General features: G+C 69.3%; 40 protein-coding genes and 2 pseudogenes. 15 read left to right on the top strand and 27 right to left on the bottom strand.

Annotated features, from left to right (window positions below; all coding sequences use genetic code 11):
* From Aple_RS25910 to thrC, 4 genes are all read right to left on the bottom strand, one after another.
* Window positions 1–1159 (bottom strand): sensor histidine kinase (locus Aple_RS25910; RefSeq protein WP_246264777.1); only part of this gene is annotated, 1159 nt, incomplete at its 3' end.
* A 656-nt stretch (window positions 1160–1815) separates the two neighbouring features.
* Window positions 1816–3864, bottom strand: a complete 2049-nt coding sequence (gene rho / locus Aple_RS25905; protein ID WP_155347307.1) for a transcription termination factor Rho — start codon at window positions 3862–3864, stop codon at window positions 1816–1818.
* A gap of 398 nt (window positions 3865–4262) precedes the next feature.
* The gene (thrB, locus tag Aple_RS25900; protein ID WP_246264776.1) at window positions 4263–5156 is read right to left on the bottom strand and encodes a homoserine kinase; all 894 of its coding nucleotides are present in this window, start codon (window positions 5154–5156) and stop codon (window positions 4263–4265) included.
* Window positions 5157–5173: 17 nt separating this feature from the next.
* Window positions 5174–6232: a threonine synthase gene (gene thrC, locus Aple_RS25895; RefSeq protein ID WP_155347305.1), complete on the bottom strand. Its 1059-nt coding sequence runs from the start codon at window positions 6230–6232 to the stop codon at window positions 5174–5176.
* A gap of 203 nt (window positions 6233–6435) precedes the next feature.
* Here thrC and Aple_RS25890 point away from each other — a divergent pair, with 203 nt between their 5' ends.
* The 5 genes from Aple_RS25890 (at window position 6436) to Aple_RS25870 (ending at window position 13661) form a co-directional block, all read left to right on the top strand.
* Window positions 6436–7932, top strand: coding sequence for a glycosyltransferase family 2 protein (locus Aple_RS25890; RefSeq protein ID WP_281361615.1), 1497 nt, complete (start codon window positions 6436–6438; stop codon window positions 7930–7932).
* 107 nt (window positions 7933–8039) lie between these two features.
* On the top strand, window positions 8040–8519 hold the full coding sequence (locus Aple_RS25885) for a hypothetical protein (RefSeq protein ID WP_155347303.1): 480 nt from the start codon (window positions 8040–8042) through the stop codon (window positions 8517–8519).
* Window positions 8516–10411: a glycosyltransferase family 2 protein gene (locus tag Aple_RS25880; protein ID WP_155347302.1), complete on the top strand. Its 1896-nt coding sequence runs from the start codon at window positions 8516–8518 to the stop codon at window positions 10409–10411. Before Aple_RS25885 ends, Aple_RS25880 begins: the two co-directional genes overlap by 4 nt.
* Window positions 10408–12084: a glycosyltransferase gene (locus Aple_RS25875; protein ID WP_155347301.1), complete on the top strand. Its 1677-nt coding sequence runs from the start codon at window positions 10408–10410 to the stop codon at window positions 12082–12084. Before Aple_RS25880 ends, Aple_RS25875 begins: the two co-directional genes overlap by 4 nt.
* Window positions 12081–13661 carry a glycosyltransferase family 2 protein gene (locus Aple_RS25870; protein ID WP_155347300.1) on the top strand — a complete coding sequence of 527 codons (1581 nt, stop codon included), beginning with the start codon at window positions 12081–12083 and terminating at the stop codon, window positions 13659–13661. The genes Aple_RS25875 and Aple_RS25870 overlap by 4 nt, the downstream gene beginning before the upstream one ends.
* Here the strand turns inward: Aple_RS25870 and Aple_RS25865 are convergent.
* The 3 genes from Aple_RS25865 to Aple_RS25855 are packed head-to-tail and all read right to left on the bottom strand — an operon-like array spanning window position 13562 to window position 16483.
* Window positions 13562–14833 carry a DUF6395 domain-containing protein gene (locus Aple_RS25865; RefSeq protein WP_174889878.1) on the bottom strand — a complete coding sequence of 424 codons (1272 nt, stop codon included), beginning with the start codon at window positions 14831–14833 and terminating at the stop codon, window positions 13562–13564. The genes Aple_RS25870 and Aple_RS25865 overlap by 100 nt on opposite strands.
* Window positions 14814–15164: a hypothetical protein gene (locus Aple_RS25860; protein ID WP_155347299.1), complete on the bottom strand. Its 351-nt coding sequence runs from the start codon at window positions 15162–15164 to the stop codon at window positions 14814–14816. Before Aple_RS25860 ends, Aple_RS25865 begins: the two co-directional genes overlap by 20 nt.
* Complete coding sequence (locus Aple_RS25855) at window positions 15155–16483, bottom strand: glycosyltransferase family 39 protein (protein ID WP_155347298.1); 1329 nt, start codon at window positions 16481–16483, stop codon at window positions 15155–15157. Before Aple_RS25855 ends, Aple_RS25860 begins: the two co-directional genes overlap by 10 nt.
* A gap of 225 nt (window positions 16484–16708) precedes the next feature.
* Here Aple_RS25855 and Aple_RS25850 point away from each other — a divergent pair, with 225 nt between their 5' ends.
* Complete coding sequence (locus Aple_RS25850) at window positions 16709–18553, top strand: arabinofuranosyltransferase (protein ID WP_155347297.1); 1845 nt, start codon at window positions 16709–16711, stop codon at window positions 18551–18553.
* Window positions 18554–19394: 841 nt separating this feature from the next.
* Here the strand turns inward: Aple_RS25850 and Aple_RS25845 are convergent.
* From Aple_RS25845 to Aple_RS25835, 3 genes are all read right to left on the bottom strand, one after another.
* Window positions 19395–20288, bottom strand: a complete 894-nt coding sequence (locus Aple_RS25845; RefSeq protein ID WP_155347296.1) for a hypothetical protein — start codon at window positions 20286–20288, stop codon at window positions 19395–19397.
* 27 nt (window positions 20289–20315) lie between these two features.
* The gene (locus Aple_RS55645; protein WP_281361614.1) at window positions 20316–20438 is read right to left on the bottom strand and encodes a hypothetical protein; all 123 of its coding nucleotides are present in this window, start codon (window positions 20436–20438) and stop codon (window positions 20316–20318) included.
* A 72-nt stretch (window positions 20439–20510) separates the two neighbouring features.
* A complete protein-coding gene (locus Aple_RS25835) occupies window positions 20511–21368 on the bottom strand; it encodes a hypothetical protein (protein ID WP_155347295.1) in 858 nt (285 codons plus the stop codon).
* 356 nt (window positions 21369–21724) lie between these two features.
* On the opposite strand from Aple_RS25835, the gene Aple_RS25830 reads away from it, so the two are divergent.
* A complete protein-coding gene (locus Aple_RS25830) occupies window positions 21725–21928 on the top strand; it encodes a hypothetical protein (RefSeq protein ID WP_155347294.1) in 204 nt (67 codons plus the stop codon).
* A gap of 201 nt (window positions 21929–22129) precedes the next feature.
* On the opposite strand, the gene Aple_RS25825 is transcribed toward Aple_RS25830, so the two are convergent.
* The 5 genes from Aple_RS25825 to Aple_RS25805 are packed head-to-tail and all read right to left on the bottom strand — an operon-like array spanning window position 22130 to window position 28112.
* Complete coding sequence (locus Aple_RS25825; protein WP_246264774.1) at window positions 22130–23419, bottom strand: homoserine dehydrogenase; 1290 nt, start codon at window positions 23417–23419, stop codon at window positions 22130–22132.
* Window positions 23416–24798: a diaminopimelate decarboxylase gene (gene lysA / locus Aple_RS25820; protein WP_155347293.1), complete on the bottom strand. Its 1383-nt coding sequence runs from the start codon at window positions 24796–24798 to the stop codon at window positions 23416–23418. Before lysA ends, Aple_RS25825 begins: the two co-directional genes overlap by 4 nt.
* Window positions 24799–24857: 59 nt before the next feature.
* A complete protein-coding gene (locus tag Aple_RS25815) occupies window positions 24858–25487 on the bottom strand; it encodes a DALR anticodon-binding domain-containing protein (RefSeq protein ID WP_155347292.1) in 630 nt (209 codons plus the stop codon).
* 9 nt (window positions 25488–25496) lie between these two features.
* Window positions 25497–26384, bottom strand: coding sequence for a serine/threonine-protein kinase (locus Aple_RS25810; RefSeq protein WP_155347291.1), 888 nt, complete (start codon window positions 26382–26384; stop codon window positions 25497–25499).
* Between the two features lie 9 nt (window positions 26385–26393).
* Window positions 26394–28112 (bottom strand): HsdM family class I SAM-dependent methyltransferase, encoded by a 1719-nt coding sequence (locus Aple_RS25805; RefSeq protein WP_155347290.1) that lies wholly within the window; start codon window positions 28110–28112, stop codon window positions 26394–26396.
* Between the two features lie 61 nt (window positions 28113–28173).
* Here Aple_RS25805 and Aple_RS25800 point away from each other — a divergent pair, with 61 nt between their 5' ends.
* A complete protein-coding gene (locus tag Aple_RS25800; RefSeq protein WP_155347289.1) occupies window positions 28174–28983 on the top strand; it encodes a PP2C family protein-serine/threonine phosphatase in 810 nt (269 codons plus the stop codon).
* Window position 28984: 1 nt separating this feature from the next.
* Here the strand turns inward: Aple_RS25800 and Aple_RS25795 are convergent, their stop codons facing one another.
* The 5 genes and pseudogenes from Aple_RS25795 to Aple_RS25775 form a co-directional block, all read right to left on the bottom strand.
* Window positions 28985–31396 carry an ATP-binding protein gene (locus tag Aple_RS25795; RefSeq protein WP_155347288.1) on the bottom strand — a complete coding sequence of 804 codons (2412 nt, stop codon included), beginning with the start codon at window positions 31394–31396 and terminating at the stop codon, window positions 28985–28987.
* 67 nt (window positions 31397–31463) lie between these two features.
* Window positions 31464–32069 (bottom strand): DUF6879 family protein, encoded by a 606-nt coding sequence (locus Aple_RS25790; protein WP_155347287.1) that lies wholly within the window; start codon window positions 32067–32069, stop codon window positions 31464–31466.
* Window positions 32062–32331 carry a hypothetical protein gene (locus Aple_RS25785; protein WP_155347286.1) on the bottom strand — a complete coding sequence of 90 codons (270 nt, stop codon included), beginning with the start codon at window positions 32329–32331 and terminating at the stop codon, window positions 32062–32064. Before Aple_RS25785 ends, Aple_RS25790 begins: the two co-directional genes overlap by 8 nt.
* A 124-nt stretch (window positions 32332–32455) precedes the next feature.
* On the bottom strand, window positions 32456–33319 hold the full coding sequence (locus Aple_RS25780; RefSeq protein WP_218038509.1) for a methionyl-tRNA formyltransferase: 864 nt from the start codon (window positions 33317–33319) through the stop codon (window positions 32456–32458).
* Between the two features lie 455 nt (window positions 33320–33774).
* Window positions 33775–34800: pseudogene (locus Aple_RS25775) on the bottom strand (IS701 family transposase); the annotation flags it as partial.
* A gap of 130 nt (window positions 34801–34930) precedes the next feature.
* Between Aple_RS25775 and Aple_RS25770 the strand changes: the two are divergent.
* From Aple_RS25770 to Aple_RS25760, 3 genes are read left to right on the top strand one after another with little or no spacing between them, the layout of a single operon-like run.
* Entirely contained in the window at window positions 34931–36172 is a 1242-nt protein-coding gene (locus tag Aple_RS25770) for a tyrosine-type recombinase/integrase (RefSeq protein WP_170321660.1), read from the top strand.
* Entirely contained in the window at window positions 36169–37098 is a 930-nt protein-coding gene (locus Aple_RS25765; protein WP_155347284.1) for a tyrosine-type recombinase/integrase, read from the top strand. The genes Aple_RS25770 and Aple_RS25765 overlap by 4 nt, the downstream gene beginning before the upstream one ends.
* A complete protein-coding gene (locus Aple_RS25760; RefSeq protein ID WP_155347283.1) occupies window positions 37095–38087 on the top strand; it encodes a tyrosine-type recombinase/integrase in 993 nt (330 codons plus the stop codon). The genes Aple_RS25765 and Aple_RS25760 overlap by 4 nt, the downstream gene beginning before the upstream one ends.
* Before the next feature lie 110 nt (window positions 38088–38197).
* Here Aple_RS25760 and Aple_RS25755 read toward each other — a convergent pair.
* A pseudogene (locus tag Aple_RS25755) lies at window positions 38198–38575 on the bottom strand (IS701 family transposase); the annotation flags it as partial.
* Window positions 38576–38802: 227 nt separating this feature from the next.
* On the opposite strand from Aple_RS25755, the gene Aple_RS25750 reads away from it, so the two are divergent.
* Window positions 38803–39648: a hypothetical protein gene (locus Aple_RS25750; RefSeq protein ID WP_155347281.1), complete on the top strand. Its 846-nt coding sequence runs from the start codon at window positions 38803–38805 to the stop codon at window positions 39646–39648.
* A gap of 101 nt (window positions 39649–39749) precedes the next feature.
* On the opposite strand, the gene Aple_RS25745 is transcribed toward Aple_RS25750, so the two are convergent.
* The 6 genes from Aple_RS25745 to Aple_RS25720 form a co-directional block, all read right to left on the bottom strand.
* Entirely contained in the window at window positions 39750–40097 is a 348-nt protein-coding gene (locus tag Aple_RS25745; RefSeq protein ID WP_155347280.1) for a hypothetical protein, read from the bottom strand.
* Between the two features lie 10 nt (window positions 40098–40107).
* A complete protein-coding gene (locus Aple_RS25740; RefSeq protein ID WP_155347279.1) occupies window positions 40108–40785 on the bottom strand; it encodes a uracil-DNA glycosylase in 678 nt (225 codons plus the stop codon).
* A 72-nt stretch (window positions 40786–40857) separates the two neighbouring features.
* Entirely contained in the window at window positions 40858–41721 is an 864-nt protein-coding gene (locus Aple_RS25735) for a carbohydrate ABC transporter permease (RefSeq protein ID WP_155347278.1), read from the bottom strand.
* On the bottom strand, window positions 41718–42977 hold the full coding sequence (locus tag Aple_RS25730) for an ABC transporter permease (protein WP_155347384.1): 1260 nt from the start codon (window positions 42975–42977) through the stop codon (window positions 41718–41720). Before Aple_RS25730 ends, Aple_RS25735 begins: the two co-directional genes overlap by 4 nt.
* 45 nt (window positions 42978–43022) lie before the next feature.
* On the bottom strand, window positions 43023–44342 hold the full coding sequence (locus tag Aple_RS25725; protein ID WP_155347277.1) for an ABC transporter substrate-binding protein: 1320 nt from the start codon (window positions 44340–44342) through the stop codon (window positions 43023–43025).
* A 2-nt stretch (window positions 44343–44344) separates the two neighbouring features.
* Entirely contained in the window at window positions 44345–45586 is a 1242-nt protein-coding gene (locus Aple_RS25720; RefSeq protein ID WP_246264773.1) for an ABC transporter substrate-binding protein, read from the bottom strand.
* 116 nt (window positions 45587–45702) lie between these two features.
* On the opposite strand from Aple_RS25720, the gene Aple_RS25715 reads away from it, so the two are divergent.
* From Aple_RS25715 to Aple_RS25705, 3 genes are read left to right on the top strand one after another with little or no spacing between them, the layout of a single operon-like run.
* Window positions 45703–46212, top strand: a complete 510-nt coding sequence (locus Aple_RS25715) for a PadR family transcriptional regulator (protein ID WP_155347276.1) — start codon at window positions 45703–45705, stop codon at window positions 46210–46212.
* Window positions 46209–46943 (top strand): ABC transporter ATP-binding protein, encoded by a 735-nt coding sequence (locus tag Aple_RS25710; protein WP_155347275.1) that lies wholly within the window; start codon window positions 46209–46211, stop codon window positions 46941–46943. Before Aple_RS25715 ends, Aple_RS25710 begins: the two co-directional genes overlap by 4 nt.
* A complete protein-coding gene (locus Aple_RS25705) occupies window positions 46940–49201 on the top strand; it encodes an ABC transporter permease (RefSeq protein WP_155347274.1) in 2262 nt (753 codons plus the stop codon). The genes Aple_RS25710 and Aple_RS25705 overlap by 4 nt, the downstream gene beginning before the upstream one ends.
* Window positions 49202–49362: the final 161 nt, after the last annotated feature.

Genomic DNA, 49362 nt, shown 5'->3' with positions numbered 1-49362 from the left:
CCGCCAGCCCACCCCCCGGTACGGCGACCGCCCCGCCGACCCCGTTGTCGGCCACCTCCACCACCACCCGCAGATCCTGCCTGCTGACGTGCACCCGCGCCTCGGTCGCCCCCGCGTGTTTGGCCATGTTGGTCAGCGACTCGGCCACGATGAAGTAGGCGATGCTCTCCACGGCCGGCGGCGGCCGCTCGGTGATCTCCACCGACACGTCCACCCGGACCGGGGCCCGCCCGGCCAGCGACGACAGCGCCGCGTCGAGCCCCCGATCCGTGAGGATCGCCGGATAGATCCCCCGGGCCAGATCGCGCAGCTCGGCGATCGCCGCCTTGGTGCCCGCGTGCGCGCTGGCCAGCAGTTCCCGGACCGCTTCCGGATCGGCGTCCATCTTGGCCTGCGCGCGCCCGAGATCGAGCGCCACCGCCAGCAACCGCTGCTGGGCGCCGTCGTGCAGGTCCCGCTCGATCCGGCGGCGCTCAGTCTCGGCCGCGTCCACGCCCCTAGCCCTGCTGGCCCGCAACCGGTCGGCCTTGGCTGCGAGGACCTTGGTCTCGTCGGCACCCAGCAGCAGCCGGGCCAGGGCGCCGTGGAGCCAGGCCAGGCCGCGTATCGCGTACAGACCGGCGAAGACCAGCGCGAATCCGAGGATCATCGCCGGAACGGCCTCGGCGACCGTGTCCACCTCGAACGCGCCGATCGTCAGCCACGCGTCGCCGAGCACGATCGGAATCGGGCCGATGATCAGCGTGAGCGAGACACACCAGAACACCACGGAGGCGACGAACTCCACCATCCCCACCGGGAACAGCAGCAACAGGTATCCCAGGTCCTTCCAGGTGGCCGGATCCCCGAATAACCACCCGACATGGTTCCAGAACCCCCGCTCCGGCCGCGGCCGGTAGGGATCCTCCAGTTTCACCCCGAACGACCACCGCACCAGCCGCCGCTCCAGCATGGCCGCCCACCGCCACAGGAACATGGTGAGCACCAGCATCGGCACCCCCACCCAGATCACCACGAACGCCACCGACACCGGAATCGCGAAGACCAGCCCGACGAAGTAGCACCCCCCGAGCACGATGCTCCCCAGCAGGTACGGCACCGCCCGCCAGGTGGCCGGATCGACCGCCACCCCGAGGGGCCCCCACCGGCCGAAAGGCACCCGCTCCCTGAGCGGGCCACGCTCCCCCGCACCCATGTCCGCCCACGGCGCGGACCCGCCTTCAGACGCCGTGCCTCTCTCGGCTGTGACCAGCGGCGATTCCCCGTGCGTGGCTCCTACGAAAGCCCCGGAGGGGCTTCCCCCATCCGCCGTCATCCTGTCACCTCCCGCAAACCCGGACATATGCAGAACATGCAGCATGGCAAGCTCGCCCAGCGCGGCGGAATGGAGCGAGCGGGCATCTCCACCCTGGGGCTGTCCCCAGGGCACACCCATGACAACCACATTCGAGGAGCCCGGGGGCCGACAACGTTACGGAGTTTCTTCCGGTGGCGCGTCCACATCAGGGCTCACCGCGAGGGAGACTCACGAAACCCCAGCACCCGGGCCCCAACTTCCACTGTCATGTCCACATCTGGGCGCATCGCGGGACGTGCTCACGGAACCCTGGGCAGCGAGCACCCAGGGCCATGACGTTGTGGAGCCTTTTCCGGTGTGCACGTGCACGTTTGGGCGCATCGCGGGAGCGTGCCCACGGACCCCGGGCAGCGAGCACCCAGGGCCATAACGTTGTGGGGACTCCTGGGCGCGTCGCAGGGCCGTACCCACGAAAAAGCCCCGGGTGGCGAGCACCCGGGGCGTCTCTCGGAGTGAGGCTAGTCGCGGTCGTTGCTGACGGTGGTCTTCTGGACCTGCATCAGGAACTCGGCGTTGGACTTGGTCTCCTTCATCTTCTCCAGCAGGAGTTCCAGCGCCTGCTGCATGTCGAGCGCGTGCAGCACCCGGCGCAGCTTCCAGACGACCTGGAGTTCCTCCTTGCCGAGCAGGATCTCTTCCTTACGCGTGCTGGAGGAGTCCACGTCCACGGCCGGGAAGATGCGCTTGTCGGCGAGCGAGCGGCTGAGCTTGAGCTCCATGTTGCCGGTGCCCTTGAACTCCTCGAAGATGACCTCGTCCATCTTGGAGCCGGTCTCCACCAGCGCGGTGGCCAGGATCGTCAGCGAGCCGCCGTTCTCGATGTTGCGCGCGGCGCCGAAGAACCGCTTCGGCGGGTAGAGCGCGGTCGAGTCGACACCACCGGACAGGATGCGCCCGGACGCCGGGGCGGCCAGGTTGTAGGCCCGGCCCAGACGGGTGATCGAGTCGAGCAGCACGACCACGTCGTGGCCCAGCTCGACCAGGCGCTTGGCGCGCTCGATGGCCAGCTCGGCGACCGTGGTGTGGTCCTCGGCCGGACGGTCGAAGGTCGAGTGGATGACCTCGCCCTTCACCGACCGCTGCATGTCGGTGACCTCTTCAGGACGCTCGTCCACCAGGACGACCATCAGGTGGCACTCGGGGCTGTTGCGGGTGATCGCGTTGGCGATGGCCTGCAGCACCATGGTCTTGCCCGCCTTGGGCGGGGAGACGATCAGACCACGCTGGCCCTTGCCGATCGGCGAGACCATGTCGATGATCCGCGTCGTCATGATGTTGGGCTCGGTCTCCAGGCGGAGCCGCTCCTGCGGATACAGCGGGGTGAGCTTGTTGAAGTCGGGCCGCTGCCTGGCCTGGTCGGGCTCCATGCCGTTGACCGTGTCCAGGCGGACCAGCGCGTTGAACTTCTCCCGGCGCTCGCCCTCGCGGGGCTGGCGGACCGCCCCGGTGATGACGTCGCCCTTGCGCAGGCCGTTGCGGCGGATCTGGGCGAGCGAGACGTAGACGTCGTTGGAGCCGGGCAGGTAGCCGCTGGTCCGGACGAAGGCGTAGTTGTCCAGGATGTCGAGGATGCCGGCGATCGGGATGAGGACGTCGTCCTCGCTCACCACGGGCTCGTTGCTGTCGCCGAAACGGTCCCGGCCACGGCGGTTGCGCTCCCGGAACCTGCCGCGACGGCCGCGCGGGTCGTCGTCCTGGCCAGGCCCGCCCTGGCGGTCCTGGCGGGTGTCCTGACGGTCACGGCCCCGGTTGTCGCCGCTGTCGGCCGCGCGCGTGTCGATCCGCTCGGTGCGATCGTTACGGTCGCCCCGGTCGGTGCGGTCGCTACGGTCCGTGCGCTCGGTGCGCTCGGTGCGGTCCGCACGGTCGGTGCGGTCGCCCCGGTCCCCGCGGTCACGGCGGTCGCCGCGCTCCCCACGGTCGTTGCGGTCGTTGCGGCCCCGGCGCTCGCGGCGGTCGTTCATCCGCTCGCCCCGGCTGTCGCGGGAGTCACCCTGCGTGACCTCAGTCTGCGCGACCTGAGCCTGGGCGGCCTGAGCGGCCTGCGGCTCGGGCGCGGACTGCGCGACGACGGGCTGGGCCGCGACCGGCGCGGCGGACTGGACGGCGGGCTGGGCCGCCGGAGCGCTGTCCACGCGCTCCAGAGCGACGGGTTCCGGCTCCGGGCGAGGCTCGGCGACGGGCAGCGTGGCCTGCTCGGGAGCGGCGGTGGCCCGGGAACGTTCCCGGCGGGCACGGGTGGGGCGCTCAGCCGGCGCCGGTTCCGCCGGCTTCGCCTCCGCGGGTGCCGCGGCCCCCCCCTGCTTCTCCTGGATGGCCGCGATGAGCTGGCTCTTGCGCATCCGTCCGGTGCCGCTGATGCCGAGGCCGGTGGCCATGGCCTGCAGCTCGGGCAGCACCATGGCGGACAGGCCGGTGCCGGAGCGACGACGCGGCGAGCGCGCCGCGGCGGCGGTGGGGGCGTCGCCGGCGGGTGCGTCGGCGAGGAGTTCGGTGGTGTCGCTCAACTAATGGTCCTTCCCAGGGGTCGGGCGCCGGGCTTGTTCGTCCAGGCGTCCCGGTGGTGCGACCCGGCGGGACAGACCGGGTCGGGCTTCGCGAACCTCATGCATGGATCCCTCTGGGTACCGAGATTCACGAGCGGTAGAGGCCCGGGGGAATCCCCCCGGATTGCCACCACCGACCAGATGTCGAGGTGGTTCGAACGCGCATGTCTCCGAATACACCGCCCCTGACCGCGTGAGCGACTGGAGGAGGCAGATTCCGGGAAATCCCCACTGCTTCGGCAAAGCGAAGTGCGGAGATGTGCGAATGACAAGCACGCACCCAACACGGGGGCACCTGGTGCGGCTATCAGCCTAACATCACCAGCGCACACAGCTATTCCCTGAAGGTCGAAGAGGCATCAGCGTGTCTCAGGAAACTGAACGAACGCACCCACCGGGTCGACGTTCAGCGGCTGGATGTGCCAGTCACTACCCACTTCTGGCGCGATCAAATCCTGCGCAGATCCGGTGGAAAACGCAAGAATCGTCGGCCCCGCTCCTGAGACTACCGCGGGAACCCCGGCAGAGCGCAGACGTTCTACCAGGTCAGCGGCGCGCGGCATGGCGGGCGCGCGATATTTCTGATGAAGATAATCTTCCGTGGCGGTCATCAGGAGATCCGGGCGCCGGGTCAGCGCGTGCACCAGCAGCGCGGCGTTGGCGGCGTTGGCGGCGGCCTCGGCGTGCGGCACGGTGGCGGGCAGCAGGCCCCGGGCCGCCTCGGTGGACAGCCGGAAATCGGGAATCAGGACCACCGGCCGCACGTCCTCGTGCACGGGCAGAGTGACCGCCTTCGGCGTGCCCTGGGCGGTGTAGGCGATGGTGAAGCCGCCGTACAGGCAGGGTGCGACGTTGTCGGGGTGGCCCTCGAGCCGGGCGGCGAGTTCGAGGGCGCGCGCGTCGTCGAACCCGGGGGCGTCGGCGAGCGCGCGGGCGGCGAGCACGCCCGCCACGATCGCGGCCGAGGACGAGCCGAGGCCACGAGCGTGCGGGATACGGTTGCGGCAGCGCAGCCGGATGCCCTTTGGCTGGTCAACGCCGAGCGTGTCGAAGGTCTCCCGCAGGGTGGAGATGATCAGGTGGCCTTCGCCGGGGTCCACCTCCCCCGCCCCGTGGCCGTCGATCTCGATCTCGACGTCGTCTCCCGCGAGCTCGACCTCGACCTCGTCGTGCAGATCGAGCGCGAGTCCCAGGCTGTCGAATCCGGGCCCCAGATTGGCGCTGGTCGCGGGCACCCGGACCAGAACGCTCATTGGCATGCGTCTCCCCGTCAGGAAAGTTCCAGTGCGGCCGCCGCCGCGTACACGTCGATCGGGATGGTGACCGGGGCGGGCGCGCCCGAGATGGCCCAGTCCGGGTCCTTGAGGCCGTTGCCGGTGACCGTGCAGACGATCCGCTCACCGGGGTTGATCAGCCCCTGCTCGTGCGCCTGCAGCAGCCCCGCCACACTGGCCGCCGAGGCCAGCTCGACGAACACGCCCTCCCCCTGGGCGAGCAGCTTGTAGGCCGCCGCGATCTGCCGGTCGGTGACGGCCTGGATGTCGCCGCCCGACTCGTCCCTGGCCGCCGTGGCGAGCCGCCAGGAGGCGGGATTGCCGATCCGGATCGCGGTGGCGATCGTATGCGGGTGGGTCACCGGCGCACCGTTCACGATCGGCGCCGCCCCACTCGCCTGGAACCCCAACATTCTGGGGCGCTTGCTGGCCAGGCCATCCGCCGCGTATTCCTGGTATCCCATCCAATATGCCGAGATGTTACCCGCGTTCCCCACCGGGATGCAGTGCACGTCAGGCGCGTCGCCGAGGGCGTCCACGATCTCGAACGCGGCCGTCTTCTGCCCCTGCAACCGGTACGGATTGACCGAGTTGACCAGCGCGATCGGGTAGTTCTCGGCCAGCTTCTTGGTCATCTCCAGGCAGTCGTCGAACGACCCCTCGACCTGCAGCAGCTTCGCGCCGTGCACGAGCGCCTGGGCCAGCTTGCCCATCGCGATCTTCCCGCGCGGGACCAGCACGGCGCAGGTCAGCCCGGCCCTCGTCGCGTACGCCGCCGCGGACGCGCTGGTGTTACCGGTGGAGGCGCAGATGACCGCCTGCGCACCCTCCTCCACGGCCTTGCTGATGGCCATGGTCATGCCCCGGTCCTTGAAGCTCCCGGTCGGGTTGAGGCCTTCGACCTTAAGGTGGACCTCGCAGCCGACCAGCTCGGAGACCCTGCGCGCCGGGACCAGCGGCGTGCCGCCCTCCAGAAGGGTCACCACGGGCGTCGTCGAACTCACCGGAAGCCGGTCACGGTATTCCTCGATGAGGCCACGCCAAGCCCTGGACATGATCGCTCCTCCTGCGCGGCATCGCACGCGCGTGCTACCTGCGGTATTGGGAAAAGAGTCTAGGCCCAACAGACCAGGAGGCGGAGAGCGTTGTCCACCTGATGGGATGTGCGGACAGCCAGGGGGCGCTCTTAGAGAACTCCAAGGATTCTTGTCTAGTCTTGATCGATGACCGCCTGCTGACTGAGGGAGTTGTTTCAATTGTGACGGGCAACGTCGCCCGGCCGAGGATCCGCCACAACGACTACTCCCCGCTCGACCCTCCCGAGCTCGGCCATTGGACTCCAACGCTGCCAGTCAGTGTGGTCATACCCGCGCATAGCGGTCAGCACCGTCTAGATCTGACGCTCGCCGCTTTGTCCGCGCAAAGCTATCCGGATTCTTTGCTCGACGTCATCGTCGTGGACGACGCGAGCGACCCGCCCCTCCGCCTGCCCGAGATCCGGCCGGGGAACACCAGGCTGATCCGGTCGGCGCCGGACGGCTGGGGCCCGGCTCACGCGCTGAACACGGGCGTGGCGGTGGCGGAGGGTGCGGTGATCCAGCGCCTGGACTCCGACATGATCATCCACCGCGAACATCTGGAAGCGCTGCTGCGGTGGCACCACCTCACCGACTACGTGGTGACGATCGGCGCCAAGCAGTTCATCGAGGAGCCCGACGTCTCGCCGGCGGAGGTGCGCGACGCGGTCGCGGCCGATCGGCTGGAAACGCTGCTGGACCTGTCCCGAGCGGTGCCGAGCTCGACCGAGCGGACCATCGTCCGGTTGGACGGCCTCCGCCGGAGCCGCAATCCCTATCACGTGTGCACCGGGCCCACACTGTCGCTACCCCGATCGCTGTTCCAGGACGTGGGCGGGCTCAACGGCGCCGTCCAGCGCGGGGAGGACACCGAGTTCGCCTACCGGCTGGCGCAGGCGGGTGCGGTCTTCGTGCCGGATATGAAGGCGCGGGCGGAGCATCTGGGCCTGCCCTCGCAGCGGCGCAACCGGGCCACCTCGGTCCGCGCGGTCGAGCCCTTCCTGGCCAACCTGGTCCCGCTCCGCCGGGACCTGCGCAAGGACCGCGGCCGGATCTGGCGAGTTCCGTACGTGGAGGTGGTGATGGAGGTAGCCGGGGTCGCGGAGCGCGTAGTACGGCAAGCGGTGAACGCGGCCCTCACCGGCACCATCCACGACGTCCGGGTCACGCTGGTCGCGCCCTGGGCGGCGGTGGCCCCCGGACGCATGCCCGATCACGGCGGATTGGCTCTGGAGTTGCGCCTGCTGCTGGAGAGCCTGAGCGACGACCCGAGGGTCGCGCTGGTGGAGAACCTGGTCCCGAACGCGGCACCGGTGCCCTTCCGCCTTCGCTGTACGGCGGACACGCCGCTGGCGCCCACCACGCTCGAGCGAATGACCCGAGCGATGATCGACGGGCAGCTGGGCATGCTGCTGGTCAACTTCTCCGATGGGCGGCATGCCGTACTGGAGCGGACCGAAGCGGTGAATCGGGCGCGGCTGCTGGTGGAGCGGGGGGAGACGATCGCCGCCGTCGTGCACGAGACCTACGGGGTACGGCAGAGCCCGTCGTCCTCGTTCTGGCCCGCGCCGGAAGCCGAGGCGGAAGAACCCGCTGAAACGCCTGAGCCGGGTACGCCCCAGCGAAGGCCGATCAGAGAGAGACTGAACCCGTTTCTCCGGCAAGAACCGGACTTCTAGCTGCTTCGTTTTGAGTTCCGGTGACCTCGCAAAGAACGACCCCAGCACCCGATCCGCACATTATTGTTAGGAACCGTCCCATTTACCCCAGCGTGAAGGCCCCATCGATGCTTTCCTGGACTCGCCCGGCCCTTCTCGGACTCGGTGTCGTCGTGTTCGCCGGCCTGCTGACGCTGGTCATCGCGGGAAAGATCGATCTGCTGCGCGCCGTGGAACTCGCGGTGCTGCTGGGCGTGGCCGCGATGGGGCTACTCGCCCTGTGGATGATCCGCCGGGCCGACGGCAAGGTGCTTCGGCTGGATCGTAAGACGGTCAAGTTGCTCGAGCCGCTGGACAAGCGGATCGACGGGCTGCGCGCCGAGCTGAGCCGGGTCGCGGCGTCGGTGGAGTCGCTGGAGCGGGCGTTCCGGCATGCCGAGGAGCGACGGGCGGCAGAGGCGACCAGTGTGCTGGCGGCGCTGGGCGAGGACCGGGTCGAGGCGATGAGCCGCAGCGACCTGCACGCGAATCTGCTGATCGAGATCGGCGCCGAGCTGCGCGAGCGCCTCGCGCCCGCCGTGGACGCCATGGCGAGGGCGCCGCGATGACCGATCGGCTGGTGAAGCACCTGGAGCTCACCACAGGGCCGGACACCGTCGTGTGCACGATCGGCGTGGAGGACGTGCTGGCCGTGCAGGCGGTGGATCTGGACGCCATCCCGGTGGACACGGTGATCAGCGCGACCTCGCCGGCCTGGTTAGTGATCATCGCGCGGACGGTGACCGATCTGCGCCGTGCGGTGACCATGCACGCCATGCTGCCCAAGGCGACGCGGGTCACGGTGGCCGTCGCGCACCTGCCGCAACTGCGGCACGCGCCGCTCGCCCCGGCCTCCGAGCATCCGGACTGGCGCAACCTGCTGGACTGGCGGGTGCATCGCACGCCGGGGCGCGCCTGGGTGATCGAGGGGCGGTTCAGCGGGCCGGCCCACTCGGGTGAGGTGCTGCTGAGCGCGGCCCGCGCGTTCGGCGGACAGCGGTTCGAGACGCTGCCGCAGCCGGTGGTGGCGCTGGCCGGGCCCGGCTCCGCGCACTGGCGGCCGGGCGACCCGAACGCCACCCTGTCGCCCGTGGCTGGCCCGGTGCCTGAGCGGTCCGCCGCCCGGGGCGCCGACCTGGCCCTGCGGACGACCGGCCCGAACGCCGACGACGAGTGGGCGGATCCCGCCATCTCCGTCTTGACCAGGCCAGAACCGGCGAGCGTGGAATGGGCCAGCATCGGCGCACCCGGCGGGCACCGGATCGGCGCGGCGGTGGATCTGTCCACGCCGCTGTCGCTCCCGCCCGTGGACGAGCGGTCGGTGAACCCGGTCGGGTTCGTCTCACGGCCCGAGCTGGGCACGGTACGGCTCGCCCAGGACAACGGCCGCTGGGCCGTGCTGGCCGAGGACGGAGCGCTGGTCAGGTTCGCCGGTTCCGGCTGCGTGACCGACGCGGACCTGGCCCGGTTGCGGACCGTGCGCGACGTCCGGGTGGACTGGCGGCGGGCGCACACGGGACCGGTGTCGGCGGCCCGCGTGATCGCCGGGCTGGCCGCGGGCGGGGTGCCGATGACCGGTGAGCACGTGCCCACCTGGGGGCAGGGCCTGCTCGGCCCGGAACTGGTCCGGCTGCTGGAGAGCACGGTCGACTTCGACGACCCGATCGAGCGGGAGGCGCACAGTGTCCGGCTGCGCCGCACCGCCCTGGAGGTGCACGGAACCCGGGCGCGGTGGCGGCAGTTCGCGGCCGGGGCCGGGGTGCCGGTGCCCAAGCCGCCGACGGTGTCGGTCCTGCTGACCACCAACAGGCCGGACATGGTGGAGTTCGGGCTCGCCCAGATCGCCCGGCAGCGGGATGTGGACGTCGAGGTGATCCTCAATCTGCACGGAATTCCCGCCCCCGACGTTTCCGGCTTCCCGTTCCCGCTGACCGTCGTCCAGGCGGATCCGGCCGCGACGCTCGGCACCATTCTGAACGAGGCCGCCGCGCGCGCCTCAGGCAGCTTCCTGGCCAAGATGGACGACGACGACTGGTACGGGCCCCGGCACCTCGCCGACCTGCACCTCGCGCACCTGTACACCGGCTGCGATCTGACCGGCAGCCCCGCCGAGTTCATCTACCTCAAGCAGATCGACATCACGGTGCAGCGCTACTGGCACACCGAGACCTGGCAGCCGTTCGTGGCCGGCGGAACGATCTTCCTGCCCAGGAGCGTCCTGCACGAGGTCGGCGGCTTCCGCCCGCTCGGCCTCACCGAGGACGGGCAGCTCCTGGAGGCCGTACGGCGCGCGGGCGGCCGGATCTACCAGGCCCACGGCCTGAACTACCTGCTGCGCCGCGAGCCGTCGGCCCGGCACACCTGGCGGGAGCCGATCAACACTTTCCTCAACGACCGCACCGCCCGGCAGTGGCGGGGCTTCCGGCCCAACCCGCTGATGGAGCTGGACGGGACGCCATGAAGGCCGGCCAGCCGCGGGTGCGGTTCAACGACTACGGGATCATCACGCCGCCGGCGCTGGGGCGGTGGCGGCCGAGCCGTACCGTCAGCGTGGTCATCCCCGCCTGGCGGTGCCAGGAGAAGCTGGACCTGACGCTGGCCGCGCTGGCCGGGCAGAGCTATCCGGCGGACCTGATGGAGGTCGTCGTCGTGGACGACGGCAACACCCCGCCGCTGCGACTGCCCGAGATCATCCCGGCCAGGACCCGGCTGATCCAGAGCCGGCCGGGTGGCTGGGGCCGGGCCTGGGCCTGCCAGAGCGGCGCGGACGCCGCCGACGGCGAGATCGTCCACTGGCTGGACGCCGACATGATCCCGTTCAGGGAGCACGTCGAGGCGCAGCTGCGCTGGCACCACCTGGCCGACTACCTGGTGGTCATGGGCGCTCTCCGGTTCGCGCCCGAGCGGCTGCCGACCGCCCAGGAGGTGCACGCGGCGGTATCGGGCGGGCACGCGGACAAGCTCTTCGAGTGGGACCTGACCCAGCGCAACAACTGGTTCGAGGACTTCGCCGAGCGCACCGACAGGCTGCGCGACTGCCCGGTGGACGCCTACAACGTGCACATCGGCGCGACCGCCACGGTCTCCGCCGAGCTGCTGCGGGCGGCGGGCGGGATGGACACCTCGCTGGTGCTGGGCGAGGACACCGACCTCGGCTGGCGGCTCGCCCAGCAAGGCGCGGTGTTCATCCCCGACGCGGAGGCGCGGAGCTGGCACCTCGGGCCGGACACGGTGGCCCGGCGGGAGAAGGAGGTGAAGCGCTACAACTGGCCGCATCTGGCCGAGCGCATCCCCGAACTCCGCTGGCTGCGCACCCATCCCCGGCGGACCCGGCTGGTTCCGTACGTCGACGTCGTGGTGGACGTGGCCGGCCTGCCGTTCGAGGACGTGCGCGCCACGGTCGACGGCGTGCTCGCGGGCGTGCCGCACGACGTGACGGTCACCCTGGTCGGCCCGTGGAGCGAGCTGACGTCCGATCGCCGTTCGCCGCTGGACGACCCGCTGCTGGACCTCCGGCTGGCCCGGGCGAGCTACGAGAACGAGAGCCGGGTGCGGTTCACCGAGGTCGCCGCCGAGGTGTCGGCGCCCGCGATGTTCCGCCTCCGCCTCCCGGGCGGCTGGGTACCCGCGCCCGACACCCTGCAACGGCTCACCGCGCACGCCGACACCGACTTCGCCGGCGTGCTGAACGTGGTGCTCAGCGGCCACGCCGACCTCGTCTTCGCCCGCCTGGAGCGGACCGCGGCGATCAGCCGCGGCCTCCGGCTGGTCGGCCGGGACGAGGACCTCGACGACGTCGTGCACGCCATCTTCGGCGTCCGCTGGACCGACGGCGCGATGTGGGGTTTCGTGCCCGCCGCCGAAGCCGCGCCGCCGCGCGCGAACGCCGACGCCGCCAAGTGGGAGCGGGAGGCCGCCAAGTGGCGCGCTGAGGCGGTCAAGTGGAAGGCGACCGCGGCGGCGCAGAAGCAGGAGTCGGCCAAGTGGAAGGCGGAGGCGAACGAGTGGCGGCGCAGCGCCGTCCAGTTCCGCCGCGAACTGGGCCGCTTCCGGTTGCGAGAACGACGCTGGCGGCGGGCGATGCTGGCGCGGGCGCCGTTCCTCCGGGCGGTCAAGCGGGCCCTGCTGCCATGATCTCCGAGATCCGCGCCACCCTGGACGAGGTGCTGGTCGAGCGCGACCTGGCCGTCGCGGTGGTCGCCTGCGCCGGTTTCGACGAACCCGCCCAGCTGGTCGGCGGGCTCAGGGACAGCACCGTGCTGGTGAACCTGGACGAGCCGGTGCCCGAACTGCCCGCGGTGGCCGACGGGATCGCCGTCGTCGTCCGTACCCCCGCCGACCTGTCGTGGATCGCCGGCGGCACGCTCACGCTGCCTTCGTCGCGGCGGCAGGTCGTGCATCTCGTCGAGGCGCCGGCCTGGTGGCGCCCGCCGCTGCCGTTCGCGGCCGCAGGCTTCGCGACCCGGGCGCTGGGCTCGCTGCGGGCCGGCCGGCACGGCGACTCCGGCTGGATCCTCGAGGCGCACTTCTCCGCCGCCGTCCCCGCCGGGTGGCTGCTGCGCTCGCTCACCGCCTCCTCCCCGGCGTACGGCGAAGAGCCGCTGGTGGACCTGCGCTCGGCCAATCCGATCGGGTTCCTGGCCGAGCCGGAGCTGGGCCCGGTACGGCTGACCGTGCGCGACGGCGCGATCCTGGACGGGGCGACGCGGGTGCTGACCCTCCCCCGGTCCGGCCGTCTCGGCGAGAGCGACATCGAACGGCTCCGCCCGTTCCACTCGGTCACGGTGGACTGGCACGACGCCGAGCCGCTGGCCGCCGCCCGCCTGGTGGCCGGCCTGGCCGCCGCCGGGGTGCCGCTGCGCGCCGCCGACGTGCCCGCCGAGCAGCGCGCTCTACTGGGCACAGCGCTCTGCGAGCTGATCGAAACGGTGCCGCAGGACCTGCTCGCGCGGGAGGAACACAGCATCAGGCTCCGCCGGACGGCCCTGCTCGCGCACGCGGGCATCACCCGGCTCCCGAGCGTGTCGGTGCTGCTCGCGACCCGCCGCCCCGGCCTGGTCGGCTTCGCGCTGGCCCAGATCGGCGACCAGCGCGGCGTGGACGTGGAGATCATCGTGGCCGGCCACGGCTTCGACCCCGCCCCGCTGGCCGGCGTTGGGGTCACGACGCTGGAATGCGCCGGGAACGTGCCCCTGGGCGCGATGCTCAACCTGGCCGCCGAGCGCGCCTCCGGCGAGGTGCTGACCAAATGGGACGACGACGACTGGTACAGCCCCGACCACCTGCTCGACTTGAGCCTCGCGTCCCGCTACTCCGGCGCGGAACTCACCGGCACCCCCGCCGAACTGATCTACCTCGAAGGCCCCGATGTCACCGTCCGGCACCGCTGGCGGACCGAGACCCGGCAGGACTTCGTGGCCGGCGGCACCTTGTTCCTCCCTCGTACGGTCTTCGACGCCGTCGGCGGCTTCCGCCCGATCCCCAAGACCGTCGACGGCGAACTGCTCCGCGCGGTACGGCAGGCCGGCGGCCAGATCTACCAGGCGCACGGCCTCGGCTACGTCCTCCGCCGGGGGCGGCCCGAGCTGCACACCTGGCAGGAGGGCGACGACTACTTCCTGGACCGCGCGGTGTCCCGCTGGGACGGCCGGCGCTCGGCGTCCCACGCCTCCACCTCGGCCTCGTCCGCGCTGGACATCGCCTCGACCTGATCGGCCAACCGGGCCCGCACGCCGGCGGCCCAGCGCTCAGGCAGCTCGTCGAGGGCGGGGCGGTAGCAGCGTTCCAGCCAGGCCGTCCCGGCCTCGGTCGGGCGCAGCCGCTTCGCCACGTTGCCGAAGACGGTGGCGTCGGCGCCGGGCAGCCGGGCGACGCCGTACTCGATGACGGCCTGCGACGGGTACGGCGGCTCGCCCTGGAAGGCCTCGCCCGCCTGATCGGCCTGGGCGGTGATCCTCGGGTCGAGCGGCCGGCGGTCCAGGGCGCTGAGGATGAGCTGCTTGCGCAGGCACTTGTCGCAGCGCCAGCATGGCCCCGCCGGACCGCCGAGCAGGCACCAGCGGGCCAGGTCCCACAGCGGCGAGCGGCGGGCCAGCATCATGGTGGCGATCTCGGAGAGCCCGCCGACCGGCTGCATCATCGGCAGCCCGGCCCCCTCGAACGCCCGCCCCCACGGGCCGGCCGCGCTCCACTGGCGCTCGTCGGGCGTATACCGGGTGGCGTCGATCCGGTAGCGCCCGCCGAGGGTCGTGCCGAACGCGACCGCGCCGAGGTCGTACGCGCCGGCCAGCAGGATGGCGCCGACGGCGACGGCGTGGTGCTCGGGGAACATCGGCCAGGGCCGGGTCAGGAACTCCAGGTCGGAGCGGACCACCAGCACGTCGCGCCCGCGGTCGGCCGCCTGCCGGGAGAGCTGCTCCAGGACTTCGGACTGCACGTGCTTGGCCCGGTTCGGCACCGCGTCGTGCGGAACCCGCCGAAAGTGGATCAACGGGGCGTCGGGCAGGAGGGTGGCGGCGGCGATCGAGTCGGCGCCGCTGCTGTAGATGAGTGCCGCCCTGCTTCCCGCGTACCGGTCGGCGAAGTCGTCGACCGGGCCCGCGTCCACTCCCCAGCCCGCCGCGAGGCTCCGCGCGAAACCGGCCGAGATCGGCCGGTCGAAGGTGATCCGCGACTTCGCCCACGGGGAGACGATGGTCCACGCGGCGAGCGCGCGCAGGTCGGGGTGGACGTGGCCCGGGTCGGCCGGGAGGCTCACCTGGCAGGCGCCGGTGACCAGTTCCATCCGCTGCCCGTCCTGGCCGACGCCGGTCAACTCGTCCTCGGGGTCCAGCCGGAGCCGGAGCGTCCAGTCGCCGCCCGCTTCAGTCCATCCGACGCGCACGGTCGCCCTCCATCGTGTCGATCGCCTGCCATAACCGCAGATCCGCCTGGAGCAGGCGTTCCACCGAGTCGGCCGTGTCCCAGGCGAGCCAGTACGCCTGCTCCGCCCGGTGCCGTGCCTCCGCCAGCTCCACCGCCAGTTCCTCCGCCCGCGTGGCCAGATCCCGCGCCTGAGCGGCCAGTTCCGCCTCCCGTTCGGACAACCGTTCCTGCCGGGCGGACAGCTCCAGGTCGCGGGCCGCCAGCAGCCGGGTCAGCTCGGCGCGGGTCAGGTACCGCCGATCGAGCCTGGCCGCGAGCCTGCGGCCGAGTCTGCGAAGGATCACTCGCATGTGCCCTTTCCGGTGAACAACGCCGTTCCGATCCCCGGGAACCGGGTGGACGGCCAAGCCTGCTGGAGGGTGAAGCCCGCGCGCTCGACCGCCAGGACCCGCTCCGCCGCGGCCGGCGGCGCCACCGCGTCCAATGCTGCCCCGCGCCAGAGGACCCACACCCGTTCGCGACCGCAGAGCGCCCGGGTGATGCCGGTACGCTCCGGGTAGGTGAGCAGGCCGTCGAGGCGTGCCGTGCCGATCCGGAGCACGTCGTCGGGAAGCGTGCCCTCGCCGTAGTACACGAAGCCCTCCCTGATCGATTTGTGCGCGAACATCATCGCGTCGCCTGGCCGGGACCGGGCCCGCATGAGGTCGACCGCCGCCGGATAATCGTCGAGGTGGCCGTCCCTGGCCCGCAGCTCCTGGTGCGCCGGCCAGGCCAGGAACAGGACCAGGACGAGCGCGGCGGCCATCGCCGGGCGGCTGAACCTGTCCAGGGCCAGCCCGGCGAGCAGCGCCAGCGCGGGCGCCGCCACGAACGTGTAGCGGTCGACGTACATGGGGGCGACGGCGTAGGAGATGGCGAACAGCCCGAGCGGCGGAACGGCCAGCCACAGCCACAGCGGCCCGGTCCCCCGGCCGGCGGCGAGCGCGACCCCCAGAAGGAGGCAACCGGCGGGCCAGGACCCGGCCAGGTCCAGCGGGACCCTGGACAGGGTGCCGGCGTCGGGCAACGTGATCCAGGCGACCGCGCCGCGCTGCCCGAACGCGACGACCGCGAGCGCGACGCCGGGTAGCGCTCCCGCGGCCAGCCAGCCGAGCATCCGGGGCAGCACCTCGCGGCGGGACGGCGCGAACGCGACGGCGGCGAGGTGCGCGGGAATGACGAGCAGCGCCAGCAGGTGGGCGCAGCCCAGGACGGCCACGGCCAGCGCGTACGCGGCCCAGCGGGCCCGGCTTGCCGGCTTGTCCATGGCCCGGCTCAGCGCCCACATCGCGGCGACGGCCGCCGCCGCGGCGATCGCGTACGGCCGCGCGTTCTGGCCGTGATAGGCGACCGAGGGAAGCAGCGCGAAGACGGCGGCGGCGAGCAGCCCCGCCCGCGGCGTGCCCAGCCGCCGGCCGAGCGCGGCCAGCAGTCCCGCGCCGACGCCGATCGCGATCGCGGACGGCAGCCGCAGCCACCATTCTGCGGCGCCCGCCTTCATCCACACGTGCATGAAGGCGTAGTACGGCCCGAGGGCCGCGTCGATGTTGCCGACCAGCAGCCCGAGCCCGCGCCAGGACCGGTCAGCGGCGCTGACCGTGGCCAGCTCGTCGATCCAGAGCGAAGGCACCCAAGAACCAGCCCACGTCACCGCGAAAGCGATCACCCCGGCGGCCACGATCGGCCAGGACGCAACCCGTCGCCCAGCCACGATCTGGGGTGGGGACACCGCGAGCACGACCACTGGGAACCGTTTCGTCCGCCGAACCTATCGGGTGCCGTCAGGGGCGGCGGCAACCATCAGAGCAGACGATATAGGCAGCGACATACACGAACACACCTAGACTCTTCCTCCATGTCGGTCACTCTCGCCGAACCCCCCGTTTCCATGATCACGGACCAGCGCGCCTCCCGATTCTCCGTGGGGACGATCGCCACCCTGGCCGTGTGGGCGGCCGGCTCGGCGCTCGCTCTGCTGCTCCCGCGCTGGCTCGATCTGAGCCCGCTGAGCATCCAGGGCGCCGCGCTCCCGCTCGCCGTGGGCGGCCTGGTGATCGCCGTCGTCGTCGCGGTCGCCGCCCGGTGGCCCGGCCGAGCCGATCTGGTCGGCGGCGCGGCGGCGGGCCTGCTCGCCGCGTGGGTCCTGCTCACGCTGCGCACCGCCCTGTACGGCACACCCCACGGCTTCGGCACTCTGGCAGGCGACATGGGCCGCATGTCGGCCATGGCCACCCGCTTCTCGGAGACCCTCGCGAACGGGGACCCGCTCGGCGTCGGCGTGCCCTCGGAGTACCCGCCGCTGTTCCCCTGGCTGATCGGCCGCGCCTCGGCCCTGTCCGGCGTCCCCGCCTGGCGACTCCTCGGGTACGCCGAGATGATCTCCATGTCGGTCGCCGTCATCGCGGCCTACCTGCTCTGGCGACGACTGGTCAGCGCGCCGGTCGCCCTGGCCGTCACGGTCGCGGGCCTGGCGGGCTTCCACGACCCCGCGAAGGCGTTCGTGGTGGTGACTATCGCGGCTTTCGTCCCGTGGACCCTGCAGACGCTCTGGACCCCGCCGGCCGGGCGGCTGAACTGGCTGGTCGCCGGTGTCATCGGCGGGCTCATCATGTGCACCTATCTGGGCCCGTTCATGCTGTGCTCGTTCGGCCTGCTCGCGCTGCTGGCCCTGCTGCTGCGCGGGCCGGACCGGGGAGAGCACCTCCGCCACCTGCTGAAGGTCATCGCGGTGACGGTGGTCGTGTCCGGCTGGTACCTGCTGCCGTACGCGATCACCATCCTGACCAAGGGCGGGCAGACGGTCCAGGACCTTTACCCGACCGATGACCTGCTGGAGCCGCCGCCTCCGTTCGGCTCGCTGTCGCCGCTGTCCGCCCTGCAGATCATCGGCCTGGCCGGCGTGCTGTGGTACCGGCGGGCGGCGTGGTGGGCCACCCCGATGTTGTGCCTGATCGCGGGCCTCTACCTCTACCGCGCGGTGATGCTGGCCCGGTTCACGGTGGACGGGCACACGATGTTGGCCCACTACACGTCCCGGATGCTGGGGCCGATCCTGGCCGTCTGCGGGGTGCTCACGATCATCCTGCTGGCGGGCGCCCTGGCGCGACGGCTCGCCCGCCCGCTGCCGCGCGGCCTGGGGCTGGCCGGGGCGACCGTCCTGGTCATCTGGACGATGTTCACCACGATCGGGTCCTGGATGCCCAACCGGGACGCCCTCACCGGCGCCGCCCCGAACAGCGCCGCCGTCGCCCACCTGCAGCCCTTCCCGGACGGCAGGCTGCCCCGATTCGCGGTCGCCGAGCACGCCGCGGACGGATTCCCGGCGACCCAGGTGGCCAAGGCGGTGGCCCGGACCCTGCCCGCGGACCGGCGGCCGGTGACGCTCGCCGTCGACGAGCGGCTCTTCGCCTCCGTACCGTGGCCCGGCTACCTGGCGGTGGACCGGACCGCCGCCAACAGCATGGCCCGCTGGGACGACCGGCACGCCGAGGTCGCCCGGCTCGCGACGATCCTGGACCCGGCGGCGTTCGCCGCGGCGTCGACCACGTTCGGGACCATCGACGTGTTCGTCCTATGGAACGAGGGAGACGTCTGGTCCTGGAAGGACGTGGACTTCCGTCCCGCGCAGTTCGACCCCGCCATCTTCGCGATCACCACCAAGCTGCCCGACGGCCTGGTCGTGGCCACCCGGAAGAGCTAGGCCGCTTCGTCACCTTCCGCCCGCATCATGCTCGCCAAGAGGCCCCGGTCGCTATTGACTCTCCATCGCGGGCCTGCCGGTCTACTGCGCCGTGACCACGTCGCGACTTGGAACTTTCGCTCGATCGTGGGGCCCGACAGGACCGCGCGGAAATCGCGCGGATCGCGGTATACAACGCAACGTTGTCAGCCTGCGACGCCATGACCAACGGGCCAGATCGACAACCTTACCGAACGTCGTTCGGGAAGGTTTGCTCATCCAGAGCCACCTGCGCGATCCCGAGAGATCGGACATTGGGGTTCTTGAGCAGGTCGGCCGCAGCGCCCATATCCGACATTTTCATGATTACGCCGCGAAGTTTTCCCTGCTTTGCCAACACTCTCAGCTCGACGAGGTCCAGCCCCAGTTGAGCGAGAACACCCCTGTCCGATTCATGGAGAAGCGAAACCCATTGCCGGAACTGAGCGGTCGCAGAAAGTTCGTTGCAGCGAGGCAGAGCAACCTCCTCGCAGGAGCTGTTGTTTCTCCACGAGACAGGCTTGCGCCCCTCTCCGGTATAGAACAGGACATTCTGCGTCGGGACCGAAACGGGATTCTTTCATAGACGAACTCCCCCGCGGACGGGGGTGGAGAGACCTGGAGAACAAGCCTTCCAGGTCTCTCCACCCCCGACTACAGTAGCTGTTATGTCTTCTCCGTCGGACTAGCCGCAGAACCTGCGAAGGGTTCCGTAGGCGGAACCGTTGTACTTCTCCCAGTCGCACTTGAGCCTGACGTAGGTATCCGTGCTCTTGCCCTTAGCCCACATCCCGGCGAACTCCGGTTACCGGACCAACCAGCCTCAGGGCACGGTGTCCAACTGGATCACACCCGCGAGATAGGCGGCACGAACGTGTGGATTGCGTACAATCTCCAGCGCGCCTCCTGGCTCCACCCAGTCGATCATCAGTCCCGAGATCCGCCCATCGTTGGCGGCGCTTTGCATCTCCGCCAGCTTGAACGCTTTCCCGGTCAGTGCTTGGCGCTGTGCCGGACTAAGGCTCTCCAACCAGGCACGGAACTGCTCGGCATCATCTGTTCCATCACAGGCCTGCGTATGGACAGGACCACAGTTGTCCCCCGACCATGACAGGGGAAGATCCGCCGGCCCGATGGTCGAGAACAGTACTCTACTGGCCACGTTATCGAGGTCCGCCGACTCCATCTCATCGCTCGTCAGCGGCTTGTCCAGCTCCGCGATGAGAGCGACCCCGTATTTCCGGTGGTCCAGGCCCGATGTGGATATCGCCTTGTCGAGACCGTCCAGGAAACGCTCAAGCTTACGGCGCTCGCGGACCGGTCTCCCGGTTCCCTTCAGGTACCCCTGTCGGAACACCTCGGTGGCGGCCGAGTCCCGTACCGTGACAAGGTCGTGGTTTCCTCCTGTGTTCGGGTCGAGAGTCACCGTCGTCGGGGACGTCCCCAGACCGTTGGGAATCGGGACCAGGTCGACCGAGACGGCCGCCGGCGCATCCGTGGGAAGGGTGTTGGCCGGCTCACTGTAGTCAGTGAGAAGATCCGACCCGTAATCCGGATGAACGACAGCCAAGGCGATCCCGTAGGCCGAGTACAGCTCCGCCCACTCGTCACGCGTGAGCTCCCGACCTTCATTCGCACACGAGGTTGCGAGGACCAAGAGAGCGGCAAGCGGAACGGCGGCGAGGTTCCGCAGTCGTAAGAGCATCGTTTCTACCATCCATCGAACGGTCAAGCCCGCCCAGGCCTACACCGCCATCTCATGCCGCAGAATAAGGAGCTCCACGTCCTTGGAGGCGTCGCTACGGGCCAGCAGGCTCAGCCAGCCCGCAACCTTGACGAAGATCAGATACGGCAGACGAAGGCACACAATAAGGGATGATAACCGCAGGCCAACCGCACCGTACACGCGTATTGGCACACCACAGGAATCGCACCCTTATCATTTCCCGTCTGGCACCAAGCGAATAGTTCGAACTTCGGGATTATTTAAGAAATGGAGTAGCTGGCCCTTGGTGCTCCAGCTTAGAATGAAGCCATAGACGTTGGCCTCCTCTGCCGCATGGCGTAACGCCGAGAGAGTGAGTCCAAATTTGCGAAGATTTGGTTCGTCGTACCCTCTTAACAAGGACACCCATTCGCGAAATTGTCCTACAGAAGACGCCTTGTCGCAATTTCGAAGAGTGCCGTCGCCACAGTTGTCGAATCCAGACCACCAGTAGAGCGGCTTTCCCGATGTTTCCTGTATCGGCGAGAGGAGGATGAATTCGTCGTCATCACGTGACAGCTTTGGATTGACACTGCGCCGAAAATCTGCTTCACTCAACGAATTCACAAGCTCCACTATAGCCGTTGGTCGGCTATTGTCGGCTAATTCAATTATCGCCGTCTTGGCCTTGCTCTTCTCGGCCACCGACTCCCCTGTACCTCCTCGGAATTTGGCCAACACGGCAGTCATCGGTTTGGCTGGTAGTTGAGCGGCGCCGATAAGGCGACCCCATGGGGATTGAGCTAGCCGAATATTGGTCGATTCTAATTCATTTCCGAGCGCACGGGCCGGGACTAACAAAGAAAGGGAAATGGGAGTACGCTCGACGTCCGTGTATGGGCCCCGGCGGACCAGATACTCCGGGGAGGTTACTTGTAAGGCATTTCCGAGCACGAGCCTCATTCTCTCGGTGCGATACTCGGAGTATTGCAGGCTTAAACCAAGCGTGACCATTAAGCCGGTGAGGGCAATTACCGAACCCAAGACCAACCTGCGCCGCAACTTATTGCGCCGACGCACTTCGCTGATCATTCTCCCTCCTTAAGGTCCAGGACTACCCATTTGCCGATGCAACCGATAGCCGTTCTTCCCTCTGCGATCGCCGCCCGGAGCTGCGCGTCCGGATCGTCCGGCTTTGGGAAGGCGGTTGTTGACGGCGCAGACGCCATGGCGGGCGCCGGGCTCTGACTCGGTTGCGCATCGTCCGCAGCCACCGACACGGCCATGCTCCTCGGCAGCATCGCGCCGACATGGCAAGTTTCCGGCCGCCGAAGGACCGGTCCCATTGCCAGGCCGCTGAAGCTGGCCTTGGACTCAACTAGACGTCCTGGTATTGAGGTCGCCGGCACCTGCAGCACCAAACCTGGCAGCACATCTGGCTGATGCCGATGGCCAGGCTGACCCACCGGCGCAGGGACCTCGTACTGGACGGCTTCGCCGGGGACGTGGTGTTCCGCGCCAAGGACTACTACGCCGACGTGGTCGCGGCCCCGGACCATGCCACCGCGCGCCAGATCATGTACTGGCTCACCGCATACGACTCCTGGCTGGTCTCCAGCCCGTGGCCGTACGTCACGATGGTGGTGGTGTGACCTGGTAGATCTGGAGCACCCCGTCCGGGTCTCGAACGCCGTCCGCCACGTCTCGGGGATCTGGAGTGGTGATCCGAAGACGCGGAAGGCGCGGGTGGGGCACATCGAGCAGATGGTCCCACACCGAGCGCCCACGTCACAGCTAACGATTCCCGCACCAATGACACCGCGAAGATTCTGGTGCTAAACGCATAAAGCCCGCTAGGCCGTCTCGTCGCCTTCCACCCGCATCACGCTCGCCACCGCCCGGACGATGTCCAGGTCGCGGAGCCGCTCCACGGTCAGCGACAGCGCCGCGTCGCTGGCCCGGTGCGTGACGAGCACGAGTTGCGCGTCGTCCCCCCGGCCCTCCTGCCGGACCGTCTGGATCGACACGTCCTGCTGGGAGAACACGTCGGCCACGGTAGCCAGGACGCCCGGCTTGTCGGCCACGTCGAGCGACACGTGATACCGCGTCACCGTCTCCCCGACCGGATGCACGGCAAGGTCGGCGTACACCGACTCGGACGGCCCGCGCGTGCCGGCCAGGCGGTTGCGGGCCACCGCGACCAGGTCGCCCAGCACCGCCGACGCGGTGGGCGCCCCGCCGGCGCCGGCGCCGTAGAACATCAGGCGACCGGCCGACTCCGCCTCCACGAACACCGCGTTGTACGCCTCCCGCACCCCGGCCAGCGGATGCGACCTCGGGATCATCGCGGGATGCACGCGGACGCCGACCGAGCGGCCGTCGTCGGAGCGGGCGCAGATCGCCAGCAGTTTGATCACGTAGCCCATCGCCTTGGCCGAGGCGACGTCGGCGGCGGAGATCTCGGTGATGCCCTCGCGGTACACGTCCGCCGCGGTCACGCGGGTGTGGAAGGCGATCCCGGCCAGGATGGCGGCCTTGGCGGCGGCGTCGAAGCCCTCCACGTCGGCGGTCGGGTCGGCCTCGGCGTAGCCGAGCGACTGCGCCTCCTCCAGGGCGTCGGTGAAGGACGCGCCGGAGGAGTCCATCTTGTCGAGGATGTAGTTGGTCGTGCCGTTGACGATGCCGAGCACCCGGTGCACCCGATCCCCCGCCAGCGACTCGCGCAGCGGCCGGATCAGCGGGATCGCCCCGGCGACCGCGGCCTCGAAGTAGAGGTCGGCCCGGTTGGCGGCGTGCACGGTGGCGCCGTCCTCGGCCAGCAGCGCCTTGTTGGCGGTGACCACCGACTTGCCGCCCGCCATCGCGGCCAGGATGAGCGACCTGGCCGGTTCGATGCCGCCGATCACCTCCACCACGATGTCGACGTCGTCGCGGGTGACCAGGGCGTGCGCGTCGGTGGTGAGCAGCGACTCGGGCACCGCCACGTCACGTTTTCGGCCCAGCTTGCGCACGGCCACCCCGGCCAGCTCCAGCGGCGCGCCCACCCGGGCCGCCAGGTCGTCGGCCTGCTCGGTGAGCAGCCGCACCACCTGGGAGCCGACCACGCCACAGCCCAGCAGGGCGACCTTCAGCGGTTCGCTCACAACTGCCCCCTCAGCAGGTCTTCCTCGGTCTCGCGCTGGACGATCACGCGGGCCTGGCCGCCGGACACCGCGACCACCGCGGGCTTGGGCAGATAGTTGTAGTTGTTGGCGAGCGAGCGGCAGTACGCCCCGGTGCCCGCGACGGCGATGAGGTCGCCGGGGGCCAGGTCGGCCGGGAGGTAGAGGTCGCGGATGACCATGTCGCCGCTCTCGCAGTGCTTGCCGACCAGGCGGGACAACATCGGGGCCGCCTCGCTGGACCTGGAGGCCAGGCGGGCGGTGTATTCGGCGCCGTACAGCGCGGTGCGGATGTTGTCGCTCATGCCGCCGTCGACGCTGACGTAGGTGCGCAGGCCCTCGACGTCCTTGACCGTGCCCACCTCGTACAGCGTGATCCCGGCCAGGCCGGTGATCGAGCGGCCCGGCTCGACGGTGAGGCGGGGCAGCGGCAGCCGGGCGGAGGCGCAGACGTTCGCCACGATCTCGCGCAGGCTCTCGGCGATCAGCTTGATGTCGGGGGCGTCGTCGCCGTCCAGATACGGGATGCCGTAGCCGCCGCCCAGGTCGAGTTCGGGCAGCACGACCCCGTGCTCGTCCTTGATCTGGGCGAGCAGGCCGGCCAGCCGCCGGGCGGCCACCTCGAAACCGGCGGTGTCGCTGATCTGGGAGCCGATGTGCGAGTGCAGGCCGACCAGTTCCAGCGAGGGCAGCGCCAGCACCCGGCGGACCGCCTCGGCTGCCGCGCCGCTGTTCAGCGAGAGGCCGAACTTCTGGTCGTCGTGGGCGGTGGCGATGAACTCGTGGGTGTGCGCCTCCACGCCGACCGTCACCCGGATCATGACCTTGGGGCGCACGCCGTGCTTGTCGGCCAGGTAGCCGAGGCGGGCGATCTCCTCGAAGGAGTCGGCCACGATGTGCCCGACCCCGGTGACGACGGCACGTTCCAGCTCGGCCGCCGACTTGTTGTTGCCGTGCATGGTGATGCGCTCGGGCGGGAAGCCGACGCTGAGCGCCACGGCGAGCTCGCCCGCGCTGCACACGTCCAGGCCGAGGCCCTCCTGCATGATCCAGCGGGCCACCTCGCGGCACAGGAACGCCTTGCCCGCGTAGTGCACGTCGCCGTCGTGGAAGGAAGCGCGGTAGTCGCGGCAGCGGGACCGGAAGTCCTCCTCGTCCATCACGAGGAGCGGGCTGCCGTACTTGGCCGCCAGGTCGCGGACGTCCACGCCGCCGATCGTGATCGTGCCGTCGATTCGCTCGGACGTTCGCGGCCAGAGCGCCGGGTTGAGGGCGTTCAGGTCGGCGGGAGCGTGCGGCGGGCGTTCTTCTGGCAGCACTTCGGCGTGCCTGTCACCGGCCGGATGGGCGAATCGACTCACCTGAACGAGGTTATCGGACTCGCCACCCCGGATGAGACGGTTGCCCAGGTGCCGAGACGCTACATGCGGTCGGGCGGAACCTCCGCCGACAGCGCCCCCAGCACGACCCGCACGGCGCGGGCCAGCCAGAGCCGCGCGGTGTGCACCTCCCCGGCGGGCTCGTCGCCGACCGGAGTCGCCGGGGCCCGCTCATGCGCGTCGTGGTACGCCCCTGCCAGCCGTTCCGCGAACGCCTCCCAGCGCGGATCGCGGCTGCTCCTGCGGCTGGGCAGCTCGGCCAGCATGCGCAGCACGCCCCGATCTTCCACGCCATCCAGCAGCTCCGGCCGGAACCCGCTCATCGGAACCTCGAGCTGCGCCCCCCACCGCGCCACCGCCACCGCCCGCGAATACGCATATTTCACGACAAATCCGGGGTTGTCCCATGTCCGTGGATGGTCGGGCCAGGTGCACGAAGCCAGGTGCGGCAGCTCTTCGAGTTCCGCGACGTGCTCGCCGGGAAGCGTCACCGTCACCAGCAGCAGCCCGCTCGGCTGGATCTCGACGTCCGCGATCCCGTCTGTCGCGCGCAGGTCCTCAACGGAGACCCCGGCCCGCGCCAGGGGCGAGATGTATTTGGCCGCCTCCGCCCATGTGCCCACCGGGGTGGGGGGATAGCCAAGGAGGGCGCCAAGCCGATCAGGAGTCACCGGAGGACTTTAGCCGGGAACACGGCCGACCACGCGGGCATACATCCGACCGGGGGCCGGGCCGGGATCGAGGAAGCCCGGCAGCGCGGGCAGGTCCACGGCGAAGGTCTGAAGCAGCTGGTAGAGGGTGTCGGCGTCGGCGGGGCGGCGTTCGGGTTCCTTCTCCAGCAGGGCTTCGATGAGTTCGGCGAGCGCCGGAGGGACGCCGGGGACGGGCGGCGGGCGCTCCTTGACCTGGCGCTCGAAGACGACGTAGTCGGTCGTGCCGGTGAACAGTTGCCGCCCGGTGAGCATCTCGTGCAGCACGCAGCCCAGGGCGTACAAGTCGCTGCGGGGTCCGGCGACACCGCGTTTGATCTGCTCGGGAGCCATGTACGCGGGTGTGCCGAGAATCTGCCCGGTCCTGGTGAACTGGGCGCCGCCGGCCTCGCGCAGGATGGCCAGGCCGAAGTCGAGGACCTTGACCGTGCCGTCCGGGCACAACATCAGATTGGTCGGCTTGAGGTCGCGGTGGCAGATGGCGAGCGCGTGGGCGGCCGACAGGACGGCGCACGCCTGCGCGGCGATCGCGGCGGCCCAGGCCACCGGCAGCGGGCCGTGCTCGCTGACCACGTCGGCCACGGTGACGCCGTCGATGAACTGCATCACCTGGAAGAGCCGCTGCTCGTGCGTGCCGAAGTCGTACAGGACGGGCGCGCCGGGATGGTCCAGCCGGGCCAGGATGCGCGCCTCCCGGATGAAACGCCGCTCCAGCTCCTCGTCGGGCCCGCCGGGCAGCCGGAGGAACTTGACCGCGATCTTCCGGTCGAGATGCTTGTCGTGACCGCCGTAGACGGCGCCCATACCACCCTGACCGAGGGGGAGGTCGTCAAGCTCGTATCGGTCAGCGATGACCATGCGGCTACTTTAGAGGAGTTGTCCGCTGGCTAGACCGTCCAAGCCCAGCCGGATCAGCCGCTCTCCCCGCCTGGTGGTGGCCCGCAGGGCGTCGTCCAGCTCCGCTAGCCGCCGGAACGCCGCCCCGTACGGCCGCTGTTCCGGCAGCGAGAGCCGGGGCACCCGGGTCCGGCGGGCGTCCAGGCGGCTGGTGCCGCGGCTGTGGCCGCCACCGGCGCGCAGGAACCCGGCCAGGAAGTCGGAGTCCAGCCGAGCCGGATCCAGCCGGTAGAGGGTGAGCTGGGGGCCGAGCACCGCGCCGCTCTCCGCGATCACCCGGACCGTCCCGGTGGGCGTGGTCACCACGTCCCCGGCCTCGATCACGATCTGCCCGGCGGCCGACCCCGTCCGCCCGGAGGGGACGCCGCCGAGCAGCACGTCGTCGCCGGACAGCACCGGCACCTCGCCCTGGTCGGCCACCTCGCCGGGCTTCATCGCCGAATGGTGCACGGCCAGCAGCCCTGCCTTGGCCAGCTCCCCCACCGTGGTCATGTTCAGATCCCTGGGCTCGTCGAGCACGGCCAGTTCCGGCCCGGTCAGGCTGCTCGCCGCCGCCCGGAAGCCCTCCTGCTCGGCGAGGAACTCCGCGGGCGTGCCGCGCCGGTCGAACCGCAGCGGGCTGACGTCCACCTCGTCGTCGAGCAGGTCGATGATGCGCACGCCCTGCGGATCACGCTGGAACTCCAGCCAGGCGGGCCACACGCCGGACAGCTCGCCGTTGAACATGAGCACCTGGGCGGGCGGGCGTTCCCCGCTCTCCGGGCGGCGCAGCACCCACAGGTCGGCGGCGCCGAGGGCGATCACCGCACGCAGGGCGCCGCCTCTGAGCAGGTTGGCGCGGATCCGGCGACCGGGGCGGCGGGAGGCCGCGGCGGGTGGCATCAGGATCACCACGGTCCCACCGGGCCGTGCTCGCGCCAGGCAGTGCTGCACCCAGGCCAGCTCCGGCTCGCCGCGCGGCGGCAGGCCATACTCCCAGCGCGGATCCCCGGCCAGCTCGTCGTGACCCCAGGCGCGCTCGTTGAACGGCGGATCGCAGACGACCGCGTCAACGCGCTCGCCGGGGAAACCGTCCTGGCGGAGCGAATCCCCCGCCACCACGCGGCCGTCCACGCCGCGCATCCGCAGCCGGATCTGCGCGATCCTGGCCGAGGAGCCGGACAGCTCCTGCCCCCGGGCCGCCTTCGCGCCCAGCAGCAGCGTCCCGATCCCGCACGCGGGGTCGAGCAGCGTGCCGCCGCCGGACAGCCGGATCATCAGCTCGGCCAGCTCGGCGGGCGTGACCGCCAGCTGCCGGGAGTGCGCCTCGACATACCGCTCGCACAGGAACTCGAAGGCGTCCCGCGTCCCCCGCTCGTCGGCGAGTTCCGCGAGCAACTCGGTGACCCCGGGCCGCAACCCGGACGGGCGGCCTTCCAGGAAGTCCCCCGCCGCGGCGACCAGCTCCCCCAGGCGCAGATCATCCCCGGAGGCCCGCAACCGCTGCCAGGCCAGATCCCCCGGCGACACCTCGTAGGGCTTGCCGTTGCGCCGGAGCCACTCCTCGACCTCGGCGAGGGAGAACAGCGGGCTCGCGGTGGTCCCGCCGATGGGCTGCGGGAAGTCCTCATGACGGCGACGCCAGTTGCTCACCGCGGCCCGGCCGACATCGGCCAGCCGGGCGATGTCGCCAGCGTTCACGTAAGTCACGTCATCACTCTACACGACATGCCTACTTGTGAAGTGCTTCAACCAATGTTTTACTGTGCATATGAAACACAGCACGCTGGGACTCCGGTACGCCGCCCGATCCGATGTCGGGCAGCGCCGCCAGAAGAACGAGGACTCGGCCTACGCGAGCGGGCGGCTGCTCGCCATCGCCGACGGCATGGGCGGCCACCCGCACGGCGCCGTCGCCGGGGCCACCACGATCCGAGTGCTGTCCGGGCTGCCCATGGACGGCGAGCCGATCGCCGCGCTGGAGGCCGCGGTGCACACCGCCGCCCAGACGCTGAAGAGCATGGCGGAGGCCGACCCCGCGATGAACGGCATGGGCACCACGCTGACCGCCATGCTGTGGAACGGCCAGGGCTTCGCGCTGGCCCATGTCGGCGACTCGCGCGGCTACATGCTGCGCGACGGCGTGCTGTACCAGATCACCCACGACCACACGCTGGTACAGTCCCTGGTGGACGACGGGCGGATGACGCCGGAGCAGGCGGCCGAGCACCCCCGGCGGTCGATGCTGATGCGGGCGCTGGAGAGCACCGGCAACGTGAATCCCGACATGTCCTCGCGCGGGGCCTACCCCGGCGACCGCTACCTGCTCTGCTCGGACGGCCTGCCCGCCGTCGTGTCGCCGGACACGATCCACGAGATTCTCACCTCCGTCGCCGACCTCGACACCGTCGCGCGCACGCTCGTCGACCTCGCCAACCGCGGCGGCGGCCCCGACAACATCACCTGCGTCGTTGCCGACGTGGTCGAAATGCCCGATGGCTCTACCGGAGACGAGCATCCCATCATGGTCGGCGCGGCTTCCTCCGATCAAGACCCAACCCCTGATTCGGCCCGTCTTTGACTCACCGAGGGTCCGGTATCCGGCTCAGTAGTCTTTGTCTCATGGCGAGAGCGCGAGGGTCGGTCAACCCGTCCAGCGCGGCGAGCGCCTCCCGCAGGTGAACCGTATCGTCCGCGCCGGTCCCGGCAATATCGACCGCCGCCACGATGTTCTCCAACGCGACCGCCAACTGCCACTGGTCACCCAGTTCGCGCTGGATAGCCGCGGCCCGGCGATGAAACTCCAAGGACTCGGCGGGACGCCCGATTTCCCGGTAGGCCACACCCGTGACGTCCAGCGCCTGAGCCTCCCTGGCTCGGTCGCCGATGCGCCGATGGATGCTCGCGGAACGCTGGAAGGAGACCATCGAGTCGGCGAAATCTCCCTCGGCCATCCGCACCTTTCCGTGCTCCAGCAGCCAATACCCCTCCCACATCAGGTTGCCCTGCTCACGCGCGATGGCAAGGGCTTCCTCGATGTGCTCCCGGGCGAGGGAGACCTGCCCAGACTCCCGGCGGATCATCGACAGGATCCGGAGCGTGTTCCCCTTTCTGTCGGGGAGGTCCAGGCTTCGGAAGAACTCCAGCGCCCGTTGCGCGTCCTCCACCGAGTCGTCGAGACGACCGAGTTCGAAGCCGATCTCGGCCAGATTCGCCCGCACGATCATCTCCCAGCTGGACGCGCCGAGAGTTTCCAGCAGTTCCACGCTCCGCTCCAGGTCGGCATAGGCCTGCGCGAGCCGGCGGCGACGAAGATTGATCAGGCCGAGGTTGTTCAGAGCCATCGCCTCGCCAAGCTGGTTGCCTAGTTCCCGCCCCAGCTCGAACGCAAGTTGGTGGTGCTCCGCGCCCTTGTCGAGCTGGTGGGACTGGACATAGGCCTTCCCGAGGCTGTCCAGGACCTCTGCCTCCCCATAACGGTTGCCCACGCGCCGAGCCGCCTCCAGTCCGGCCGCGGCCATCGTGAACCAGGGTTCGAAGGTGTTGTGACGCGCGCAGTAGCTTCGGGTGACGGCGGCGAGCTGCCAGGCCAGGTCATCGAGACCTGCCCGCGCCGCCGCGAGCACCACAGCAGTCAGATTCGTGAGTTCGTCCTGAAACCAGCGGAGCGCCTCCGGATAACCGGCGAACGTCACGGCGCCGACCGGTGCGGCGGACCCGCTCAATGTGATCGACCGATCGAACGGAGCCAGTTTCTCCTGGGCATGCGCCGCGCTGTGCAAGTACCAGGCGGCCACCTGCCGCAGCACGTCCTGGCGGCTCTGTGCGCTCTCCTCGGCCGTGGCCTGGTCTATCGCGTACGCGCGCATCAGATCGTGGAACTGGTACCGGTCCGGCGCGATCTGCTCAAGCAGGTACGCCCCCACCAGGAGGTCGAGCATCTGCCTGACCTGCCCAGGCGTGCTCCCCACCATGGCGGCGGCGGCCGCTGCGCCGAACTCGGGGCCAGGATGCAGACCCAGAAGGCGGAACGACCTGGCGGCCGGTTCCGGCAGCGCCCGGTAGGACCAGGCGAAGACTGTTCGCACCGCATCCGCCTCGTCGCCGTCCTCCGCGGTCAGCGCGTCCCACAGGGCCGACTCGTCACGCAGGTCCCGAATCAGCTCGCGTAACGGCATCCACGGCCGGCTGGCCGCCCGCTCGCCGGCGATGCGCAACGCGAGGGGGAGCCTGGCGCACAGCCTGACCAGCTCGGCCAGGTCCTCCGAGGAGTCCTCTTTCCGGTAGTCGGCGGTCACACTCCTGATCAGGTCCAACGACTCAGCCTCAGCAAGCATGTCGACGCGGACGCGGTTGGCCCCGTCGCGGGCCACCAGCCCGGACAATCGGCTCCGGCTCGTCACGATCACCAGGCAGGTGTCGGTTCCTGGCAGCAGCGGACGCACCTGGGCCGCGCTCGCCGCGTTGTCCAGCACGATCAGCACCCGTCGCCCTGCGAGCCGTGAACGGTACAGAGCCGACCGGTCTTCGAGTTCCAGCGGGATCGCGCTGACCGGCACGTCAAGCGCGCGCAGGAACCGGTCCAGCACCTCCTTGGCGGTGATCGGCGCGCCCGGGTCGTAACCGCGCAGGTTCATGTACAGCTGACCGTCGGGGAACCGATCGCGGATCTGGTGTGCCCAGTGCAGCGCGAGCGCGGTCTTCCCCACTCCCGCCGTTCCGGCGATGACGCAGATCCCGGCCGATCGGAAGAGGTCTCCGTCGGGAATCAGCGCTTTGCCCAGTCGCTGCAATTCTCCCGTCCGGTTGACGAACCCCCGCACATCGCCGGGTAGCTGGCGTGGGACCTGCCTGTCCAGCGGTTGAGGACCGTGAAAATGCACTCCGCCGTGCACGTCTCGCGCCTGAACTACGTCACCCGCCGCGCCGGACATATCGGAGCGCGTGTTCTCCTCGTGCGAGTTTCCGGTGCCGTCCGGCCTGCTGGACCCCATCAAAGTATTTCCCGCCTTCTCGACGACGGCCGAGCAAAGGTCGGCTTCAACGGGGGACGGCTCTTTCTCATCGCGGGAGGTCGAGCGAGCGGTGATTACGGTCGAAGAAGGAGGTGATGTCCTCGCCTGCCGCGTAGAGCTTTGCGATCAGCGCCCGCCAGCGCGTGACCAGACCCGAGTCGATGTATCGGACCCCACCGGCGAGCACACCTCGCTCGTCGTAGCGGACCTCATACATGACATCCAGGCCGAGGGTGACCACTTCCGGCAACGCGCCGTTCACCTCCAGCGGGCGTACGGCATCCGGGCCAACGATCCGGACGAGCCCGCCGTACTCATGCCGTAGCCGGAGGAGGCGGAGCTCCCATCGCAGATAGGGAGTGACCGGCTCTTCGACGACCCGGACGCGCCAGGTGCGGAACCCCGCCCGGGCGATACGCTCGTAGTAGGCCTGAAGTGACTCCCGCCGCTGTTCGAGAAGCTGCAGCGCCTTTCTCCAGTCTCCCCGGGAGAATGCTTCCCAACTGTCGTCGCCCGGTTCTTGGAAGACTTGCCGACGTTCCAGCTTCCAGAAATCAGCGTGGCTGATCGCCCAGAAATGCTCAGCGAAATCGCGACGATATTCCGCGGTGGCCAGCTGGTCACCATGGGATGCATCAAGAAGATCACGCATCCGGTATATCCGACTTCGCCGCAATGAGCATCACGCGCGGAATAACTACTAACTGTTCGTCCGCCGCGATCGTCACTCCCACCGGAAGTCTCGGGCGAAACGTCGCGGTGAGATCTCGTCCAATGACGGCGATGTCTCCGTTGTCGAGTTCCCATATATCCGGGCAGCCGTCGTCGTTTCCGGTGCAACCCAGCTCAGCCGCCGACTTACCGAGCCTTCTACTCAACGTCGCCGACGAATCGGCTTCCCATGCGCGAGTCACGATTTATATCCTCCAGCGAGAGCCGAACGCCACTCGGAGCGTACATTCGAATTGAGAAACAGACAAGAAAGCTTCGTATCTGTCTGACACAATCGGGAATATTGGGCGCACCTCATCTCGGCCGTCAGCGATCGAGGGGAACCGCCGGAACCGCTTCTGTGACCCATATCGGCCCATCGGCGCAGGCCAGCTCCGGCCCGTCAGCCGGAGTCATGCTGGTGCCCAGCACTGTCAGCCATTCATCACCAATCCTGGCGTAGGGCCCGCGCAGACCGAATAGGTTGAAACGGAACACGCGAACCTGATTATGGGTCTCACGAACACCGCGTGCCGGGTCAATGAACATGAAGTCCGGTTCCATCCAGCCGGCATAGGTTGCATCGTCGTCGTTCTGTGGCTCGCCGGCCACCCCGTCCGCCGCGAGTGCCAGCGCCGGTCCGAGTAGCTCTCCGATAAGCAGATCGACGTCTTGCCACAATTTCGCCGTAACGAGATCCGCCGCGATGGGGACGCCACCCCGCTGCACCAGAATGTTTCCCGAGTCAAATGTGTCATCCATCCAGTGGATGGTTACACCGACCTCGGAGTCACCGTTGCGCACGGCCCAGTGCACGGGAATAGGTCCTCGATATTTCGGCAGCAGCGAGGGGTGCACGTTGATGCCGCCGAGTCGGGCCATTCGCCGCACCTCGGAAGGCAACCTCCAGGGCAGGCCGTACGCCACGATGAGGTCGGCTCGGTAGCCCTCCAGCGCCCTGGCGAGGCCACCCACAGTACCCGGCAGGATTAGATCCATGCCCGCGGGCAGTGATTCGCTGATAGCCGCGATAGTCGCCGCGGAGTTCTTACTCGTTGGCCTGCTCTGGCGAAGGGAGCGGGCATGAACCAATGCGACTGGGACATGACCGGCCTTTGTACATGTCTTGTGCAGGAGGGTGAAGCCGCTCGCGGCAAAGGAGATCAGGACTAACCGCAATGCGCTGGCCATACTGGCCCACTCCCCCCTCATGCCCGGATTCTGGCATATTGCGACACAATCCACTCGGCAGGCTCGTCGGGTAACACGAATCCCTATGCGAAACCAGCTGACATTGACCCAACGACTAGTGATCTTATACCTGGCAATGCTTCTCCACCCAGGATTCGATCAAAACCGAACGAATAGGAACCACTACCCGCCACCATCACCAACGTTGAACATATGATCGAAATTTACAGTTCTCGCCAAGAGACTCCGGGGCAGCGAAAGTGCTAGCAAGACCACGGGATCGCCCCGACGAACAAAGGATCCCTGACGGGAAGCTCTGGTCAGGGACCTAACCATGGAGAGCCGTCTTGGGAAATCGAACGCCCCTGAGGCTGCTGAACATCCGGCGCCGTTCACAACCCTCTAGCAGGTCCAGTGAGATCGCCAATATGCACTAGTACGGCAGCCGCCAATTGCTATCTGACCAGGGCATTTCCTTGGTTTAGGCGGGCGCGGTGATGGAACCAGCGAGATCGTGCCTGGTGGCGGCGTCGCCAGTCCAGCCAGCGCGCGGCGTGGCGAGGCGGATACCCGCGCTGTAGGGCGGCGGCAAGCAGGCGCCTGATTTCCGGGACCGTCAGCGGGATCAGCCCGGGGTCACTCGGCGGGGTCTGCCCGGGATAAACCGGCGGCGGGGCCTGGGCGTCGGTGCGGTCCCGTAACTGGGCGGCGGTGACGGCGCAGACGGCCAGGGCAGCCATGACCAGCACGATGTGGCGCAGGATCGCCGTATAGAGCCGTGCCTGGCACTGATCCAGCCCGAAGCAGTCCTTGCCGAACTCAAAATCCTCCTCGACCGGCCATCGCAGCCCGGCGGCCCGGATCAGCCTGGTCTTGGTCAGCGGTCGGCCTTCGGGCACGTAGCAGTAGTGGAAGGCCAGCTTGCCGGTCTTGAGGTGGCGGCGGACCAGCAGATGATGACGCGGCGAGGCGGTGCCGATCCACGCCCAGGCATACCACCGCTCGCCCTTGGAGCCCTTGCCGGCGGAGCGGACCTCCCAGCGCCGTTTGTCCTTGGCCAGTTGCTTTACCGCCTGCGCGCAGGTCAGCTTCGTCCCCGCGGCCAGCGTGAGCATGAAACCGGAGGAGACCCGCAGCACGTAAGCCTGGCCGTTGTCCTGGAGGAACTCGCGCAGCCGGGTGCAGCCGCCGTAGACCTCATCGCCACAGACGAAGTCGAAGACCAGGCCGTCGGCGTAGGCGTCGGCGCACAGGTCGATGGCCAGCTGGCCCTTGGTACGGAACTCCAGGTCCAGCGGCAGGCCCATGGTCAGGGACTTCACCGGATCTTCGATGTGCTCTCGCGGTATCCATTGCCGTGCGCCGGCCAGCGCGTGGCCGGTCTGCTCCCGGACATAGGACACGTATACGGTGTTGATGCCGTTGGCGATGCGGCCCGCGCACCCCATGTACTGGCGTTTCACCCCGGCCGTGAGTCCGCCTTATGACGAGCACGCGGTAATGCCGATGGGGCTTGTGGTGCTGGGTGTGGCCCTTGGTGCCACTGCGCGATGGTCGTGATAATTTTCGGCGATTCGGGCGTCATGATCGACGATGTATGCCGTCTTGTCGGTGAGTGTCATTGACAAGACGGAGGCTTTCATGGGCCGGATCGTGGTGGAAGGGCCGCTGGCTCCGTTCACGGATGGACTGCGCCGTTACCTGGCCGGCAGAGGGTACGCGCTCGATACGGTACGCGATCACGTTCATCTGCTGGCCGATCTGAGCGGATGGCTGTCGGCACGGGACATGGCAGCCGCCGATCTCACCGAGCGCACGGCTGAGGAGTTCCTGCTCGCGCGCCGTGCTGTCGGTCGCCGGATCGGGGTGTCGGAGCGGGCGCTGGCGCCGACGTTGAGGTATCTGCGCAGCGTGCAGGCCGCGCCGCAGCCCCCCGCTCGTGTCCCGGCGACGTTCGAGGAGGTTCTGCTGGCGCAGTATCGGCGTCATCTGGAGGGCGAGCGGGGGTTGAGCGAGGGCACGATCAAGCACTATCTGCGGTGCGCGAGGGTGTTCTTGGGATGGCTGCCCGGCTCGAAGAGGGCTGGACCGCTGGCCGGGTTGTCGGCGGGCCGGGTCACCGGTTACGTGATGGAGTGGGCGCGGCACCGGGAGGGCCTGCCGCCGGACATGGTGACGCTGCCGGCATTGCGTTCGTTCCTGCGTTTCCTGCACGTGGCCGGGCATGTTGCCGATCTGCTGGTGGGCGCGGTTCCTGCTGGTCGGGCCCATCCCGGGCGGCTGGGGGTGCCGCGGGCCGCCAGCGGTGAGGGCATCCGCGCCGTTCTTGCCTCATGTGACCGTGACAGCGCGGCCGGGCGTCGGGACTACGCGATCATGCTGTCGCTGACGCGGCTGGCGTTGCGCGGCGGTGAGGTCGCGCGGCTGGAGTTGGACGACGTCGGCTGGCGAGCCGGGCACGTGAGCATCCGCGGCAAAGGCGGGCGAGTGGACGTCCTGCCGCTGCCGGGCGATGTCGGCCAGGCGTGGGCCGACTATCTGCTGCACTCGCGACCGAAGACTGTCTCCACCACGTTGTTCGTGACGATGGTCGCGCCGTTCGGCGCGTTGGCGACCTCGTCGGTCACCCAGGTGCTGGCTCGGGCCTGCGCCAGGGCCGGCGTCGCCAGGTTCGGGCCGCACCGGATCCGGCACGCCGTGGCGTGCGGCCTGCTGAATTCCGGGGCGTCGATGGAGGAGATCGGCCAGTTGCTGCGGCACGCCCACGAACGCACCACAGCGATCTACGCCAAGGTCGACCAGGCCCGGCTGGCCGAGCTGGCCCGGCCCTGCCCGCAAGGAGCAGCCCGATGACGATCCCGATGACGATGCGGGCCCACGTCGAGGACTACCTGGCCATGCGCCGGTCGCTGGGCTACCAACTGCGGGGAGAGGGCCGGATGCTGCTGGCCTTCGCCGATCGGCTCGATCAGGCCGGACAGCGCACCATCGCCGTGTCGGTGGCCCTGGCCTGGGCGCGCGAGCCGGCCAACGCCTCGCCCGCGCATTGGAGTCGCAGACTCACCGTGGTCCGCGTCTTCGCCCGCCACCTGCACGCGCTCGATCCGACCTGCCAGATTCCTCCAACCGGCCTGCTACCAGCCCACTCCCCTCGGCCGACGCCGTATGTCTACACCGATCAGGAGGTCGCCGCGCTCGTCCACGCGGCCGGCACGATCGCGGCACCGATGCACTCGGCCACCTGCCATGCCGTCATCAGCTTGATCACCGCGACCGGACTACGGCTGGGCGAGACCCTCGCCTTGGACCGCGCCGACGTCGATCTGAGCGCCGCGACGCTCACCGTGGCCGGCAAGAATCAGCAGACCCGCCGGGTCCCGCTCCATCCCAGCACCGCACACATGCTGGCCCGTTACGCCGCACGGCGCGACCGGCTCTGCCGCTCACCGGCCCGCGACACCTTCTTCCTCACCGCCACCGGACACCGGCCGCTCCAAAGGGGTCTGCAAGAGAGCTTCGCCAAGCTGCTGGTCCTGGCGGAAATCCCGACACCTCCAGGGCGGCGGCGTCCCCGGATTCACGATCTCCGCCACACCTTCGCGATCAACACGCTGATCGACTGGTATCGGTCCGGCGTCGATGTTCAAGCCCGCATGCCGGTCCTGTCGACCTTCCTCGGCCACTCCAGCCCTGAGGCCACCTACTGGTATCTGCAGGCCACACCCGAACTGCTCACCCTGGCCGCGCAGCGGCTGGAACAACACCAGAGTTCGTCATGACGGCGCTGGCGCCCATCATGGAGGCATTCTTCACCGACCGGCTGATGACCCAGCAGGGCGCCAGCCCTCACACGATCGCCTCCTACCGCGACACCTTCAAGCTGCTCCTGGGCTACCTGAACACCCGAACCGGCAAACTCCCCGCCCGTCTGGACCTCACCGACCTGGACGCCACCGTGATCGGTGACTTCCTGCAGCATCTGGAGACCGTCCGCGGCAACACCGTCGCCAGTCGCAACACCCGCCTCGCCGCGATCCACTCGCTGTTCCGCTATGCCAGCCTCCAGGCACCGCAGCACGCGAATCTGATCAGCCGGGTGCTGGCGATCCAGACCAAGCGGACCACCAGCACCATCGTGAGCTTCCTGTCCCGCCCCGAACTCGACGCACTGCTCGCCGCTCCCAACCGCTCCACTTGGCATGGACGCCGTGACCACGCCTTGCTCGTCCTGGCCGCTCAAACAGGGCTCCGGGTTTCCGAACTCACCGGCCTGACCACCGGTGATCTCCACCTGGGCACCGGCGCGCAGGTCTCCTGCCGCGGGAAAGGCCGCAAAGACCGGTGCACCCCGCTCACCACCCACACCAAAGCCGTCCTCACCGGATGGCTCGACGAACGCCGACCGGCAGCCGACACCGACCCGCTGTTCTGCACCCGGCCTGGTGGTCGGCTATCCCATGACGCCGTCGAACATCTGATCAAGAAACACGCGGCCACCGCAGCCGAAGCCTGTCCATCTCTGCAGGTCAAGACAGTGACACCGCACACTTTGCGGCACACCGCCGCGATGGAACTCCTCCGTGCCGGTGTCGACGTCACCGTCATCGCCCTCTGGCTCGGCCACGAGAGCCCAACCACCACACGCATCTACCTGCACGCCGACATGGCCCTCAAAGAAAAAGCCCTCGCCCGAACCACGCCCTTGGGGACCACCCCAGACCGCTATCAGGCTCCCGACGCGCTGCTGGCATTCCTCAACCAGCTCTGACAGCCTCCAGCTAATACCGCGAATAGACGACGCCTGCCCACTTCCAGCCTCGCCATCGGCATTACCGCGTGCTCGTCATAAGGCGGATAATGCCGAGATCGGCATTAGTTGCCCTGTTTCTCCTGCCCGCTCTCGTCGATCGCTGCGATCATCAGGCCACCACGCCGCCGACGCCGCGCCGCCGCATCCAGCCCCTTCACCGCGAACCGCCGGATCTCGCCCATCGCGGCGGACTCATCCCAGACCGCCCGGCTCAGCAGCCGTTGCGTCCGATCCGGCGACCTGTCCCCGGCATGCTGGGCGATTGTCCACCCGTTCCGCTTCGGCAGTTCGCTGACCAGAGCCGTCAAGTACTTTCCCGCCTGCTGCCACGTCCCGGTCCGGGCAAAGCACGGCTTCAGCCGCTCCAGCAGCTCGGCCCGTTTCCCGCGGGCCAGCCCGGCCCCTATCCTGGCAGCAGCAGCCGCCTTCGATTCTGTTGTCCTCACAAACACATGATCGTCAGGCGGCTGCACTCATGTGCGCAGCCGGGCCGACGACCGCCGCATCCCACCAGGTCAAACCGATAATGGCGGCTGCCGTACTAGGACCGATAACCAGCGGGTAAATCGGCGCGGTGCCGGGTCGCCGCCAGGGACGACAGTGCGGAGGGAAGGGAGCGCCCTCTCCGGTGATCGGGGAGCCGGTATCGACTCCCTGCTAAGGAGAGCGCATATTGAACATCTCGATCAAGTTCCCTCGCACCGCAACCGCGTCGCTCATCATCGCGCTGGCCGTCGGCTTCGTGACGGTGACGGCCGGCCCGTCATCGGCCGACGTCCCCGGACGGGTGATCGTCACCGAAAGCAGTGACAGGAACTCCGACGACAAGGGCGCCGAAGTCACCTGCCCGGACGGCACGCGCGTGCTCGGCACCGGAGCCGAGATCAGCGGCGGAGTGGGCGGCTCGGTCATCATCGACCAGGTGATCCCGACCGCCTACACGGTCAGCGCGTACGGCGTGGAGACCCCGGCGGGCACGACCGCCTCATGGGTGATCAGAGTGTGGGCCGTGTGCGGCAACCCGCGCACGACCACCTACATCCGCTACCAGGCCACCGCATCGCACCCCAATCCCAAGACCCTGGGCCTCGCCTGCCACGAAGGAGACTGGCTGCTCGGCTCCGGTTTCCAGTTGGAGGGCGTGCGGGGCAACGTGAGCGTCACCGGACTCATCCCGACGTTGGACGACGTCTTCGTGGAGACGAAGGAGAACCACCGAGGCTACGCCGGCAACTACTATCTCCGGGTGTTCGTGATCTGCGCCGAGGACGCGCCGGCGGGCCTGCAGGTCGTGTCCGAGGAAAGCGACGAGAACTCGGACGACAAGGGCTCCGTCGTGCCCTGTCCCGATGACAAGCAGGCACTGAGCGCCGGATTCTCCATCCCCGGAGCCGCCGGTGAGACCGTCCTCACCTACTTCATTCCCAACAACCCTACGGCCATCGCCTACGCGCACGAACTGAGCTCCACCACCAGAGAGTGGAGTGTCCGCACGTACGCGACCTGCGCATTCGAGTAGACCCTCCGTCGAGGACGATGGGTGCGCTGGTGAAGTCGTAGCCGCCGACGAGCAAAAGGCGCCGGGGTCGGCCCATCCAGGCCGCCCCCGGCGCGGGTGTTCTAGTCGTGATCGTGATCGTGGTCGTGGGGGTCGTCGTCGTCCTCGTCTTCGAGCGTGCCGTCGGAGGGTTCGACGCCGAGCATCGCCTCCCTGGGCTCCACCTCGTCGATGTGGTCGACGAGGCTGAGCACGTGATCCGGCTCGATCAGCCACTGCAGGGCCGCCGCTCCGGTCTCGTCGCCGTTGACGAGCTCTATCTGTTCCTGGCGCTCAGCGGCGTCCAGATCGGCTTCGGGGTGACGGATCTCCTTCAGCGCGGCGGCCTGGAGGGCGGCCACGTCGGTGACCTCTACGACAAGATCGACCGTCAACCGCAAATAGCGTCCGGTGTCCGTTGCATCGCTCATGGTGGTGATCCTAGGGGAGCTTCCACTCGACCGGGGAGCCGCCCTGCTCGGCCAGCAAGGTGTTGGCGCGGCTGAACGGGCGCGACCCGAAGAAGCCGCTGCGCGCCGACAGCGGACTCGGGTGCGCGGACTCGATGCACGGCACCTGGCCCAGCATCGGGCGCAGGTTGCGGGCGTCCCGGCCCCACAGGATGGCCACCAGCGGGCCGCCGCGCTCGACCAGCGCGTGGATGGCCTGCTCGGTGACCTCCTCCCAGCCCTTGCCCCGGTGCGAGGCGGGCTTGCCCGGCATCACGGTGAGCACCCGGTTGAGCAGCAGCACGCCCTGCTCGGTCCACGGGGTGAGGTCGCCGTTGGACGGCGCGGGCAGGCCGAGGTCGGCCGTGTACTCGGTGAAGATGTTGCGCAGGCTGCCCGGCAGCGGCCGGACATCGGCCGCGACCGAGAAGCTGAGGCCGATCGGGTGGCCGGGCGTCGGGTACGGATCCTGCCCGACGATCAGCACCCGCACATCGGCCAGCGGCTGCTGGAACGCGCGGAGCACGTTCGGCCCGGCCGGAAGATACTGCCGGCCTTCGGTGATCTCCTGCCGCAGGAAGTCTCCCATCGCGGCTATCCGCCCGGCGACGGGCTCAAGGGCCTTGGCCCAACCGGCTTCCATGATCTCGGGTAAGGGACGTGCTGTCATGGTCGCGGAGCCTACCGACCGGGTACGACATCGCGCGGACGAATCCGCCGCGCGATGCCGTACATTTCCGGCCTACTTCACCGATCCGGCCAGCAGACCCTGGACGAAGTACCGCTGGAAGGCGAAGAACAGCACCAATGGGATGATCAGCGAGAGGAACGCGCCCGGCGCGAGGATGTCGACGTTCGTTCCGAACTGCCGCATCTGTGATTGCAGGGCCTTGGTCATCGGCTGGTTCTCCGTGTCGGCGTACACCAGCGCCACCAGCAGGTCGTTCCAGACCCACAGGAACTGGAAGATGCCCAGGGACGCGATCGCGGGCTTGGCCAGCGGGAATACCACGGTCGCGAAGATCCGCCATTCCGGCGCCCCGTCCATCCGGGAGGCCTCCAGCAGCTCCCGCGGGATGCCCGCGAAGAAGTTGCGCAGCAGGAAGATGGCGAACGGGAGCCCGAACGCCACGTGGAACAGCACCACGCCGGCGATCGAGCCGAAGATCCCCAGCGCGCCGTACAGCTTCGCGATCGGGATGAGCGCGATCTGCACCGGCACCACCAGCAGCGCGATGACCACCAGGAACAGCGCGTCCCTGCCGGGGAACTCGATCCAGGCGAACGCGTACGCCGCCGTCGCCGCGATCCCGATGACCAGCAGCGTGGCCGGAACCGTGATCAGCACGGTGTTCCAGAACGACGAGCTGAACCCGGAGGCCAGCAGGTTGCCGTAGTTCTCCAGGGTCAGCTGCGCCGGTTTGGTGAACAGCGTCCACCAGCCGGAGGAGTTGTTGTCCGCCTCGGCCCGCAGCGAGACCACCAGCAGGCCGAGCGTGGGCACCAGCCAGAAGACGGCCACCAGGACCAGCACCACCTGGAGCACGCCGCCGCCGAGCCGGTCGATCAGCCGGGCCGGTCCACGCTGGAAGGTCGCGTCGTTCATCGTTCGTCCCTCCGGAACCGGCGGATGTTGAAGGCCATGAACGGCAGCACCAGCAGCAGCAGGAAGATCGCCAGCGCGCTGCCCATGCCCTGGTTGCCGCCGCCGCCGAAGGAGACCCGCCACATTTCCAGCGCGACCACGTTGGCCTGGGGTTGCACCGAGCCGGGCGCGATGATGAACACCAGGTCGAAGACCTTCAGCACGTTGATGATCATCGTGACGAAGACCACCAGCAGGACCGGCGAGAGCAGTGGTACGGTGATCTTGCGGAACACCTGCCACTCGGTGGCGCCGTCGATCCTGGCCGCCTCCAGCGCGTCCCTGGGGATGGCCGAGAGCCCTGCCGCGATCAGCACCATCGCGAATCCGGCCCAGACCCAGATGTACGCGCCGATGATCGCCGGAGTGATCAGCGTCGGGCCCAGCCAGGTCAGCCCGCCGAACGCGGCGGTGAAATTGGACTCGGGCAGGCGCAGGCCGTACGAGCCGGAGGTCAGCTCGTCGAAGCGGAAGCTGCCGTCGGCCTCGGTCCGGGTGGTGGCCCGGACCGTGTCGCCCTCGACCGCCTCGACGGTCACCCCCGCCAGGCCCCGCTCCTGAGCGTCGATCTGGTTGACGGTGCCGCCGCCCCCGCGGACGGTATCGATCCAGATCGTCCCGCTCAGGCCGGGGCCTGCGGCGGGGGCTTGCGCGGCGGCGAATCCGGCGACCGCGTCGGGGCTCAGCCCGACCAGCGGGATCAGCACCGGGGTTCCGGGCCGGACCTGCTCCTTGGTCACCACCGCGCCGCCCTGCAATACCGCGGGAGCCGCGTCGTTCTCCCGGGGGCGCGCCCCGGGATAGCCCTGGTCGCCGGAGAAGACGCCCTGTACGGTCGTGATGATCGCGTTGGCGACGCCCTTGTCCGGGTCCTGCTCGTACACCAGGCGGAAGATGACGCCGGCGGCCAGTAGCGAGACGGCCATCGGCATGAACAGCACGAGCTTGAAGGCGGTCGCCCAGCGGATGCGCTCGGTCAGCACCGCGAAGATCAGCCCGAGCACGGTCACCATCAGCGGCGCGACAACCACCCAGATGATGTTGTTGCGGATCGTGGTGAGCGTGGCCGGATCGCTGAAGATCGCGCCGTAGTTCTCCAGGCCGACGAAGGTGTTGCCGCTCGCGTCGTGGAAGCTCCGGAAGACGGAGTACACGATCGGGTAGACCATCCACGCGGCCAGCAGGAGCAACGCCGGGGCCAGGAAGACCCACGCCATCGCCGGAGACGGCCCCAGGCGCCGGAGTTGGGGGGTGGCCACCGCCTACTCCTTGTAGGACTTGGCTGCGTCAGCTTCGAGCTTCTCCTGGGTGCCCTTGATGTCGGCCGGGTCGCGGAGGAAGTCCTGCAGGTGCTTCCACTCGCCCTTGCCGTCGGTGCCGCCGAAGGCGCTGGGGGCCAGGTCGGACATGTCATACCGGACCGATTCGCCGGCCGAGATGATCGTCTGGGCCAGCTGCTTGGTCAGCTCGCTGGGGTAGTTGTCCGGGGAGACGTTCCGGTTCGGCGACAGGTAGCCGGGCGTCTTCGCCCAGATCTCGCCGCCCTCCTTGGAGGCCATGAACTCCAGCAGCGCCATCGCGCCCGGGGTGTCCTTCAGCGCCACCGCGACGTCGCCGCCGAGCACCACCGGCGCGGTGTCGCCCACCGTCGGGAACGGCATGATCTTGGCGTCCTCGCCGATCACGGCGCCGGACTGGGTGGCCGAGGAGGCGACGAAGTCGGCCTCGATCACCATGGCGGCCTTCTTCTGGCCGTACACCTGGGTCACGCAGGTCGGGAAGTCGGTCTGCAGCGCGCCGGACGCGCCGCCGAGCACGAAGTCGGGCTTGCCGAAGATCTGCGCCATCTTGGTCAGCGCGGTGGTGACCGAGGGGTCGGTCCAGGGGATCTCGTGCTTGGCCAGCTTGTCGTAGTTCTCCGGGCCCGCGCTGGACAGGTAGACGTTCTCGAACAGGTCGGTGAGCGTCCAGCCGGAGGCGCCGCAGAGCGAGAACGGCGGGGTGCCCGCGTCGGCCAGCGTCTGCGCGGTCTTGCCGATCAGGTCGTCCCAGGTGGTGGCCTCGGCCGCGCCCGCGTCCTCGAACGCGGCGGTGCGGTACCAGATCATCGACTTGTGCGCGGCCTTCACCAGCACGCCGTAGACCTGGCCGTTGGCCGAGCCCAGCTCCTTCCAGTACGGCGTGTAGTTGTCGTCGATCTGCTTCTGCACGCCCGCGCTCAGCGGCTTGAGCGCGTTCTGGTCGGCGTACTGCTGGACCAGTCCTGGCTGCGGCAGGACCGCCACGTCCGGCGGGGTGCCGCCCTCGATGCGCGGGCCGAGGTAGGCGCCGGTGTCCTCACCGGTGGAGGCGTAGATGACGTCGGCGCCGGTCTTCGCCTCGAAGGCGGTCAGCACCTTCTCGAAGTTGGCCTGCTCGTCGCCGGTCCACTTGGCGGCGATCTCGATCTTGACGCCGTCCAGGGACTTGGCCGCCGGAGCGGACGCGGACCCGGCCGGGGCGGACGGGGACGCGGCTTCGCCCCCACCCCCGCACGCGGTGACGGCCAGAGCGGCGATCAGCAGTATGGCGGGTTTGCGCATGGTTATCCTCCTGAGCGGATGACCTCGCCGAGTTGTCGCTTCAGATTGACGACGGTCTCCTCGACGGGGGTGGTGCGGGAAAGTGCGCCCGATACGGCGCTGGAAATGGCCAGGCTGACCTGGTTGTAGTTGGCCGTGACCGGCCGTGGCCTGGCGGTGAGGATGGCTTCCTTGAGCACCGGTAGGTAGGGGAAACGTTCGATCAGCGCCGGGTCGTCGTAGAGCTGGGTCCACACCGGCGGGAAGGAGCCCTCGGTGAGCACGAGGCGCTGGTTCTCCAGGCCGGTGAAATAACGGATGAAGTCGATCGCCGACTGCTGCCGGCGGGAGAACGCGCTGACGGCCAGGTTCACGCCGCCGAGCGAGCTGGAGCCTGGCCCGTCCCGGCCGGGCAGCCGGGTGACCGCGAACTTGCCCGCCACCGCGGAATGCGTGGCCGGGCCGTACGCGTGCGGCCAGTTGCGGGCGAACAGCAGCCGGCCCTCCTGGAAGGCGAGCCGGGATTCCTCTTCCTTGAAGGAGAGGGCCTCCTGCGGGATCCAGCCGTCCCTGACCCCGGTGACCAGGAAGTCGAGCGCGGTCGTGGCGACCGCCGGATCCATGGTGACGCGCCGTGCGTCCGGGCTGAGGATCTCCCCGCCCGCGGACTGCACGGCCTCCGCGAAGTTCACCGTCAATCCCTCGTAGGGGAGGAACTGCCCGGCGTATCCGCCCAATCCCTTGTCCCGGCCCAGGCGGGTGGCCTGGTCGCGCAGCTCGGCCCAGGTCCGCGGCGGCTTCTCCGTACCGAGCAGATCGGTGCGGTAGTAGAGCAGCCCCGCGTTGCTGGTGTACGGCACCGCCCACAGCTTGTCCTGGTACACGGCGGTGTCCACCACCGGCGGCAGGAACTTGGCCAGCGGGAACGCGCCACGATCCAGCGGCACGATCCAGCCGGCGTCGGCGAACTCGGCGGTCAGGACGACGTCGAGGCCGAGCACGTCGTACCGGTCGGAGTGCGCCTGCAGGTTGGCCACCATCTGGGCGCGCTGCTCGTCGGCCGCTTCGGGCAGTTCGAGCAGCGTCACCGGCTCGGCCGGGTGGGCCGAGTTCCAGCGGTCGAGCAGGGGACGGAGGTAGGCGGTGGTGTCCCGGCCGATGGCGAGCGTGATGGGCCCCGCCGCCGGAGGTTCGCCGCCGGGCGCGCCGAGCGCCGAGCATCCGGTCGCCAGCGCGACCAGGAACATCAGCGTGCGACGCGTCACTTGTTTTCCTCCGTGTGAACTTCGCTTTACATACGTGTTAGGTAGGTGCATGCATGTTATGCATAGCGCTAATGTGGGCGTCAACCGGCAATTCGGTAACGTTCGGAGGTGGGCGGGTGCGGCTGCCGCTGCTGGCACTCCTGGCGAAGGAACCTGCCCACGGATACGAGCTGAAACAGGCGCTGGAGCAGACGTTCGGCAGCGCCTACCCGTCGCCGAACATCGGGCAGATCTACGTCACGCTCGGGCGCCTGGAGAAGGACGGTCTGGTCAGATCGGTCGACGTGGAGCAGTCCAACCGCCCGAACAAGAAGGTCTACTTCCTGACCGCCGACGGCAGGGAGGCGCTGGAGAACTGGGTCGACGAGCCGACCGAGGGCCCGCGGGTGCGCGATGAGTTCTTCATGAAACTGGTCCTCGCGCCGCTCACCGGGATCGCCGACCGGATGGCGCTGATCAACCGGCAGCGCCGGCACTATCTCTCGCTCATGCGGGATCTCACCGAACTCGCCGAGCGCACCGACCCGGGGGATCGGGTCGCTCTCCTGCTGATCGAAGGGGCGACCCTGCACCTGCAGGCCGACCTCGACTGGCTGGAACGCTGCCAGGAGGACCTTGTGACATGACTGTTCTGCGCACACTCAACCTGGTGCGGATCTACCAGAACGGGGGTGTGCCGGTGCCTGCCGTACGCGGGGTGGACTTCACCGTGGCGGCGGGCGAGTTCGTCGCGATCATGGGGCCGTCCGGGTCCGGGAAGTCGACGCTCGTGCACATGCTGGGCGGGCTTGACGCGCGTACGAGCGGGGAGATCTGGCTCGACGGCAAGCGGGTGGACACGCTCTCGGAGAGCGCGTGGGCCGTGCTGCGGCGGCGCAAGATCGGGTTCGTGTTCCAGTTCTACAACCTCGTCACCAACATGACCGTGGCCGACAACGTGGAGTTGCCCGCGTTGCTGGCCGGGATGTCGCCTCGGGAGGCGCGGGAGCGGCGCGAGTACCTGCTCGGGGAGCTGGGGCTCACCGAGCGCGCGTACGCCGCTCCGGCGGAGCTGTCGGGCGGCGAGCAGCAGCGGGTCGCGCTGGCCCGCGCGCTCGCCAACGGCCCCCAGCTGCTGCTGGCGGACGAGCCTACCGGGAACCTGGACAGTCGCAATACCCGTGACGTGCTGAAACTCCTGGGGGAGGTGCATCGGCAGGGGCAGACCATCGTGGTGGTGACGCATGACGCGAAGGTGGCGAGCAAGGCGGACCGGGTGGTGACGCTGGCCGACGGCATGATCGTGGACGACGCGTCGATGCGCCGCCGCCGGTTCACCCCGGGCACCGCGGGCGATGTGGTGGAGCTGCGCGGATGATCGCTGAGTGGCGGTGGATTCGGTCGGATCTGCGGGCCAGGCGTATGCAGGCCACGCTGACCGTGCTGGCCGTGGCGGGGATCGTGGCGGCGCTGGTGACGGCCGCGACGCTGCTGGAGGAGGGCACCAACCCGTGGCGTGGGTTGTTCACGCGGGGGCATGGGGCGCATGTCTGGATCCACACGAAGGATGCGCCGGATATTTCGGCATTGGGGAGCTTGAACGGCGTTACCGAGATCGCCGGGCCCTACCTCAGCGCACCCGCGACGCTGGCGGGGAGCGGCCGGAAGGTGCCCGTCGCGTTACAGGAAGCCCCCACCGCCCTGCCCAAGGTCGCCACGCCGCTGGTCACCGAGGGCCGCTGGCTGGATCCCGCCGACCCCGACGGGGTGGTCGTGGAGCGTTCGTTCGCGGCCGCCACCGGGCTGCGCCCCGGCAGCGCCTTCACCGTGACCGGGCTCAACGGCGCCACCCACGCCCTGTTCGTGAAAGGCGTCGCCGAGAGCGGCGACCAGGGGTTCTATCCCGACTGGGCGCCCGGCCTGGCCTGGACGCTGCGGCAGACGCTCACCCTGGTGGAGCCCGCGTCCGGGCGCAGCGAGAACGTCACCGGGCTCCGGCTGGCCGATCCCGAGGACACCAACCTGGTGGTGCAGCAGGCGGTGACCGCACTCGCGGGCCAGGTGCAGCGGGTCTCCACCTGGCGCGAGGTGCGGGCCTCCATGGAGCTGGACAACCGGCTGCTCGGGCTGCTGCTCGCGCTGTTCGGGGCGGCGGGCCTGGTGGGGGCGGCGCTGGCGCTGGCCAACGCGACCGGCGGGCGGGTGCTCGGCCAGCTGCGCGACCTGGCCACGCTCAAGTCGCTCGGGTTCACGCCACGGCAGGTCTCCACCATGCTGCTGGCCGAACACGGGCTGCTGGGGCTGCTCGGCATCCTGATCGGCCTGGCGGCCGGGCATGTGATCACGGCCGCCACGCTGCGGGTGCCGCCCTCCCCCGGCCAGCTGGCCGCCATCGGCCTGGGCACCATCCTGATCGTGCTGATCGCGGTCTGGCTGCCCGCCTGGCGCGGCGGCCGCACCGCCCCCATCCCCGCCGCTCCCGCCATCCCCCCGCACGGCCGCCTCTCCCGCCTGGCCCGCCTGGCCCTGCTGGTACGGCTCCCGCCCGCGCTGGTCCTCGGCACCCGGGACGCGTTCACCCGCCGGGTCCCCGCCGTCCTGACGAGCGCCGGTCTCGCCCTCCCGATGATGATGATCACAATCGGCCTGGGCTGCTGGGCCACCCTCGACGATTTCGCGAAAAATCCCGCGAAAGTCGGTCAGGCGGCGGCACTGTCCGTGCGCCCAGGAGGCCTCACCGCCGACGAGGCGAGCATCCGGGCGATGGCCGACCCCGCCGTGGCAGCCGTCTACCCCGGCGTCGAGCTGGACGCCCTCGCCCCCGGGCAGACCAGAACGGTACGAACCCGGGCGTTAGGCTCCTCCACCGCCCCCTACCCGTTCCACGTGGCCGAGGGCCGCATGTTCCGCGAGCGCGGCGAAGCCGTCGCCGGCCAGGGACTGCTCGACCTCCTCAGCGTCCGCGTCGGCGATCGAGTCCGCCTCACCATCGGCGGCACCCCGCTGATCGTGCACATCGTCGGCCGCGTCGTCGAACCCGAACAGGACGGCGAGGTCCTCTCCGTCGGCATCGACACCCTGGCCGCCAAGGACGCCGTGCCCCCGCACTTCTTCGCCCTCGTCCTCAAAGACGGCGCCGACCCTCAGGAGGTCAGGGCCCGCCTCCAGGCCACGGGCACCCTCCAGGGCCTGGAGGTCACCCAGGCCGTCAACCCCGCCGACCGCCTGGCCGTGATCCGCGTAATCATCATCGCCCTGATCGTCGTCCTGTCCCTGATCGGCCTCGCCAACCTCCTCACCGCCAGCGCCCTCGGCCTACGCGACCACATCCGCGACCTGGCCGTCCTCCAGGCCATGGGCCTAACCCCCCGCCAGGTCATGGCCACCCTCGTCACCGGCACCGGAATCCTCGCCGCCCTAGGCGTCCTCTCAGGCGCGACAGCCGGCGCATTACTCTCCCGCTCACTAATCGACTGGGAAGGCCACGGCAGCGGCGTAGGCGCCGGAATCGGCCGCGCCCCAACCCCTGCCACCCTCACCGCCGCCATCCTGATCGCAGTAGGCGCAGCCCTCCTCGTCGCCCTCATCCCCGCCCGCCGAGCCGCCCGCGCCCGCGTCCCCGTAACAGCGGGCTAGCCCTTCACGACAACCAGCAGAGCCGCACCCCGACTCCCACCACCCTCGCCGCCATGCGGATTGCGGTGAGCGGCCACTTGGCTGCCCTCATCCCTGCCCGCCGAGGCGCCCGCGTCCCAATGGCAGCGGGCTAGCCCGTCACGACAAACCGTCCCCGTCCT

This window comes from Acrocarpospora pleiomorpha (assembly GCF_009687885.1).
In the GTDB taxonomy this organism is placed as follows: domain Bacteria; phylum Actinomycetota; class Actinomycetes; order Streptosporangiales; family Streptosporangiaceae; genus Acrocarpospora; species Acrocarpospora pleiomorpha.
This window is presented reverse-complemented; position numbering and strand designations above follow the sequence as displayed.

Bases quoted from the DNA above. Each gene is read 5' to 3' on its own strand.
- thrB (WP_246264776.1), bottom strand. From the start codon at position 5,156: ATGAGCGTTCTGGTCCGGGTGCCCGCGACCAGCGCCAATCTGGGGCCC.
- thrC (WP_155347305.1), bottom strand. From the start codon at position 6,232: ATGTCCAGGGCTTGGCGTGGCCTCATCGAGGAATACCGTGACCGGCTT.
- Aple_RS25885 (WP_155347303.1), top strand. From the start codon at position 8,040: ATGCTTTCCTGGACTCGCCCGGCCCTTCTCGGACTCGGTGTCGTCGTG.
- Aple_RS25880 (WP_155347302.1), top strand. From the start codon at position 8,516: ATGACCGATCGGCTGGTGAAGCACCTGGAGCTCACCACAGGGCCGGAC.
- Aple_RS25875 (WP_155347301.1), top strand. From the start codon at position 10,408: ATGAAGGCCGGCCAGCCGCGGGTGCGGTTCAACGACTACGGGATCATC.
- Aple_RS25870 (WP_155347300.1), top strand. From the start codon at position 12,081: ATGATCTCCGAGATCCGCGCCACCCTGGACGAGGTGCTGGTCGAGCGC.
- Aple_RS25860 (WP_155347299.1), bottom strand. From the start codon at position 15,164: ATGCGAGTGATCCTTCGCAGACTCGGCCGCAGGCTCGCGGCCAGGCTC.
- Aple_RS25850 (WP_155347297.1), top strand. From the start codon at position 16,709: ATGTCGGTCACTCTCGCCGAACCCCCCGTTTCCATGATCACGGACCAG.
- Aple_RS25845 (WP_155347296.1), bottom strand. From the start codon at position 20,288: ATGGTAGAAACGATGCTCTTACGACTGCGGAACCTCGCCGCCGTTCCG.
- Aple_RS25835 (WP_155347295.1), bottom strand. From the start codon at position 21,368: ATGATCAGCGAAGTGCGTCGGCGCAATAAGTTGCGGCGCAGGTTGGTC.
- Aple_RS25830 (WP_155347294.1), top strand. From the start codon at position 21,725: ATGGCCAGGCTGACCCACCGGCGCAGGGACCTCGTACTGGACGGCTTC.
- Aple_RS25810 (WP_155347291.1), bottom strand. From the start codon at position 26,384: ATGGTCATCGCTGACCGATACGAGCTTGACGACCTCCCCCTCGGTCAG.
- Aple_RS25800 (WP_155347289.1), top strand. From the start codon at position 28,174: ATGAAACACAGCACGCTGGGACTCCGGTACGCCGCCCGATCCGATGTC.
- Aple_RS25795 (WP_155347288.1), bottom strand. From the start codon at position 31,396: ATGGGGTCCAGCAGGCCGGACGGCACCGGAAACTCGCACGAGGAGAAC.
- Aple_RS25790 (WP_155347287.1), bottom strand. From the start codon at position 32,069: ATGCGTGATCTTCTTGATGCATCCCATGGTGACCAGCTGGCCACCGCG.
- Aple_RS25780 (WP_218038509.1), bottom strand. From the start codon at position 33,319: ATGGCCAGCGCATTGCGGTTAGTCCTGATCTCCTTTGCCGCGAGCGGC.
- Aple_RS25765 (WP_155347284.1), top strand. From the start codon at position 36,169: ATGACGATCCCGATGACGATGCGGGCCCACGTCGAGGACTACCTGGCC.
- Aple_RS25760 (WP_155347283.1), top strand. From the start codon at position 37,095: ATGACGGCGCTGGCGCCCATCATGGAGGCATTCTTCACCGACCGGCTG.
- Aple_RS25745 (WP_155347280.1), bottom strand. From the start codon at position 40,097: ATGAGCGATGCAACGGACACCGGACGCTATTTGCGGTTGACGGTCGAT.
- Aple_RS25740 (WP_155347279.1), bottom strand. From the start codon at position 40,785: ATGACAGCACGTCCCTTACCCGAGATCATGGAAGCCGGTTGGGCCAAG.
- Aple_RS25735 (WP_155347278.1), bottom strand. From the start codon at position 41,721: ATGAACGACGCGACCTTCCAGCGTGGACCGGCCCGGCTGATCGACCGG.
- Aple_RS25730 (WP_155347384.1), bottom strand. From the start codon at position 42,977: ATGGCGTGGGTCTTCCTGGCCCCGGCGTTGCTCCTGCTGGCCGCGTGG.
- Aple_RS25725 (WP_155347277.1), bottom strand. From the start codon at position 44,342: ATGCGCAAACCCGCCATACTGCTGATCGCCGCTCTGGCCGTCACCGCG.
- Aple_RS25710 (WP_155347275.1), top strand. From the start codon at position 46,209: ATGACTGTTCTGCGCACACTCAACCTGGTGCGGATCTACCAGAACGGG.
- Aple_RS25705 (WP_155347274.1), top strand. From the start codon at position 46,940: ATGATCGCTGAGTGGCGGTGGATTCGGTCGGATCTGCGGGCCAGGCGT.